The following is a 56,517-nucleotide window of genomic DNA, read 5'->3' as shown; positions in this document are numbered from 1 at the left end:
GTGGCCTGGCTCGTCGAGGTCGACGAGGTGCGCCCGAATCCCAGCTGCGACCAGCGCAGGATGACGCGGCCGAAGCCGATGCGCGTGAGGTTGCGGATGGCATGGACCGCGACCTGGGGGTCGTCGGCGCAGGCCTGGATGCAGAGGTCGCCGCCCGAGAGCGCGCTGTCGAGCGCGTCTCCGGAGAAGCGTGGGAGCTGCGCGAGCTTCGCCGGCTGCTTGCTGGCCAGGCCGAAGCGGTCGACCCCGTCGCCGTCGACGAAGAGCGTCGGGCCGAATCCGAACGTGATGGTGAGCGCCGAGGGCGGCAGTCCGAGGGCCTCGCCGGTGTCATCGGGTGGGGCGAGCGGCGATCCTCCGACGGCTCCGGAGGCGGAGACGTCGAGGCCCTGCACGAGTCGTGACGACGCGTAGCTCCAGTCCTGCAGCAGCTCCGCGAGGTCCTCCCTCGTCGTCCCTTCGCGGACGTCGAAGGTCGCGAAGTGGATGCGGTCCTGCGCCGGGGTGACGATGCCGGCCTGATGCTCGCCGTTGAAGGGGTACTGGGTCGCGCTGCCGGCGTGGGAGGTCGCGCCGGCACCGGTTGCCGCGGCGATCCCGAAGCCGCCGGCACCACCTGCGGCGATTCCGGCCGCTCCGGCGCCGAGGAGGCCGAGGAGACCGCGGCGGGACAGGCCGCGGGCCGGTTCTTCGACGTCGTGTTCGTTCGGGGTCTCGCCTGCGCTCACGGGCAGCCCTCCTGGGTTGATCTGATGAGAGTGGCCAGCTTGCGTGACCATCCGCGGGTGCTCACCGCGTTCGGGGTGATCTCAGGCCGATGGTCACGCAAGCTGGCCGGGTGCGCTGGGAGCGCGCTATGCCGGCAGCCCGAGCACGGTGGTCGTGAGCTGCGAGAGCGGCTCGGCGAGCGCGTCGACCTGGGTCGACAGCTCCTTCACCTGTTCGGGGGTGAGGTCGCGGTAGTTGGTGAAGCCGTCCTCGTAGCTGCCGTAGCTCGCGAGCAGGTCGTTGAGCGCGGTGAACTCGGTGCTGATCGAGTCGGCGATCGCGATGCCGTCCTCGCCCTTCGACCGGGCGACGTCCTCGACGATGCCGAACGCGACCTCCGCGCCCTCGACGTTCGCCTTGAAGTCGCTGAGGTCGGTGCCGGACCACCAGTCTTCCTCACCCGAGATCTTGCCGGTCGCGACCTCGTCGAGCAGGCCGATGGCGCCGTTCGTGATGTCCTCGATGGAGATCGAGAACTCGTCGCTGTTCACGAGGTCCGCGAGCTGCTGGATGTCGGCGACGAGCTGGTCCGCGTACTGCGCGCGCTCGGCCGTGGTCGACGGCGCCCAGTCGAGGAACGCATCGGTGTCGTCGGAGTTCTTGTCACCGGGCTTCGGCTGCCAGAGGTCCTTCTCGATCCGGTGGAAGCCGGTCCAGTCGAGGCCCTCGGCGACGGCGTCGACCTCGCGGTAGTCGATCTTGGGGTCGAGGTCACCGAAGGCCTCAGCGGTCGGCTCGATGCGCTCGTATGGCACTCGCGCGGCTGCGAAGAGCTCGCGCGCGGCCTCGTCGTCGCCCGACTTGTAGGCGGTCGTGAACTGATCCACGAGGGGGACGAGCTCGGCGACCTGGTTGCGCAGGTAGGCGGTGTAGCTCGTGACGGCTTCGTCGTAGGCCGCTTGGTCGTCGGCAGCGACCGCGACTGCCTCGCCCGAGACAGAGAAGGCGGTCTGGCCGATGCCGGCCCCGAGCATGCCCGGCTTGCACACGGTGAAGTAGCTGCCCGGCTGCGCGACGACCGAGAGCTGGCGGCTCGTTCCTGGCGCGATGTTCTCGACCTCGCCGACGATGCGGAGTCCGTCGTCGGCGAGCAGGTAGAACTCGGTGACGCGTTCGCCGTCGTTGGTGACCTCGAAGGTGATGGGGCCGCTGGCGGCGGAGGCGCCGGAGACCGTGCAGTCGGTGTCGGTGCTCGAGACGGCGAGCGAGGAGGAGGCGTCAGCCGGCGCGTTCGGCACGCAACCGGTGAGGGAGACGAGCGTGACGGCGGAGAGCAGTCCGACCGTGAGTGGCTTGAGGTGCATGGTTGTCCTTCTGAGAGGGGATGCTGAGGGCGGTGCTCAGCGTGCGGCGGTCGCCGCAGGCTGAGGTGATGTGTTGTGGGTCGATTGGCGGCGGCCGGAGCGCGTGCGGACGGCGAAGAGCGCGGCTGTCGGGACCAGGTAGGCGAAGTAGGCGAAGATCTCGAGCTTCGTCATCTCGGGCGTGAAGCCGATGGTGCCCTTGAGGAGCGCCCCGAGGAGCCCGTCCGGCGGGATGACCTCCGGGATGCGGAACGCCCACGCGTTCTCGCCGAACCAGGCCTGCACGGCGGCGGATGCGCCCTCCGGCGCCGCGATGAAGGGGCCGGGCAGGACGGCGGCTTCCTGCAGGTCGTGGATGGCGTAGGCGACGATGCCTGCGGCGAAGACGATGAGGATGGCGCCGGTCCACGTGAAGAACGTGGAGAGGTTGATGCGCACGACGCCGCGGAAGAGCCCCCAGGCGAGGCCGACCGCGAGGAGCAGTCCGACGATGGCGCCGAGGAAGCCGAGCACCCAGCCGTCGCCCGAGCGGGTCGTCGACCAGACGAAGAGCGCTGTCTCGAGCCCTTCGCGTGCGACGGAGACGAAGGCGACGGCGACGATGCCCCATCCGCTGCCGCCGAGGTGCCGGTCGACCTGCCCTTCCAGCTCGTGCTTGAGGGTCTTGGAGACTCGGAGCATCCAGAAGACCATCCACGTGACCATGGCCACGGCGACGAGCGAGAGACTGCCGCCGATGATCTCCTGTGCCTGGAAGGAGAGTCCGTAGGCGCCGAAGGTGAGGACGGCGCCGAGGATGAGCGACGCGACGACCGCGAATGCGACGCCGAGCCAGATGCGGCGCACGATGTCGGGACGCTGGATGCGCCTGGCGTAGGCGATGAGGATGCCGACGACAAGCGCCGCTTCGAGGCCTTCGCGGAGTCCGATGAGCAGAGAGCCGAGCATGTTGGGTTCCTGGGCGTGAGGGGGTACGGGCTGGCGGGCGTGAGGGCCAGCCATAGCCCAGGCGTCCATGCGCGGTAGGCCAGGTAAGGCTTACCTTTCGCGAAGATACACCCGTCTTCGGCGAATTGCCAAGTCCCCGATGCCGAGGATCGCGCACCCACCACGATCAGGCTGGAACGGGGCGAAAGGTCCCACCGAGACGACTCAAGTAGCGTGGGCCGCGGCCCGCGACACCGTCGGGTACCGGCAAGTCCAGGAGGAGCATTCGTGCAGACCATCGACATCACCCAGCTCGCGGCGCTCGGCGAGCAGGCCACCATCATCGACGTCCGCGAGCCGGACGAATTCTCGGCCGTGCGCATCCCCTGGGCCAGCAACGTGCCGCTCAGCGAACTCGTGGAGCGCGCAGGCGAGGTGCCGGATGACGGCCCGGTCTACCTGATCTGCGCCGCTGGCGTGCGCAGCGAGCGAGCGGCGGCCTACCTCGAGCAGCAGGACAAGCCGGTCGTCAACGTGCTCGGCGGCATGTCGGAGTGGGCGGGCGCCGGACACACGGTCGAGCGCGGCTGATACAAGCGGCTGAGGAGCGCTCGCCGCCGAGCACCGAACGGCGACGGGCAGTTCTCCCCGTCCGCTCGGGTGTGCCGCGCGACGATTCTCGCTAGCGTGGGGCCACCTCGACTGGGCTGCCGCGGCGCCCCAGATCCACCGGCGATGGGAGTGGAGCGTGAACAGTCCACGGCGTCCTGCGCGCACCCGCGACGCCCCGAACCGGCTGGCCTCGCAGCCGAACACCGAGGCGCATCGGCAGGCCGAGCAGCAGCACCGGGCGGCGCAGTCCGATCCCTTCGGCCACACGCTGCCGCGTCGGAAGCCGGCCGTCCAACCGCCCCCGCTCTTCATCCCGGGCTTCCGGTACTACCCGCCGGTGTCCCGCATCCGCGCGGCGGGGTAGCACCGGGTCGTCGCTCGTTGCGGGGCACGTGGGGCGACCGTGCCTGTGGATGACCGAGCGGATGTCCGAGGTCGCGCCTAGGGTTGCTTGCATGGTCGCAACGCACGAGACAGATGCCCCCGCTCCATCAGGGACCCTGCTCCAGCGCGCGCAGACGGTGCTCAGGGAGGTCTTCGGCTACGACGACTTCCGCGGCGATCAGGCGCAGATCATCGAGCGGTTGTGCGCCGGCGACGATGCCGTTGTGCTCATGCCGACCGGTGGCGGGAAGAGCCTCTGCTACCAGGTGCCCGCGCTGGTCCGCGAGGGCACCGGCGTCGTCATCTCGCCGCTCATCGCGCTCATGCACGACCAGGTCGGGGCACTCGAGCAGCTCGGCGTGCGGGCCGCGTTCCTCAACTCCACGCAGTCCATCGACGAGCGCCGCGACGTCGAGCGTCAGCTGCTGGCGGGCGAGCTCGACCTCATCTATCTGGCACCGGAACGTCTGCCCGTCGCAGCCGACCTCCTCAGCCGAACGAACATCTCGCTGTTCGCCATCGACGAGGCGCACTGCGTCGCGCAGTGGGGGCACGACTTCCGACCCGACTACCTGAACCTGTCGATGATCGCCGAGCGGTGGCCAGGGGTTCCGCGCATCGCGCTGACGGCGACCGCGACGAGCGAGACGCGGCAGGAGATCGTCGAGCGGCTTGCGCTCGACGACGCGAAGGTGTTCGTCGCGAGCTTCGACCGCCCCAACATCCAGTACCGAGTCTCCCCCAAGCAGACCCCGAAGGCGCAGCTGCTGCGCCTCATCCAGGAGGAGCACTCGGGCGATGCGGGCGTCGTCTACTGCCTGAGCCGCAAGTCGGTCGAGAACATCTCGGAGTGGCTGCGTGGGCAGGGCGTGAATGCCCTCGGCTACCACGCCGGCATGCCCGCCGAGACGCGGGCGAGGCACCAGTCGAAGTTCCTGCGCGAAGACGGGGTCGTCATGGTCGCGACGATCGCGTTCGGCATGGGCATCGACAAACCCGATGTGCGCTTCGTCGCCCACCTCGACCTGCCGAAGAGCATCGAGGGCTACTACCAGGAGACGGGTCGCGCCGGACGCGACGGACTCCCCTCGACCGCCTGGCTCGCCTACGGGCTCCAGGACGTGGTGCAGCAGCGGCGCATGATCGCCGAGGGCGAAGGCGACGCGCAGCGCAAGCGTGCGCAGAGCCAGCACCTCGACGCGATGCTCGCGCTCTGCGAGACGGTCACGTGTCGCCGCGTGCAGCTCCTCGCCTACTTCGGGCAGCTGAGCGAGCCGTGCGGCAACTGCGACACGTGCATCTCACCTCCCGACTCATGGGACGGCACGGTTCCCGCGCAGAAGCTGCTCTCGACGGTGCTGCGGCTCGACAGGGAGCGCAACGGCCAGGCGTTCGGCGCCGGCCAGCTCATCGACATCCTCACGGGGAAGACCACCGACAAGGTCACGCACTGGAAGCACGACGAGCTGTCCACGTTCGGCATCGGCAAGGACCTGGGCGACACGGAATGGCGTGGGGTCGTGCGGCAGCTGCTCGCCGCGGGCGTGCTCGCGGTGCGCGGCGAGTACGGTGTGCTCGCGCTCACGAGCGAGGCCGCCCCGGTGCTGCGCGGCGAGCGTCAGCTCATGTTCCGCAAGGAGCCCCCGAAGGCGCCCGGCTCGAACGGGCGACGCTCGCGCGGCGAGTACTCGGGCCGCTCCGGCGGCGGCAGCGCGGCAGCAGCGGCCCTCACCGAGTCGCAGCGCGAAGTGTTCGAGCGACTGCGTGCCTGGCGGGCGGAGACGGCGAAGGAGCAGGGCGTGCCGGCGTACATCGTGTTCACGGATGCGACGCTCGCGGCTATCGCCGAGGTGAAGCCGCGTCAGCATGCGCAGCTCGCGGCGATCTCAGGCGTCGGCGCGGCGAAGCTGGAGCGCTACGCCGACGACGTGCTCGACGCCATCGCGGAGCAGTAGCGCCGCCGGAGTGCCCAGACGTAGACTGGTACCACATCTTGTACAAGAGGGGGACCCGTGGCCATCACGACCAGCGAGGCTCGCCGAGACCTCTTCGGCCTCGTCGAGCGCGTGAATCTCGACCATTCGGAAGTGGAGATCACGTCCAAGCGAGGATCCGCCGTGCTGATCTCGAAGGATGAGTACGACGCACTCATCGAGACGAGCTACCTGCTGCGCTCCCCGAAGAACGCCGAACGCCTGCTTGCAGCGATGCACCAGGCGCGATCAGGGCAGACCGAAGAGCACACACGCCACGAGGCATGACCGCTCGCCTGCTGACCTGGACCTCCGAGGGGCGGGAAGACTACCTCTACTGGCAGAAGCAGGACAGGCGGACCCTCAAGCGCATCAACACGCTCATCGATGACGTCCTGCGCGCTGATCCGTTCGCGGGGATAGGGAAGCCCGAGGCTCTGAAGCATGCCATGGCCGGAGCCTGGTCTCGGCGCATCGATGGCGAGCACCGACTGGTCTACACGGCAACCGAGGAGTCGGTTGTCATCCTGCAGGCTCGCTACCACTACTGAGCACGATCACCGTTTGCCTCTCGTGCCGCTCTCGAACCGCGCTCGTCTCGGACCGTGATGGGTTTTGGCGACCGTGATGGGATGAAACCCATCACCAGTCACCGAAACCCAGCACGAGCACCCTGAGAACCCATCGGCGTCGCCGAAAGCCAGGCTCCTCACACGTTGAGCGGGGGCACGGGCTGCAGGTCAGTCAGCACCCTGGTGACTCGTGGCTAGGAGAGTACTCGGTGCACGCGCAGCGCTTCGACGACCAGCGCGTGGTCCTCGTGCATCTCGAGGCCACTCACGCCGACGGCACCAGCAAGCGTTCCCCCGATGCGGATGGGGAAGGCGCCGCCGGCAGCGGCGTACTCTCGCGGGTCGAGCAGCGAGTCGGCGGCGAAGTCCTCGCCGTTCGCCTCGTAGGTGTACCGGACCGTGAGGGTCGAGTGGCCGAAGTGCTCGACAACCCGGAATTTGCGGGCGAGCCACGCGTCGTTGAGCGCTGCGGAGCCGGGGGTCGCCGCGTGGAACGCCCGCTGCCCACCCAGGACGATCGAGACGGCGACGCTGTGCCCGCGCACGAGCGACTCGTGGCGCAGCCACGTGCCGACCTGCCAGGCATCCTCGAGCGTGAAGCTCGGGAAGTCGAGTTCCCGCTCTTCGGCGCGCAGGAGCTGGAGGACGTCATCGGCGGGCAGGCCGACGTATGGCGGAGTGGGGGCGGAGCTCATGGTTCACCTCGGTGTGCGGAATGAGTGGGGTGCTGGGGCACGCCAACGTGCCTGCAAGCGAGCATAACCCTCGGAGGCTCATTTGTCATGACATATGAACATGAGCGATTTCACCCTCCAGTATGACGCGATACATCGCGAGTTGCTGCAGGCTGTTCGCATGCGCACTCTCCTCAACATCATCTGGCTCCTCCTCTCGGGGTTCTGGCTCTTCTGCGGCTACGTCCTCGCGGGCGTGCTGCTGTGCATCCCGATCGTCACAATCCCGTGGGCGATCGCCTCGTTCCGCATCGGGCTCTACGCGCTCTGGCCCTTCGGCCGCGACGTCGTCTCGCGACCCGACGCCGGAGCGTTCTCGTTCATCGGCAACGTAATCTGGTTCATCCTCGCGGGCTGGTGGCTCGCGATCGGCCACATCGTCTCTGGCATCGCGCTGTGCATCACCATCATCGGCATCCCGATGGGTATCGCCGACTTCAAGATGATCCCGATCTCCCTCTCGCCCCTCGGCAAGGAGGTCGTCGACCGCGACAACGGCCCGTTCGGCAGCCCGCGCCGCTGACGAGCCTCCCGAGCGCGCGAAACGGCCGGCACCCCGCTGAGGGTGCCGGCCGTTCCTCGCGCTGCTCGCAGCGCCCGACGGTGGATGCTCGCGCCTACTTTGCGGGCACGTCCGGGATGTCGTCCTCGACTTCGCGGATGACGGCGATGTCCTGCGTGTATCCGCCGAGCTGTTCGAGCTCGTGGGCGAGTTCTTCGAGTTCGGCGCCGCCGGCCATCTGCGCGGTGAGCTCGTCGAGGGTGATGTCGGCTTTGTCGTAGTAGCCGATCGACTTGCCGCGCTTGAGGAGCAGGAAACTGTCGCCGACGGGGAACGCGTGGTGCGGGTTGTGGGTGATGAAGATCACGCCGAGTCCACGGTCGCGGGCCGCGAGGATGTAGCGCAGCACCACACCCGACTGCTTCACGCCGAGGGCGGCGGTCGGCTCGTCGAGGATGAGCGCCTTCGCGCCGAAGTACACGGCGCGGGCGATCGCGACGCACTGCCGCTCGCCGCCGGAGAGCTGGCCGATGGGCTGGTCGACGTCGCGAAGGTCGATGCCCATGTCGAGCAGCTCCTTCTTCGTGATCTCCTTCATCTGGTCGACGTCGAGGCTCTTGAAGGGGCCGAAGCCCTTCGTGAGCTCGGAGCCGAGGAAGAAGTTGCGCCAGATGGGCATGAGCGGCACGACCGCGAGGTCCTGGTAGACGGCCGCGATGCCCCGCTCGAGGGCCTCGCGTGGCGACTTGAGGTGCACCGACTCGCCCTCGATGAGGAACTCGCCGTCGGTGTGCTCGTGGCGTCCCGCGATGATCTTGATGAGCGTCGATTTGCCGGCACCGTTGTCGCCGAGCACGCAGGTGACGCGTCCAGGGTCGACGTCCATGTCGACGTTCTGCAGCGCGAGGATGTTGCCGTACCGCTTGCCCGCATCCCGAAGCGAGATGAGGTGCGTGCCCTGCTCGACGCGATCGGGTTGCTGCACCTCCGCCGCTGCTGTCTGGTTCGTTGTCATCACTTCTGCTCCGCCCTCTTCTTGACGACGAGGTTCACGATCGTGGCCATCAGCAGCATGAGGCCGAGGAAGAACTTGAACCAGTCCGGGTTCCACTGGGCGTAGACGATGCCCTTGTTTGCCATGCCGAAGATCAAGGCGCCGATGGCGCCGCCGATCGCCGAGCCGTAGCCGCCGGTGAGGAGGCAGCCGCCGATGACGGCCGCGATGATGTAGAGGAACTCGTTGCCGATACCCTCGCCCGACTGGACCACGTTGAAAGCGAACAGGTTGTGCATGCCCAGGATCCAGGCGCAGAACCCGACGCCCATGAAGAGCCCGATCTTGGTCGCCGTGACGGGCACACCGACCGCGCGGGCCGCGTTCTCGTCGCCGCCGACGGCGAAGATCCAGTTGCCGATCTTGGTGCGCATCAGGATGAACGTGGCGACGAGCACCAGCGCGATCCAGATGAAGACGGTGACGTTCACGTTGACGCCGAAGACGGGGATCTCGCTGGCGAAGATCGCCTTGGCCGATGCGAAGCCGTCCATGTCTGCGATGGCGGGGCTGGAGACGCCGCCGCCCACGAGTCGAGTGATGCCGAGATTGAGTCCCGTCAGCATGAGGAACGACGCGAGCGTCACGATGAACGACGGCAGCTTCGTCTTGATGAGCAGCCAGCCGTTGATGAAGCCGACGACGAGGGCGAAGACGAGGCCCATGAGCACGCCAACCCACACGTTGGTCGCGAAGTACCAGCTGAACAGGGATGCGGTGAGCGCCGAGGAGATGACGGCGACACCGGCGGAGAGGTCGAACTCGCCGCCGATCATGAGGAGGGAGACGCCGACCGCCATGATGCCGATCGTGGAGGCGCCGTAGAGGACGGTCGCGAGGGAGGTGACCTGGGTGAAGACGGGCGCCGCGATCGCGAAGAAGACGAACACGACGATGGCGCCGACGACGGCGCCCATCTCGGGCCGGCCGAGGATGACCGACAGCGGCGAGCGTCTGCCGACACGCTCGTCGGCGCTCGAGGATGCGGGGCCGGCGGCGGGAGTTCGGGGCGATGCTGAAGTTGGTGTTGCGGTGTGAACCATGACTGCACTTCCTTGTGAGAGGTCGGGATGACCGCGGCTCGCGGCCATCCCGACCGTGGCTCGCTGGTTAGCGAATACCCTTCTTGGCCTCTTCGAGGACAACGGCCGCGTTGCTCTCGTCGATGATCGTCGGGCCGGTGAGCACGGGCTTGCCGCCACCGAGGGCGAACTCGCCGTTGTTCTGCAGCCAGAGCGAGTCGACTGCCATGTATCCCTGCAGGTAGGGCTGCTGATCGACGGTGAACACGACGTCCCCGTCGACGATCGCCTGCGCGAGGTCTGCGTTGAGGTCGAAGGACGCGACCTTGGCGCTGGAGCCGGTCTCGGCGACCGAGTCGATCGCCGTGAGCGTGAACGGGGCGCCGAGTCCGATGACGACGTCGGTGTCCGGGGTCGACTGGAGCTTGGCGGAGATGGTCGACTTGACCTGCGTCATGTCCGTCCCGGTCACGTACAGGATCTCGGTGGCTGGCACCTTCTCCTTGATGCCGGCGCAGCGGGCTTCGAGGCCGACGTGGCCCTGCTCCTGGATGATGCAGAGGGGCTTCGTGTAGCCGAGCTCGGTGATCTTGTCGCCAGCTGCCTGGCCTGCAACCACTTCGTCCTGGCCGATGTAGGTGAAGGCACCGAACTCGAAGGCCTCTTTGCTTCCGCCGTTGAAGGCGACCACGGGGATACCGGCGTCGACGGCGGCCTTGATGGAGTCTTCGAGTGCGTCGCCCTTGGCGATCGTGACGGCGATGCCGTCGACGCCCTGGTCGATCGCCTGCTGGATGAGCTGGGCCTGGTTCGGGGCCTGCGGGTCGGAGGAATAGAGCAGTTCGACGTTGTCCTTCGCCGCCGCGGTCTCGGCACCCTTCCGAACGATGTCCCAGAAGGTGTCTCCCGGGGCGGCGTGCGTGATCATCGCGATCTTGATGGAGGGCGTGTCTGCGACGCCCGCGACCGCGGGGTCTTCGGCCGTTCCGGTGTCGCGTCCGCCTGCGGAGGAGCAGGCGGTGAGCGCGAAGACCGGCACCATTGCGAGTGCTGCCAGGCCGAACATGAGACGTTTCTTCTTCACGAAAACTCCTTTGAATGCCGTGATGACGCCAGTTGGACGCTCGACAGGACAGCCGCTGGGGGACGGCGTCTTGAGGAACCCACGTGTGCTCGCTCGGTCATCCTTGTCCGAGAGCAACGAGCACGTCACTGACTTGTCATGACAATAGCTCAACAGGTGTATTAAGCAAACACTTTTTTGTGACGCGTCCATCTCAGCTTCGCCACGGCGCGAAGAGGCGGGCGATCGCGGAGCGACCGCCCACCCGAAGAGCAGAGGTGACTCCTACCCCACCGGCTCTTCACGCCCACTCGCGAGCGACCGCGTCGCGGCCTCCGCGATCGCCTGGGCCCGCAGCGCATCCCGCAGCGACGGCGACGGCGCGCGACCGTCCTCGAGTGCCGCGACGAACTCCGCGAGCGCGGCCGCATACGTGGGCTGCACGCGCTCGAACCAGCCGGCGTGCATCCCCGACCCGACGACGACGCCCTTGCCGTACCTCGCGACCTGACCTGCGGGGTGCCGCTTGGCCTCGACGAGCCCCTCCGAGCCGAAAACCTCGATGCGCTCGTCGTAGCCGTACCCCGAGCGACGGATGCTGTCGATCTGCACGAGCGCGCCGTTCGCGAGCCGCACGGTCGCGATCGAGGTGTCGACGTCGCCGTAGTCGGCGACCCTCGGCTCGGCGAGCGCACCGCCCGTCGCGTACACCGCGACAGCGTCGAGTCCCGTGATCCACGTCGCGAGGTCGAAGAAGTGCACCGTCTGGTCGCGCATCTGCCCACCCGAGACCGCGATGTACTCGAGCGGCGGCATGGAGGGGCCACGACTCGAGAGCTGCAGCAGCTCGACGGTGCCGATCTCCCCAGCATCCACGGTGCGCTTCAGCTCGGCGTAGTCGCGGTCGAAGCGTCGGTTGAAGTCGACCATGGCGGTGATGCCGGATTCCTCGACGTACTCGACCGTCTCGCGGGCGCGCTCCAGATCGAGATCGATGGGCTTCTCGCAGAGCGCCGCGATACCGGCATCGGCCGCGAGCCGCAGGTGATCGGCGTGCTTGTTCGTGGACGACGCGATGAGCACCGCGTCGACCTCTGCCGCATCGAAGAGCTGCTCGAGCGAGGACGCCGCAGCGGCGCCGTGCGAGGCGGCCAGCTTCTCGGCCCTGGCCTGGTCGACGTCGTAGATGAATCGGAAGTCGACGTCCGGGTTGGCCGCGAGACTCTGGGCGTGGACGGCGCCGATGAACCCGGCGCCGATGAGGGCGAAGCGCTGCATGTCACTTCCCTCCGGCTTCCCGCAGCTCGGCATCTGCCGCAGCCACCTCGGCGTCGCGGTCGGCGACGCTCGCGGGCACGGTCCACGCTCCATCCGCCGCGTGCGAGGCCGCGACGGCCTCGACGAACTGCACCCCGATGAGACCATCGATGCCCGTCGGGAACGACAGCTCGCGGACCGTCGAGCCTCGCACATCCCGGCGCGCCTCGAGCTCGTCGGCGAGGTCGCGGTAGAAGTTGCCGAACGCCTCGAGGAACCCCTCGGGGTGCCCAAGCCCGACCCTCGTGAGTCTGGCGGAATCCTCGGAGAGCGAGGCGAGGCCGTGCGTGAAGATCGTCGTCGTCCCCTCCAGATCCTGGAAGGTGAGGTGGTGCGGGTCCTCGTGCTGCCACTCGAGACTGCCCTCGTCACCGAACACCCGAATGCGCAGCCCGTGGTTGTGACCAGTCGCGGCCATGCTCGCCCAGAGGCGCCCGGGGGTCTCATCGGCGAGCCTGAGCGCCACCGTCGCGTTGTCGAAGACCCTGCGTCCCGGCACGAGCGTGTGCAGCTGGGCGGAGACCTGCTCGACCTCGAGGCCCGTGATGTAGCGGGCGAGGTGGTAGGCGTGTGTGCCGAGGTCCCCGACCACGCTCGGAAAGCCGGCGATGTCGGGGTCCGTGCGCCAGCTCGCCTGCTTGTGGCCGGTCAGCTCCAGCGGCGTCGCGGCCCATCCAGAGGCGTGCTCGACGTCGACGAAGGTGAGACGCCCCAGGCGCCCGTCACTGACCATCCGGGCGGCCTCGCGCACCATCGGGTAGGCCGAGTAGCAATGGGGGACGGCGAGGATCGCTCCGCTCGCGGCCGCCAGCTCGACGAGCTCGCGCGCGGTCGCGGAGTCCTGCGTGAGCGGCTTCTCGCACACGACGTGGATGCCGCGTTCGAGGAACGCCTTCGCCACCTCGAAGTGGCTGTCGTTCGGCGTCGCGACGATGACGACGTCGACACCGTCCTCCCTCGTCGCCTCGACCTCCGCCATCTCCTGGTAGCTCGCGTAGCTGCGTTCCGGAGCGACTCCGAGCGATGCGGCCACCTCGGCCGACTGCTCGCGGTCGCGGCCGAAGACCCCGGCGTCGAGGGAGTATCGGTCGTCCATCCGCATCCCGAATCGATGCGTCTTGCCGATGTCGGCACCGATGCCGCCACCGACCATTCCTGCGCTCAGTCGGCGCGCGTTCTGTCTGCTCATGTCACCCTCGGTGCTCGTCTGCTGTGCCTTGTCGATCTTGGACAAATATGGATCGATGCAAATAGTTCCACACGATGCCAAGAAAGGCCATACGCTGGTGGCGACCAGATGCAGAGCACGGAGGCGACCTCGTGAGCGAGACCCCGAAGTCCCCCGCGGCACCAGTCACGATCCGCGACGTCGCCGAGCAGGCCGGCGTCTCCAAATCCCTCGTCTCGCTGGTCCTTCGCGATGCACCGCACGTGAGCGACGCGAGACGCCAGGCAGTGCTCGCTGCGATCGCCGAGCTCGGCTACCGGCCGAACGCGCACGCGCGAGGCCTCGCCCGCATCAAGACCAAGACCGTCGGACTCATCGTCAACGACCTCCGCAACCCCTGGTTCGTCGAACTCCTCGAAGGGGTTTCCGCCACCCTCCATGCCTCCGGCTACGCGACCCTCCTCGCCGACAGCCGCACCGACCAGCGCGTCGGGCGCAGCTCGCTGCAGACCCTCACGCAGCAGGGCGTCGACGGCATCGTCGTCATCGGCACCACCTCCGAGGCCGATGCCATCGCACGCATCGCCGACGACATCCCCACCGTGCTCGCCGGCACCCTCGACCCCGAGCTGCCCTCCGTCGACGTCGTCACCAACGACGACGAGGCGGGCGCCCACCAGGTGACCCGCCACCTCCTCGACCTCGGCCACACCCGCATCGCGTACCTGCAGGGCCCGGGTCGCATCAGCCGACTGCGCGAGCAGGGGTTCCTGCGCGCCATGTCGGAAGCAGGCGTCGCCTCGAGCGCCGTCGTCGACGCAGGCGGCATGAGCGAGGAGAGCGCACATGCCGCAGCAGCCCGCCTCCTCAGCCGCTCGGCCGCCGAACGCGTCACCGCGATCTTCGCCTTCAACGACGCCTCAGCCATCGGCGTCCTCTCGGTCGCCGACACCCTCGGCCTGCGCGTCCCCGCCGATCTCTCCGTCGCGGGCTACGACAACTCCCCGCTCGCGAAATTCCAGGTCGTCTCCCTCACGTCCGTCGACACCGGCAACTTCGCGATCGGCGTGCAGGCGGGCACGTTCCTGCTCGAGCGGATGCAGCATCCCGTGCAGCTCAAGCGGGTGCAGCGGGTGGTCACGAGTCTCGCGGTGCGCGGGTCGACGGGCAGCGCTCCGGCCTGAGCCGCGAAGGCGAGGAGGCGCCAGCCCGGGCTCGCCGAGGCGCGGGGGTGCGGCCCTGCGGGATACTGGCCGGGTGACCCCGATCATCCGCGATGCCACCGTCGACGACATCCCCGCGATCACCGCGATCTACAACGAGGACGTGCTAACGACGACCGTCAACTGGAACGCCGAGACGGTCGACGACGACGACCGTCGCTCCTGGTTCGCGGGGCGCACCTCCGCCGGCCTGCCCGTGCTCGTCGCCGTCGATGAATCGGATGCAGTGCTCGGCTACGCGAGCTACGGCGATTTCCGCACCTTCTCCGGCTACCGGCACACGGTCGAGCACTCCGTCTACGTGCGCGGCGAGGCCCGCGGGCGCGGACTCGGGAAGGCCCTCACGCTCGCGCTCATCGTCCGCGCCCGCGACGCGGGCAAGCACGTCATGGTCGCCGCCATCGACGCGGCGAACGTGACCTCGATCGGCCTGCACGAGCGCCTCGGCTTCGCGCACGCGGGCCGCCTCGACCAGGTCGGCACGAAGTTCGGCCGCTGGCTCGATGTGGTCTTCTTGCAGCTCATCCTCGACGACGGCACACCGGCCGACGCAGGACGCACCTGACTCCGGGTCAAGACGAAGCCGCGCCTGACCAACATCAGTGCAAAAACGGCTCCACCAGGCTCCCCGGAAGCGCTGAGCAGCGATCCTGCACTCAAGCTGGTCACGAGAGCGCCGAACCGCTCGCGCCGGAGCGCCAGCGCGGTGCTGCCCCGCTACTCGACGACGACGCGGAACGCGGAGACGGCCGAGTCCACGGCACCGCGGACGTGGCTCCCCGCCGCCGCCGAGGCGCGGAGGAACTCGACGACCTCGACCGTGATCTCCTCACCCGGGAGGACGTTCGGGATCCCGGGCGGGTAGGCGGCGAGCGAGTCGGCGGAGATGCGCCCGACCGCATCCGACCACGACACCGTCTCGGCGTCGGCGAGGTACGCGGCGCGGGGGCGGATGCGCATGACCCCTGGCCCAGGCATGGGCGGGATCGAGGGGGCCGAGTCGCCCGCCGCATCCGTAGCAAGCGAGTCGGCGGCCGCACCCGCCGCGATCTCGACGAGCGCGTCGAGCAGGACTCGCGTGTCCGGCGTCTTGCCGATGCCGATGACCGCGACGATGCAGCTGACGGTCGCCATCTCGACCATCACGCCGTATTCGCGGGCGAGCCGCAGCCGCACGGTGTGCCCGTCGAGGCCAGTCGCGCGGATGTCGAGCGGGATGCGGAAGGGGTCGATCGCGACGGTCGACGGGAAGCCGCCGAACCCGTCGGAGGCCACCGGGAAGCGGCCGTCGGCTCGGAACATCGCCCTGGCGGCGAGCACGGCAGCGTGCGATTCCTCGAGCAGGTCGCGGCGCTCGACGAGGTCACGACGGTCGAGGTCGAGCGACGCGAGCAGCAGCGAGCTCTCGCTCGTGGATGCGGTCATGCGGTGAGCGCGCTCGACGTGCGGCTCGAGGGCTCGCGCGATGGGCCCGTGCCCGAGGTGGACGAGCGCGCTCTGCGAGAGCGAGGACGTGAGCTTGTGCGTGCTCGTCACGACGAGGTCGGCGCCGAGCCGAACCGGGGAGTCCGGAAGCTCGGGAAGGAAGCCGAAGTGAGCACCCCAGGCGGCGTCGACGATGAGCGCGGCGCCGGCCTCGTGCGCGACCTCGGCGATGCCGGCAACGTCGGCCACCGCGCCGAAGTAGCTGGGAGACACGATGTAGACGGCCGCGACGGCACCGCCACCGGATGCCTGCCGCTCGGCGAGCGCTTCGGCGACCGAGTGGGGGGTGACGCCGTGGGCGATGCCGTGCTCGAGGTCGACCTCCGGCAGCACGAAGCTCGGCGAGGAACCGCCGAGGATGATGCCGTCGACGAAGCTCGAGTGGGCGCTGCGCTGCATGAGCACCCCCTCGCCAAGCCCCCTGGCCGCGAGCGCGGCCATGCGGTTGCCCATCGAGGAGCCGCCGGTCAGGAACCAGGTCCTGGATGCGCCCCACGCGTCGGCGGCGAGCCGCTCGGCCTGCTCGCGGGGCGAGCCGTCACCGAGGTCGATGCCGTCGAGCAGGGGCGTCACGTCGAGTTCGAGGACGCGCTCGCCGAAGTACTCGGCCTGGCCGAGGCCGAGGCCGCTGGCGTCGGCGCCGTGCCCCGGGACCAGGAAGGCCGTCGAGTCGCGGGCAGCGTGCATCGCGAGCGCCGCCGCGTAGGGGGCGCCGGCCGTCTCGCGGCTCGCGCCGCTCGCCTCCAGCGAGCTCTGCCCCTGCACGTCAACGCTCGCATTCGCCGCGGCTCCGCCGAAGGCGTCTGCAGCGTCGTCGAGGGCAAACGTGGGGAACTCAGGTGCGTGCGTCATCCCCCTATCGTGGCACCCGGGCATCCAAGAGAGAATTGCAGGTTGCCGGGGGCGCTTCAGTCCTAGACTGAAGCTATGTATGATCGCCGATCCGCGGACCTGCCAGACTTCCGCGGACTCGCGGCGTTCGACGCAGTGCTCGCGGCGGGCTCCGTCTCAGCCGCGGCGACGGCACTCGGCTGGAGCCACCCGACCGTCGACCACCACCTGAAGCGCCTCGAGCAGCAGGCGGGCACGAAGCTCCTCGAACGAGGCCCTCGGGGAAGCGTGCCGACCGCGGCCGGCACCGTGTTCGCACCTCGGGCCAGGCAGCTACTCGAGGGCGGACGCCGAGCATTTGCCGAGCTCGACGCCTGGCTCGACGACGAGCGACGCCTCGTCCGCTTCGGCATCTTCCCCACGCTCGGCGCCCTGGTCGTGCCCGGCATCCTGAGCCGCGCCGAACGGGAGCAGCTCAGCCTCGAGCTGACCCTCGACGAGTGCGAGCGCCTCGGCCGACAGCTCGAGCAGGGGCGACTCGATGCGGCGGTCCTGTTCCAGGCGTCCGACCTGCCGACGCCGCTGTCCCCCGAGATCACCACCACGCTCCTCTTCGCCGAACCGCTCTTCCTCGCCGTGCCTCGCGAGCATCCGCTCGCGACCGCCGAGCGACGGCAGCCGGTCCGGGAATTCGGCGAGCTGCGCGACGACCGCTGGGCCTTCGGCGCCTCCGGTGGAGACACGCTCGACGAGGCGACCCGGGAACACTGCAGGAGGGCCGGGTTCGAAGCCAGCACGGGGATGCGCTCGGACGACTACCCCGCGATCCTCGGGATGATCGCCGCGGGACAGCTGGTCGCCGTGGTCCCCGCCTCGGTGGCGAGCTGGCACGACGACGCGGTGGCATTCGTGCCCATCGATCCCGCGACGCTCACGCGTGAGGTGGTGCTCGCGACGCGCGAGGAGCCACCGGCAGGCCTGCGCGCGGCCATCACGGAGGCACTCGAGGACCTCCACTCCCCCACGCCAGCTATCTGATGGCATCGACGCGGCGCCGCGCGTCACGGTCGGAAACCTCCCGAGCGCACACCCTAGGCTCGATTTGTTCTGACAAATGACGGAAGGCGAACAGTGACCAGCAACGTTCCTGCACTCGGGCTCAACGACGGCACCACGATCCCCGCGATCGGCTTCGGCACCTACCCCCACGCGGGCGAGGACTCGGCAGACCCCACGCGCGAGGCGCTTGCGCTCGGCTACCGCCTGCTCGACACCGCCATCAGCTACGACAACGAGGAAGCCGTCGGCCGCGGGATCCGAGCCTCCGAGGTGCCACGCTCCGAGATCGTCGTGACGAGCAAGATCCCCGGCCGCTTCCACGGCTACGACGAGACGCTCACGGGCTTCGACGAGTCGATCGCGCGCCTCGGCCTCGAGCAGCTCGACCTGCTCCTCATCCACTGGCCGCTGCCGCGCCTCGAGAAGTACGTCGACACCTGGCGGGCCCTGGTGCAGCTGCAGAAGGACGGGCGCGTGCGCTCCATCGGCGTCTCGAACTTCACGCCGGAGCACCTCACGAGGATCGCCGACGCGACGGGTGTCACACCTGCCGTCAACCAGGTCGAGCTGCACCCGTTCTTCCCACAGGCGGCGCTTCGCGCGTTCCACGCCGAGCACGGCATCGTGACGGAGGCGTGGAGCCCGCTCGGTCGCGGCGAGCTGCTCGAGCACCCGGTCGTCGCCGAGATCGCCGCCGCGCACGAGGTGTCGCCGGCGCAGGCGATTCTGCGCTGGCACGTCGAGCTCGGCTCGGTGCCGATCCCGAAGTCACGGTCCACCGAGCGCCAGGCGAAGAACCTCGACATCTTCGGCTTCCAACTCGACGATGCTGAGGTGGATGCGCTCTCCGCCCTCGAGCGCGGACGCATCTGGGGCCAGGACCCGGACACGCACGAGGAGTTCTAGGCGGGAGCTCTCGCCGGCACCTCGCGGTGGCGCATCCGGCCGCCGCTGGCCAACTTCCGGGACGAGCCGCGGCCTCGGGCCGCGCCCGTCACTAGCTGCGCGCGCTCATCACGCAAGTTGGCCACTCCGAGGAGCGCGCCGAACCGCCGGGAACAGGTGTGGCCCGGTGCGGCTCATCTCACGATGGGCGGCACCGGGCCACGATGCTGTGCGCCGGCGCGACGCGCGACGGACGCTAGAGCTGGCTGCCGCTGACCGCGAAGGTGTCGCAGGCGCCGGTGCCCTGCTCGTAGCCCGTGACGAACCAGTTCACGCGCTGCTCGCTCGTGCCGTGCGTGAACGACTCCGGGTTCACCTGGCCCTGCTGGCCCTGGATGTGGTCGTCGCCGACGGCTGATGCTGCCGACAGGGCGACGTCCACCTGCTCGCGTGTCGGCGGCTCGAGGAGCGTGACGTCGTCGGCGGTCTCGGTGGTCGCCGCGGCGCCCAGCCAGGAGCCGGCGAAGCAGTCGGCCTGCAGCTCGATGCGCACCCCGTCAGAGGTCGGCCCCGTGTCCGTGCGATTCGTGTTGTCGAAGACACCCATCTGGTGCTGGATGTGGTGACCCCACTCGTGCGCGACGACGTACATCTCCGCGAGCGGCCCCTCCTTGGCACCCAGCTGCGAGGTAAGCAGCTGGAAGAACGACGTGTCGACGTACATGGACGAGTCGCCTGGGCAGTAGAACGGGCCGACCGCGTTGGACGCGGTACCGCAGGCCGAGCTCGTCTGGCCCTCGTAGAGGATGAACCCGGGCTGCTCGTACGTGACGCCGACGGCCGCGCTCTCGGTCTCCCAGAAGTCGGCGAGCGAGTTCTGCACGCCGACCATGCGGCACTCGATCTGCGCGTTCGCGTCAGCGCCGGTCTGGCAGGCTTCGAGGCCGGTGCCCTCGACCTGCTCCTGCGACTGCTGGCCCGTGTCGACGCCGCTGACGAGCCCCGTCAGGTCGACTCCGAGGAACTGCGAGGCGAGGAACGCCACGATGAGCAGGCCGATCGAGCCGCCGCCGATCGCGGCGGTCTTGGCCCCCCGGCCGCGCTTCTGCACGCCGCTCGTGTCGAGCTTCGCGTTCTCGTTGAAAGTCATGCGCGCAATCTACTCCGCTGGGCGGCCGGTCGGGGCGCTGTTCGGCGAGCGTTCCCAAACCGAGGCCGAGTGGCGAGCGGATGCACACGCCGACTGCATCCGCTCGCCCTCGGTCACGGCGCCCCGCGATGCGGTCACTCCAGGATGCCGACGACCTTGGTCTGCGTCATGTCCTCGTAGGCGAACCGGACGCCTTCGCGCCCCATGCTCCCGTACTTCGCGCCACCGAACGGCATCGCGTCGAAGCGGTAGTCGGAGGAGTCGTTGACCATGACGGCTCCGGCGTCCAGCTCGCGAGTCGCCCGCATCGCCGTCGCGAGACTGCCCGTGAAGACCGCAGCGTGCAGCGCGTACTCGGGCTCGTTGGCGAGGTCGACTGCCTCCTCGAAGGTGGAGAAGGACTCGATGACGACGATCGGTGCGAAGGCTTCCTCCGCCCACACGCATTGCTCGCGAGGAACGTCGGTGAGGACGGTCGGCGGGAAGATGTGCCCTTCGGCGCGACCGCCGAGGAGCAGCTCGGCCCCCGCGCGAACCGCGGCCTCGACAGCTTCTTCCGCCGATCGGGCGGCGGCGATGCTGATCATCGGGCCCACGTCGGTCGTCTCCTGCCTGGGGTCACCGAAGGTGAGCTCGGAGGCGGCGGCGACGAACGCCGCGCGGAAGCGCTCGACGATCGATTCGTGCACGATGATGCGCTGCGTGCCGATGCAGTTCTGCCCCGCTGCCCAGAAGGACCCCGAAACGCAGCGTCCGACGGCAGCTTCCAGGTCGGCATCAGCGAAGACGAGCACGGGCGCGTTGCCTCCCAGCTCCATGGCGATCTTCTTGATGCCGGCGGAGGCGGCGATCGCCTCGCCCGTCCGGAACCCTCCCGTGAAGGACACCATGCGGACCTCCCTGGCCGAGACGAGCGCCTGCGACAGGCGACGGTCGCCGTGCACGGTGGTGATCACCTCCGCCGGAAGGCCAGCTTCGACGAGCAGGTCGACGAGGAGCCTGGCGGTCAGCGGCGTGAGCTGCGACGGCTTGAGGATGATGGCGTTTCCCCCGGCGATGGCGGGGCCGATCTTGTGAGCGACGAGGTTGAGCGCGTCGTTGTACGGCGTGATGGCGACGATGATGCCGAGCGGCTCCCGCGTGAACCATCCCGTGCGAGTCTCCTCGCCTTCGTAGGCGTCGAACGGAATCACCTCGCCCGCGTTGCTGCGGGCTTGGGCAGCCGACAGCTTGAGGGTGTTCTGGCAACGCGAGACCTCTTTGCGTGCCTGGCGAATGGTCTTCCCGGCCTCCGCGACGATGAGGTCGGCGACGGCTTCCGACCGGTCACGGAGGAGGTCCGCGGCGCGCTCGAGGACGCTCGCTCGCTCGTGCCGCGATAGGCACTTCGCCACGAGGCTGCCGGCCCGCGCTCGGGCCAGTATCTCGGGGAGGTCTTCCGCGAGGTGCTGCTGGACCCCGCCGACGACGGCTCCATCGGCAGGGCTCGTGACGACGAGCTCCTCCCCCCGGGCCGCGAGCGTGCGGTGCTCTCTCGAGAGCGATGACAGGGCGGTCACAGCGTCGCCCCGAACAGCCCGACGAGCTCATCTTCGGGGGCGACGCGCTGCGACGCCGCCCTGTCGATGGCGACGAGGTCGGAGATGAGCGCGTAGGCCGTCTCCACTCGCCCTGCTCCTGGACCGGCCACGGTGACCTGGCCGAGCAGGTCCGTCGTGAACGTCACGGCGTTGGTCGGGCCGGTGATGCCGGCGAGTGGATGCTCCGCGCTGAGCGCGACGGGCCGCACGCGCGCTTCCACCCCGCCCTCTGCGGTGCGCGTCGCCGAGCCGACGAGCTTCCACCTGAGGCCCTGAGCCGCGGCTTCCACGATGTCCGCATCGGTGATGCCGGAGATCCCCTCCGTGACGATCTCGGTTGTCGGCACGTCGACGCCGAGGACCTGCTGCGCGAGGATGGCCACCTTGAGCCGCACATCCGACCCTTCGATGTCCGCAGTCGGGTCGGCTTCTGCGTACCCGAGCTGCTGCGCTTCAGCGATCGCGGCTTCGAGCGAGACGCCAGCCTCGCGACGGCCGAGGACGTAGTTGCTCGTGCCGTTGAGGATGCCCTCGACGGAGGTCACGGTGAGCGCCGGGAGCATCTGCTGCGCGAACCGGAGGATCGGGGTTCCGCTGAGCACGGAGCCCTCGAACTCGAACGCCAGCCCTCGTGTCGCTGCGAGCGCACTGAGCGACGCGGCGTGGAGGGCCACCGGCCCCTTGTTCGTCGTGGTGACGTGCTTGCCGGATTCCAGTGCCCACCTGACGTGGGAGGCCGCCGGCTCTCCGTCACTCGGGTTCGTGAAGGTGGCCTCGACGACGATGTCCGCCGTGCAGCCCTGGATGACCTCTCGATTGTTCGGTTCTGCCGATCCGCCTGGGAGGCCCCCGAAATCGGAGCCGCGGGGCAGCGCGAGGACATGTTCGAGGTCGATTCCGCCCGGCTGCACCAGCGATCCGAAGGCGAGGTCGGTGATGGCGACGACTCTGAGGGTGAAGCCGAGCTGGGCGGTCAGGCGTGCAGCGTCGTTGCTGATGATCTCTGCGAGGGCTCGGCTGACGCCGCCGAACCCGATGAGGGCCAGATCGTAATTTCTCACGGTGTCTCCTTGTGTGTTCTAGGTGCCCTCAGCCTGGGTTGCAGTGGCGGCAGCGCGATGCTGTCTTTTCGCTGCTCGTGACTGCCGTTCTGCTCGCCGCGCTGCCCATGTGCCTGACGCATGCTCGGCCTCTTGTGTCGGCTCAGTTCGGCGAGATACTTGGGAATTACCTCCAGAGGATGCAATATAGGCATCAACGCGTGGCTATGTTGCACACTGCTCCTCGACCGCGACACAGAACTCAAAGGTGAGCCCATGTCCCCCTCAACGCACAAAGAGCTGCCCAACTCGCTCCCGCATACGACGTCGACCCAAGTGCCCCTGCGCAAGCTGCAGCGATCCATGGGCGCGCGTCACCTCGTCATGATCGCGCTCGGCGGAGTCATCGGCTCTGGCCTGTTCCTGAGCTCCGGCTACACGATCTCGCAGGCTGGCCCCCTCGGCGCCGTCCTCGCCTACGGCATCGGCGCCGTCGTCGTCTACCTCGTGATGACCTGCCTGGGCGAGTTGGCCGTCGCCTACCCGGTCTCGGGCGCCTTCCACATCTACGCGGCCCGGAGCATCAACCCGGCAACCGGGTTCACGACCGCCTGGCTCTACTGGCTCTGCTGGGCCGTCGCCCTCGGCTCCGAGTTCACCGCCGCTGGGATCCTCATGCAGCGGTGGTTCCCGGGCGTCGACGTCTGGATCTGGTGCCTGGTGTTCGCCGCCGCACTCTTCGGCATGAACGCCATCTCGGCGCGCGTATTCGGAGAGTCGGAGTTCTGGTTCTCCATCGTCAAGGTCGCAGCCATCGTCGTGCTCATCATCCTCGGCGGCGCCGCCATCTTCGGCTTCGCCCCATTCGGCGGCCCGGCAGCCGAGCACGGGCCCCTGTTCTTCACGAACTTCGAGACCCCGGATGGCCTCTTCCCGACCGGCATCTCCGGGGTGCTGGTGACCGCCCTCGCCGTCTTCTACGCCTTCAGCGGCTCCGAGCTGATCGGCGTCGCGGCCGGCGAGACGAAGGACCCAGCGAAGAACATCCCCCGCGCCCTCAAGTCGACGGTGCTGCGCCTCGTCATCTTCTTCATCGGCGCCATCACGGTCATCGCGGCCATCGTGCCGTACGAGGAGACCGGCGTGACCGACAGCCCGTTCGTGACCGTCTTCGAGTACATCGGCATCCCGTTCGCCGCCGACATCATGAACTTCGTCATCATCACGGCGCTGCTCTCCGCAGGCAACAGCGGACTCTTCTCCTGCGCGCGGATGCTCTTCTCCCTCGCCGAGGAGGGGCACGCGCCACGGGCCTTCACGAAGCTCACCCGGCGAGGCATCCCCCTCACGGCCCTCAGCGTCAGCATGCTCGGCGGGCTCGCCTCGCTCATCTCCAGCGTCATGGCACCCGAGACGGTCTACCTCGTCCTCGTCTCCGTCGCGGGCTTCGCCGTCGTCGCCGTCTGGATGTCGATCGTCGCGTCCCAGTTCTTCCACAGGAGAAAGTTCGTCCGGGCCGGCGGCGACGTCAGCACCCTGGCCTACCGGACCCCGCTCTACCCGTTCGTCCCGATCCTCGCATTCGCACTCCTCAGCATCTCGATCGTGGCGATCGCCTTCGACCCGAATCAGATCGCCGCGCTGTACTTCGGCGTGCCCTTCGTCATCGCCTGCTACGTCGTCTTCTGGTGGCGATACACGCGCCGAGGCGCGAAACCTGCGCTCCTCGTCGACGAGGAAGCCGCGTACCCCGCTGAAGAGCTGGACACACCGAGGAGCCACACGTCATGACCACCGCGATGACGGCGGAGCCGGTCTGGGTTGAGATCAACCTCGACGCCATCCACCACAACCTTCGGGAGATCAAGCGAGAGCTCGCCGGCGACAGCACGCTCTGCGTCGTGCTGAAGTCCGACGCCTACGGGCACGGCATCGATCTCGTCGGCCCCGTCGTCATCGCCCACGACATCGAGATGCTCGGCATCTCGAGGAACCGTGAAGCCGCCCAACTCCGCGCCCTTGGCTTCACGGGGCGTCTCCTGCGGCTGCGTTCAGCGCAGCCGCAGGAGATGCAGGCGGGCACCGCCTGGAGGATCGAGGAATGGATCGGTGGCTTCCCCCACGCGACCGCCGCGTCGGCCGTCGCCGTCGCCGCTGGGCGGAGCATCCCGGTGCACCTCTCCATCAACTCATCCGGGATCTCACGTGACGGCATCGACGTCTCCAGAGGCGCAGGACTGGCGGAGCTGCGCGCGCTCGCCTCGCTCCCAGGCCTCGACGTTCGCGGCATCGCGACGCACTTCCCCCAAGAGGATGTAGACGACGTCCGAGCGGGCACCGCACGGTTCGTCGCCGAATCCGAGGTCATCCGCGCAAGTCTGGCCCAGCGAGGCGCGCGTTCGCCGATCGATCGGCACTGCGCCACCTCCTTCGCCGCGTTCACGGTCCCGGAGTCGAGACTCGACCTCGTGCGGATCGGCGCGGCACTCTACGGCGACACGGCCGCCGACCCGAAGCGTTTCCGGACGGCGATGGCGCTCAAGTCGCGCGTCGCGGCCGTCAACGGCTACTCGCGCGGCGAGAGCGTGGGCTACAACCGCGCACATACGCTCGCAAGGGACTCCGTCCTCGCGACGGTTCCGGTGGGATACGGCGACGCCTACCCCCGTGACCTGAGCGGTCGAGCCGAAGTCCTCATCCGCGGCAAGCGCGCTCCCGTCATCGACCTGCTCGCCATGAACTGCCTCACGATCGACGTCACCGAGGTGCACGGCGTGTTCCCCGGCGACGAGGTGGTCCTCTACGGCCGACAGGGCGGCGAGGAGGTGACCGGCGCCGACCTGGAGCTCGCACACGGGCACCTCGCCGCCGACCTCTACACGGCGTGGGGAAGAATGCTCCCGCGGAAGGCCACGGGTGTGCACGCCCTGGAGCATGCCACGACGCTAGGCTGAAACGTCACGACCACTGAGTTACCCAGTAGCCCCAAGAGACGGGAGCCTCGCATGCACCAGCAGTCGTCGCTCTCCCAGGGCCTGCAGCTGCTCGCTGCGGCGACGCAGCGCGAGGCGACGGGACGCAGCGCGTTCACCGTCTCGAGACTGGCCGATCACACGGGGCTCGAACGCAGCCGAGTGTCGCGACTCACTCAGGAGCTCGTCCAGTTGGGCATGCTCGAGAAGAACAGGGACCTCGCCTTCCGGCCGGGCCGCCGCCACTTCGAAGTGGCCGCAGCCCGCCAGATGCCGTGGCTCCGGGAAGCTCGTCGAGAGCTCCGTGGGCTCGTCTCCGCGTTCCAGGTGGATGCCCGGATCTCGGCGTCGCTCGGAGACAGGGCTCTGCTCCTGAGGTTCGAGTCGCCCGCGTCCGGCGCCAGCACCTCCGTCCGCCCGGGGATGGTGACGCCGATCTGGTGCACGGGAGCCGGCAGGGCGTTGCTCTGGGATGCGTCCACGGATGAGCTCCAGACGCTGCTTGGGAACGCGCAGTTCGTCGGAGTCGGCGGTCCGAGAGCCCCCTACTCGGTGGCAGACCTCTCCGAACGACTGACTCGCGATCGCGCGACTGGACATATCGACGCGTTCGAGGAGTTCGAGCACGGGACCTCCGACCTGGCCGCTCCGATTCGCGGCGAGGATGGGGCCATCGTCGCTGCCCTGAGCTGTGTGTCGCGGGCACTCCCGGAGGCGACCCAGCCGCGTCTCGTCGCGGCCATGTCGGCGGCGGCCGATCGCCTCAGCGCGCTCGCCGCTTCTTGAGCACCGCGAGCGGATGCGCGCGGGAGCACGCGATCCTCAGCGCGCTGGAGCGGCGAGAATCGTGGACAGCGTCAGGGCGCAGTCCCGAACGGCCGCACCGAGCTCTGCCGTCTTCGGTCGCAGCCGTTCGCGCGTGCCGACGATCTGCACGGCGGCGACCACCTCACCGCGGAAGTCGTACACCGGCGCCCCCACGGAGTACAGGCCAGGTTCGGCCTCCTCATCCACGATCGAGTAGCCGCGCTCGCGCGCAGCGGTGAGCCTCGCCAGGAACTCCCCCAGGCTGGCCGCGGCGTTCGGGCCCGCGGCCCGGAACTCGGTCGCGGCGAGCACCGCGGCGATCTCGTCGTCGCTGGCATCCCACAGCACCCCCTGCCCCGCGTCCGAGCAGAACGCAGGGTAGGGACGCCCGAGCCATGACCCGATCATGCGCGCAGCCGTCGGGAGCGCCTCCACGATCGTCACCGTGCTGTCACCGCTCAGCACGCCGATGAAGCAGGCCTCGCGCGTCGCCTCGGCAAGCTCTTCGAGCAGCGTGAGTCCGTCAGTCTGGAGGCGACGATCGGTGAGCTCCTGAGCGGTGGCGTAGCCCCGCCAGCCGAGCTGATAGCTCCGATCCTCGAGCCTCGTGACCGTCCCCTCCTCCGTGAGGAACTTGAGCGTCCGAGACACCTGCGAGCGGTCACGGTCGAGCATCGCCGCGACCTGCGCGACGGTCGCTCGGTGCGGGGCCACGCTCGTGAGGTCGGCGAGGGTCGTGAGCACGTCGAGCGCCCGCCCCATGCTCGAGTTGGAGTCCACGCGGCCAGCCTAGCGACGCTCAGTGGATGGCGAAGACGCGCGCCGGGAATCCGCTGCCGCCCAGGGGCTTGGGCCAGGTCGCGACCACGGCCGCCCCCGCCGCTGGAACGCGGTCGAGGTGCGCCATGAGCTCGATCTGCCAGCGGTCCTGCTCCAGCAGATACCGCTCGAGACTGAAGTCGCCCACCGAGGTCGCGGAGCCGGGATCGGTGTCGGTCTGCTCGTGACCGACCGCCGCGACATCACGCTGGGTGACCAGGAACGTCAGCACCTCGCGACTCCACCCAGGCACGTGGCTGACCCCGTCAGCGCCCGCGTTCGCCATGGCCGACATGTCAGGCCACCGCTTGCTCCAGTCGGTGCGAAGCGCAACGAAGGACCGGGCGGGGATCCTCCCGTGCTCGCTCTCCCAGAGCTCGACATCCTGCAGCGTCGGGGTCGCATCGGGATCGACCGCCGCGCGGGCGCTGATATCGAGCACGACCAGGGGGAGGATCATCTCGTCGACGGCCAGCTCGTCGAGGCTCCGTCCGCCCCGTGCGAAGTGCGAGGGCGGGTCGACGTGCGTGCCCCACTGGCCGATGATCGAGTACCGGTGGGCCGTGAAGCCGTCGCCGCTCTCGAGGGAGAAGATCTCCGTCCGCTCTTCGTCGGGGAACGCAGGAAAGCGCGGCTGCCCGGCATGGAAGGCGTGGGTGAGGTCGGTGAAGGTGCGGCCGAGCAGCACCGAACGCAGCTGGGGCCACAGATCGCTGCGGGCGGCAGGAGGCTCGTCTCTGGCGCGCGAGACGAGCGTCACGCCCTCGGTGACCTCGATGACCGGGACCTCCCACGGATGGACCTCGACGATTCGCTCGAGGATCTCCGTGAGTCGGTGGGAGCCCAGCTCGCTCTCGACGTGCGTCGTCACGGCGAGCGTCGGGGAGATGGTGCGCTCTCCCGCGGATCCGAGCGTCGGCTGCGCCCCTGGGCCGACGGTGAAGCCCTCGAAGCCGATCGACACCTCCGTCACCGTCTTGTAGTCGCCGAAGTCCCCGACCTCCGGGAACGACGAGAGGGCGTCCCTGAGGGGCCGCACGTCAGAACTGTCTGCGAAGACCGTGGCGTTGCCAGCGACGACCTCGGCGAACGTCTCGGGCCGCACGGGCCAGTAGATCCGGATCCTGCTTCGAACCGTCGTGCTGAGAACCATGGTGTTCCTCTCCTGTGACGCGCCATCGCGTCATTCTCGTCCCGCGCCCATGCCATATAACCACGCGAGAGTGCTAATGTCACACTCAAAGAGGGAGCAGACAATGACGATGCGACCACGCGACGACATCGACGCGCAGTTGCTGCGCGAACTCACGAAGAACGCGCGAACGCCGCTGGTGACCCTCGGCAACAAGGTGCGGCTCTCCAGGAACGCCGTCAAGCAGCGCATCGAGCGACTCGAGCGCGACGGCGTCATCGAGGGCTACACCCTGGTTCGGGGACACGACGCCGGCAGCCAGGAGACCCCGATCTCGGCGGTCCTGTTCGTGTACCGCTCCGACCGCATGCGCGGCTCCGACGTGCTCGCCGCCCTGGCACAGGTCCCCGAGGTCACCCGGTGCGACATCCTGACGGGCGACTACGACCTCTTCGTCCTGCTCGAAGCGCGATCCGTCGAGCGCATCAAAGAGGTCTGGGAGAGCATCGCCGCGATCCCCGGAGTCTCGGACACCGTCACGTCGCTCTCGCTCTCCACCGCCATCCGCCGCTCTCCCCCAGCGCCTGCCGGACACACACCGCCGCCCATCGCAGATGCGTGATGGGCGGCGGAAGGTCGGTCAGGCGCGCGCTACGCGTCGATGCCGGCCGCTTCGAGCGCCGCGAGCAGCGTCGGCAGCCAGGCGAGCGCCGCGTCGCTCGCCGTCTGGCGCGAGCTGGCGTCGTGGCGACCGTACTCGCCGACGCGCTGCGCGCCGAGCTCCGTCATGAGCCGGTCGATGTGCTCGCTCCCCTGGCTGTAGGTGTCCGAGTAGGTGGTGTCGCCCATCCCGAACATGCCGTAGCGGTACCCGTCGAGCGCGGGACGGATCGCGTCGAGCTCCTCCCAGAAGGGCAGGGCACCGCTCGGGAGCTCTCCGTCGCCGTGCGTCGAGCAGACGAAGAGGTAGAAGGTGCCTTCCTCGAGCTCTTCCGGCTCGAAGACGGACATGTCCTCGACCATGACGTCGCGGTCCGGCATGGCGTCGGCGAGGTCACCGGCGACGAGTTCGGCGTTGCCCGACTCGGTGCCGTAGAGGATGACAATGCTCATGTACTGCTCCTAGGTGTTGCTTGCGGGGTGGGGGTCTTGGACACTCGCACGACCGGCCTCGGCGTGCGCGTCGGAGGAGTCGGCCTCGGCTCGGCCGCGTGCGATGCGCAGCAGCGTTTCGGTGTTCTGCTCTTTGGCTCGCACGCGCCCCGGGCCAGCCTGGCGCTGCTCGTGCTCGTCGATCGTGCTCCACTCGGCGAAGCTCACGGCGCTCTCGTCGAGCCGCTCGAGCAGCGCCGCCCGCTCATCGTGCGGTTCGTGCGCCGCGGATGCGAGCCACGCGTCGACCTCTCGCGCGACCGTCTGGCCCTCGGCACGACTCTCGGCGATGGTGCCCTTGGGGCCCCGTCTCGCCCAGCCCGCCGCGAAGACATCGTCTTCGTGACCGAGGAGCGCGTGCAGGAGGTGCGCGTCGCCGCGGTGGAAGCCGACGGCCGTGATGACGGAGTCGACGTCGATGGATGCGGGCTCGGCGCTCGTCGAGGCGGCGAGCGCCTCAGACGCGCCCGGTCCGGCGAGCGACAGGCGGAGGATCTCGCCGTCCCGCGTGAGCGCCACCGGCGCGACACCGAGCCGAAGGCGCACCGTGACCCGCGGGTTCTCCGGCTGCGGTCGGTCAAGGAGGCCAGCGAGGGCGACAGCCTGTGCGGACCGATTCGACGTGTCCGCCAGAGAGCTGTCGTCGACGCCGAAGGCCTCGACGCGGACGTCGTCGATGCGCCCGAGCTCGGCGAGCAGGGAGGGCGTGAACTTGGCGTCGTCGATGCCTGCCCGCCCGAGCACCTCGATGATCTGCAGACCGCCAGCTGCAGCGTCGAGCAGCGGCGAGTGCACGTCAGAGCCCTCGAAGTCGGTCTCATGCTTGGCGAGCAGGCGCACGACGTCGATCGCGACATTGCCGTTCCCGACGACCGCGACCCGACTCCCCAGCTGCGGCAGCGAGATCTCGTCGCCTGGATGCTGGTTGAGGATGCGCATGAACCGACCCGCGCCGATGACCCGCTCGTCGTCGAAGCCAGGAAGCGGCAGCTCCGCATCCGCGTGCAGTCCCGTGGCGACGACCGTCGCGTCGAACGCGCTGCGGACGGCATCGAACTCGACGTCCCGCCCCACCTCGACGTTGCCGAGGAAGCGCACACCCGAGCGGGTGAACAGGCGATCGAACTGCCGGGTCACGGCCTTCGTGCCGACGTGGTCCGGGGCGACGCCGTAGCGGATGAGCCCGTACGGCACGGGCAGTCGCTCGAACATGACGATCTCGACGTCGCGGCGCAGCTTGAGCAGCGCCTGCGCCGTGTAGCAGGCCGACGGGCCGCTGCCGATGATCGCGACGGCACGTCGGGGTTCAACGGTCATGCGGTGATGCTCTCCTCGACTCACGGGGCGCGGGAAACGCTCCGCCGAGTATCGCACCTCGACCCAGGCCGCCGCTTCAGGTTGGCGGGCGGCCGCGACTCGGCGTGCGACCGTCAGGCGTTGGCACCCGCCTTCTGCTGCTTGAGCTTCTCCTCAGCACGCATTGCCTTCTCTTCCACCGGGGCGGTGCCCGATTCTCGCTGCGCGCGCATGTAGGCGCGTGCTTCGTCCTGCCGCTCGCGCTCAGCGCCGGAGGCGATGGAGGCGCGGATGTGCTCTGGCCCGTAGCCGAAGGAATCGACGAGGTCAGCGGCATGCGGCCGCAGACGCGCGATGAGGCGCTCCCTGTAGGCGGAGACGGCCTGCGCGCGGGGCACGGAGAGCCGACCCGACATGAGGTACCAGGCGAGGTTCTCCTCGATGAGGCCCAGGCCGAAGAGATCTCGCAGCCACGTGAGCACCTGGCGGGTCTTGCCTTCCGGCATGGTGGTGATCGCGTCGGTGAACGCCTCCCACTGCAGGAGCTGGCCGTGTGCGCGGGCCGCTTCGATGAGCGTCGGCTGGTTGCGGTTGAAGAGCGCGGCCGCCTCGGCCTTGGACAGCTTCTTGGCGTTGCGCAGCTTGGCGGCGATCTCGGAGACGAGGGTCTCGACGCGCGCCGTCAGCAGCTCGTGCTGCGTGGCGGGCTGGCGCAGCCAGCCGACGGACCGCGCGCGGCTGCCGCGGTCGAGGACGATCTGGCCGATGCCCCGGAGCCCGGAGCCCGAGTAGACGCGTTCGGCGGTCTGCTCGGCGATGATGCGCGTCACCTGCCCCCGGTCCGCACCCTTGAACTGCTCGGCGTAGTCGCTGAGCAGGCGCTTGCCGACAAGCTGCAGCAGCACGTGGTTGTCGCCCTCGAAGGTCGTGTAGATGTCGAGGTCGTGGCGCAGCTGCGCGACGCGGTTCTCGGCGAGGAAGCCGGCACCGCCGCAGGCCTCGCGGGCCTCCTGGAGGGTATCGATGCCGTGCCAGGTCGAGAGGGGCTTGAGCGCCGCTGCGAGGGTCTCGAGGTCCTCCCGGTTCTCGGGGGTGTCGAGCTCGCCGGAGAAGACGCCGTGGAACTGCTTGAGGAGATTCTCGTGCGCGAAGCTGAGCGCATACGTGGTCGCGAGACGCGGGATGAGCCGCTTCTGATGCATGCCGTAGTCGAGCAGAACTGTCTCCTCGCCATCGCCACCCGCGAACTGCCTGCGCTCGTTCGCGTAGGTGACCGCGATCTTGAGCGCGACCTTCGAGGCGGCCACCGAGGCGCCGTCGAGCGAGACGCGACCCTGCACGAGCGTGCCGAGCATCGTGAAGAAGCGACGCCCAGGGCTCTCGATCGGCGAGCTGTACGTGCCGTCCTCGGCCACGTCGCCGTAGCGGTTGAGGAGATTGCGCCGAGGCACCCGCACTTCGGTGAAATGAAGTCGGCCGTTGTCGATGCCGTTGAGGCCGCCCTTGACGCCGTCGTCCTCACCGCCGACGCCGGGCAGGAAGCCGCCATCGTCGTCGCGAATGGGTACGTAGAAGGCGTGGACGCCGTGCTTGACGTTCTTCGTGATGAGCTGCGCGAAGACGACCGCGGCCTTGCCGTGCAGCGCCGCGTTGCCGAGGTAGTCCTTCCAGGCCCCGCGGAACGGGGTGTTGATGACCCACTCCTGCGTGCCCTCGTCGTAGCTCGCGGTCGTGCCGATCGAGGCGACATCCGAGCCGTGGCCCGTCTCGGTCATGGCGTAGACGCCCGGCACCTCGAGGCTCATGATGCCGGGAAGGAACGTGTCGTGGTGGTACTCGGTGCCCAGGTGCATGACGGCTGAGCCGAACAGGCCCCACTGGACGCCCGCCTTGATCTGCAGGCTCGGGTCTGCCACCACGAGCTCCTCGAACGCAGCGATATTGCCGCCGTGGTTCTCGCCGCCGCCGAGCCGCTTCGGGAAGGCCAGGTTGACGGCCCCCTCCTCGACCAGGATGCGCAGCTGGCCCATGACGCGGTCACGATGCTCGGGCATGGGCAGAGCCGGATCGCGCCAGAGCTCGGGCCGGGCCGAGTTCGCTCGCGCGCGCAGCCGCTCTTCCGGCCAGGTGCCGAGCAGCTGCTGCGACAGCCAGCCGACATCGATGCGGCTCTGCTCGAGAGCGACAGGCTCGTCGAGTTCCGGATCGTTGATGCTGATGTCAGACACGGATGCTCCTTTGCAACGTTCGGGGGTGCATCCACGCTAAGACGGGCCACCGACACTCGCCATTTCCCAGTGGGAGGGCACGACAATCACGCGCCACTCGAGCCCCCGAATTGCACACTTCATACAACTCAGCGGGCCAAGCGTTAGCTTGACCCGCCAGAGATGTCGGTGAAACCGGTGCGATTCAGACCTCGGCTACCCCTTGAGGGCGTCGCTGAGCTTCACGCGCCCGCCGATGCGCAGGATCGAGTTCTCGTAGATCCGGGCACCGATCATGATCGACACGGCACTCGTCGCGATGAGGATCACAAGCGCCAGGATCGGCTCCCACCACTCCGCCTGACCGAGCACTACCCGGAGCGGCATCGCGATCGTCGCCGAGAAGGGGATGTAGCTGAGGATCGTCATGAGCAGCGCGTTGCTGTTGAACAGGATCACGAGCATGTACGGGATGAGCATGAGCATCATGAGCGGTGTCGTGACGCTGCCCACCTCCTCCTGCCTCGAGACCATCGCGGAGGCGCCGGCGTAGAGGGTCGCGATGAGCACGAACCCGAACACGAACAGCACGAGGAACCAGATGAAGCCGGGCCCGATGAGCGAGAACAGCGCGCCCTGCCCCGTCGCGGCGAGCGCTATCGCCGCAGCCGCCAGGATCGCGGCGACCTGGATGAGCGCGAGCACGCTGTTGCCGATGACCTTGCCCGCCATGATGACGCGGGGCGTGACCGTCGAGAGCAGGATCTCCACGATGCGCGACTGCTTCTCCTCGACGACGCTCTGCGCGATCGTGTAGGCGTAGCCCATAGCGGCCATGAAGTAGAGCACACCGAACGCGACGGCCATGATGTAGCCGAGCGCGGGGTTCACTTCGGGCGCCTGCAGCGAGAACGACGCCGGCACCTGGGCGAGCGCCATGGAGTCCTCGGTCGGAACGCCGTCGAGACCGACGAGGACGAAGGCCCCGTCGCCGAGGTCGCCTGCCGGCTGCCCGTCGCCCGTGAAGAGCTCGAGGCTGCGCGCGTCCGTCGGCGTCAGCACCGCGTACTCGACGTCGCCGTCCGTCACGAGACGGGCCGCCTCCTCAGCGGATGCGACCTCCGTCGTCTCGAGTCCGGCCGCTGCGGCCACGGACTGCGTTCCCGAGACGGTCGCCACCTTCGTCGCGCCGCCCCCGATGGCGTCGCCAAAGAGCGCGACGGCGACGATGCCGCCCGCGACGAGCAGCAGCGTGACGAGGAACGAGATCTGCTGGGCGCGCGAGCGGGCCTGCACGAGGATCTCGCGCTTCGCGATGAGCTGGATGCCCTTCGCCGAGCTCAGGCCGAACTGTCGCGGCGGCGTCGAGACGCCCCGCTGCTGAGCCTTGGTGTCCTGTGTTCTTGTCATGCGACGACCTCCCGGTAGATGTCGGAGAGCTTCACGATGTGGCGGCCGAAGCCGAAGACGGGGCCCCGGTCGAGTGCGGTGCGGAGAATGCGCTGCGCAGTCTCGCCGGAGTCAGCGACGAAGATCGCATCTCCTCGGTCGAACTCGAGCACCGTGATGCCCGGCTCGTCGCGCAGCCAGCCTGCGTCGCCCGCGAGCGAGATACGGTGCATGCCCTCGGAGTGCCGCTCCTGCAGCTCGTTCCGGTCGCCGCTCGCCCTGATGGCGCCGCCCGAGATGATGACGAGGTTGTCGCTGAGTCGCTCCACCACGTCGAGCTGGTGGCTCGAGAAGAGCACGGGCACTCCGCGAGCAGCGAACCCCTGCAGCGTCTCGAGGACAACCTCGACGGCGAGCGGGTCGAGTCCTGAGAACGGCTCGTCGAGGATGAGGATCTCGGGCTCATGCGCGAGGGACGCCGCGATCTGCGCGCGCTGCTGATTACCCAGCGAGAGGTCTTCGACGTTGTCGCCCGCCCGCTCCGTCAGACCCAGATCCTCAAGGAAGCGGTCTGCGTTGCTCGCAGCCTCCCTGGCGCTCAGGCCGTGCAGCTCCGCGAAGTACGTGACCTGCTCCTTGACCTTCATCTTCGGGTAGAGGCCGCGCTCTTCTGGCATGTATCCGAAGCGGGCACGGTCGGTGACGGCGACGGGCCTGCCGCTGATGGTCACGACGCCCGAGTCCGGCTTGACGACGCCGAGGATCGTGCGCATCGTCGTGGTCTTCCCCGCCCCGTTGCCGCCGACGAAGCCCGTGAGCTTGCCCGGCTCGACCGTGAAGCTCACGTCGTCGAGCACCTTGCGGTCTCCGTAGGTCTTGGAGATGTTCTGGATCTCGAGCATCACCCCTCCTGTCTCGCGCGACATCCGCCGCACCGTCTCTGCGCCCGTCCACCTCTGGGCCTGATGGAAACGCTACGGAGATCGGCCGCAGGAGGGATCGGCCGTGCGACGGAACTGCCCTCGCTCGGCGTTCATCCGCTCGGGTGAGGAGGTGGCGACCACGACGGAACCGGCGAGCCCGGCTGCGCGATGCCGCGCACCCGGCCGCGCACACCCGCCGCTATTCGACGGGGGCGACGACTCCCACGTTGTAGGCGAAGATCACGGCGTGGATGCGGTCGCGCACGCCGATCTTCGCGAGCAGGTTCGAGACGTGCGTCTTCACGGTCGCCTCGGAGACGAAGAGCCGCTGCGCGATGTCCGCGTTGCTGAGGCCCTCCGCGATGAGGGCGAGCACCTCCCCCTCCCGGTCGGTGAGGCTCGCGAGAGCGGGATGCTCGGCGGCGGACTGCGAAGCTGGCACGGCCTGGAGCGCATTCGCCGGCTGGAACGGCGCGCCCTCTGCAGGGTCCTGCAGCATGCCGGCGATCACGCCGCGGGTCACCTGGGGGTCGAGCAGCGCGTCACCGGAGTGGACGACCCGCACTGCCTCAACCAAGGTCTCCGGCGGGGAGTTCTTGAGCACGAAGCCGCTGGCCCCCGCGCGAAGCGAGTCGCGGACGGCGGCCTCGTCGCGGAAGGTCGTCAGCATGAGCACTCGCGGCACGGCCCCTCCGAGCTGCATGATCTCGCGGGTCGCGGCGATCCCGTCGAGGACCGGCATCTGCACGTCCATGCAGACGAGGTCGGGGCGGAGCTCGGCGACGACGGAGACAGCTTCGCGGCCGTCGGTCGCCTCGCCGACGACGACGATGTCGGGCTCCGACTCGAGAATGAGCTTGAACCCCATGCGGACGAGCTGGTGATCGTCGACCAGCACGACGCGGATCTTCTCAGACACTTGGCCTCCTTTGGCACCCGCCGGAGCGGTGTCGTTCTCGTGACCGTATCGGGGCGAGGTTACCGGGAGCTTGCCGATCGGTGCTGGGACACGGTCGCATGATGTCAGCCCTGCCGCTCGTAGGGGACGCGGAGGAGCACTCGGAAGCCGCCACCGCCCCGCTTGCTCGTCGTGAGGTCGCCGCCAGCAGCCCTGGCGCGCTCGCGCATGCCGACGAGACCCAGACCGCCAGAGCCGTTCGCGCCCCTCGACGCCGCGGCATGCGCGAGGGAAGCCGGCCCGTCATCGGTCACGTCGAGCTCGACTCCGCGCTCGAGGTAGCGGAGTCGCACATCGGCGGGCGCATCGGGACCCGCGTGCTTCCGCGTGTTCGTGAGGGACTCCTGCAGCACCCGGTAGACGGCGATGCCGGTCAGGGGCGACACCGGCCGGGGCTCGCCGAAGGTGCTGAACTCCACTCGCATGCCGGCCCCGCGCAGCTCCTCGATGAGCGCTGGCACCTGCTCGATCGTGTGCGTCGAGGGGGCGGATGCGCCGGATTTCGCTCCGGAGGCACCGTCGTTCTCGCGCTGGCCGCCGTCGGCCGACTCCGCGTCAGCGTCAGCGTCAGCGTCAGCGCTGCGCAGCGTCGTCAGCAGCGAGTGCAGCTCGTCGATCGCGACTCGTGCGCTCTGCTCGACGCCGAGGAGCGCCTGCTGGGACTTCTCCGGCGAGGTCTCCGCCGTCCGGCGCGCTGCTGCTGCTTGCAGGCCCATGAGCGAGACATGATGCGCGACCACGTCGTGGAGCTCCCGCGCGATGCGGACGCGGTCGAGGCGGATGGCCTGCTCCTCGACGAGGCGACGCTCGTCGGCAAGCGCCGCCATGTACTCCTCGAGCTCGCGCGTGCGCTCCTCGAGCGCCGCCCGCTGGCCAGCCCTCCTGAAGTCGGAGTTCCCGAACCAGAACGCGCCGATGAAGTACAGCACGTTGATGAGCAGGGTGTAGGCGCCGAAGACGCTCGTGATCCAGTTCTCGCTGTCGCTGCCATCCGAGAACGAGAACACGAGCGTGGCGCGAGTGAGGGAGTCGACGAGCGCCCACACGATCATGCCGATCGTGATCCCGATGCGGAGCAGCGTCACCAGGGCACGCTGGTTGCTCCATGCTCCCGCGGTGAAGAGCACCAGGAAGTAGCCGATCTGGGTGACGATCGTGTCGAGGTACGTGAAGGCGAATGCCGAGACGAACGCAACTGTGCAGAGCACGAGCATCCACAACGGGAAGCGGCGCCGAAGCGCGATGGCGACCCCGTACATGGCGGGGACGAGGAACATGCCGACCAGCGCCGAGGCGGGGTCGGAGTCGTGGAGGATCGCGCCGACCTCTGCCGGATCTGCGCCCTTGCGCAGCTCGAGCACGGCCCAGTTCGAGAAGGCCATGAGCGCGACGGCGACCAGCGCCACGACGATGTCGGTGCGCAGCGCGCGAGGCGACGGCCCCGGACGCTTCCAGTCGGCGGGATGCTCGGCATCGATGCCCTGCAGCCGCTGCCACAGCTCGCTGCCACGTGCTGACGAGATCATGCGGCCAAGCGTAGGTGCGGGCTCCGACATTCGGCGCGCGAGCGCATCAGTCGAGGAGCCCCGTCGGCTCGGCCGGGAGGCGGCGCCAGGCGGCGTGCAGCCAGATCGCGCCGACGACGCCCGTGCCGAGGCCCACGACCAGCTGCACCGTGCCCGTCGGGCTCGCACCGGTGATGGCGAGCACTCCGGTGAGGAGCAGGCCCGTGACCGCAAGCACCGACAGGATGCTGCCCGCCGTGCGGGCCCCCTCCGCGCGCTTCCGCCTCGGCGAGCCGAGCAGCTTCCAGATCGCACCGTAGCCGACCACGACGACGACGAGCGTGACCGCGAAGCTCAGCACGCTCGCTGAGCGGAACTCGGCCTCCTGCTGCCAGTTGGCGAGCGCGCCGGCTGCGATCATCACGGCGAGCAGAATCGTGAGCTTGCGCAGCCTCGAGACCCGGGACGGCGTGAGCGCGCGCTCTGGCTCAGCGTCGCGCGCGACGTCGTAGCCCGGGCGTGGTTCTTCGAACGGGGTGGAGTCAGGCATGACCCAAGCCTCCCACGTCGAGCACCCGCGGCCGTGTCCGTCCCGTCACAGAACGGATTCGAACACCTGGATGCGCGTCCAGCTTCGCCAGCGATCGACGTGAGCTGAGAGCCCTCCCTGCCTCGCTGAGCTCAGGCGTCGAGGCTCGGCGCTGCTCCGGTGGTCCGCGTGCGGAGCCTCCGCGCGCGCTGCACGAGCACGTCGTCCTCGGCGCCGGCACCCGCGAGCGCCTGGAGCGCACCGGCGAGTGCATCCGCACCGGCTTCGTTCGCGGCCGCGTCGTCGGCGATGAGCTCGATGAGCAGCGACGTCGCACGCGACAGATTCTTCGCGCCGGCGTACCGCGGCAGGCAGGCCTCGTTGACCTCCGCGAGGCGCTGCGCGAGGGCGTGGAAGCGCATCAGGTGGCAGCGCTCGTGCGCCACGACGGCCTCGAGCTGCTCGCGCGTCAGCAGTTCCACGAGGCCGCTCGACACGATGACGACCGGCGCACGCCCCGCGGCCGCGAGAGCGTGGGGCACTGGCGAGTCGACGAAGCGCACGAGCGCTCCGCCGATTCGCTCGTCCCGGTAGGACAGCACGCGCGCGGCGTCTCGGAGCTCGTCGTTCGCGCGACGGCCGTCGGCGAAGGCACGACCGGACCGGCGCGTCACGATGAAGCCCCAGCCGAACATCGCGATCAGGCCGGCGCTCGCGAAGACGGAGGCGAGTGCGATCTCGAATCCGCTCAGCCAGCTTCCCTCATCGTGCTCCCAGGTGAGCACCGCGACGACCGAGAGGGCGACGGCCGCGAGCAGGGCGAGCGAACCGCCGACGACTGCCCCGTGCCAGAGGCCGAGGGCGAGCTGCGGGTGTCGCACCTGCCAGGTGCCGCGCGTCAGCAGCGAGGGTGCGGCGAGCATCGTGAACACCGCGAACACGAGGCACACGAGGGCAGGGATGATCCACATCGGAGATCACTCGCGCTCGGGCAGCACGCCCGAACGCCCTCTCGGAGCCATGGTGAAGGCCAGTCCGGCTCCGGCTAGCTGGCCGTGGCGGCCTCGGAGGCCGCGGCAGGCGCGTGCTGGAGGGCGGCACGCAGCAGGTCGGCGTCGCGGGCGTCGAGGTTGCCGGCGAACTTCAGCAGTGCGGCCTCGCGGCCGTCGATGGTCTTGAGGGCGTTGAGCATGGCTCGAGACGCGTGCTCCGCCTCGCTCTGCGTGGCAGCGAAGCGGATGCCCCGCTGCTCGTGGCCGACACGGGCGACATCACCCTTGGCCCTGAGCCGGTCGAGGGCTGTGAGAATGGTCGTGGAGGCGGGAACCCGGCCCGGGAAGCGGTCCTGGATCTCGCGCGCGGTGAGGGGTTCCGCCGCTGCCCAGAGGAGCCGGAGCACGACGAGTTCGAGCTCACCCCGCGCTCGAGTGCGAGTTCCTGGCATTGTGCTGCTCCAATTCTTGTCGCGGTGGTGCCATGGGGAGCGTCACCCAGGCATCCGCGAATCTCCAGGCTATCAAGCCCGGCGGCCTGTCGCGCGACTCGCTCTACATTTTGTAGACTTGGGTCAGCCCGTGAGCCCAGCGGGACCGTATCCCGCTGAGGGAAGGCGTGGAGCCCAATGAGAACCGTCAGCACTCGTCTGCTCATGAGCTGTGCCGCGATCGGCGTCGCCGGCGGCGTGGTGTTCACCGTCAACGCCTACATCGGCGGCGCGGTCTCGAACCTGCTCCCGCTGGTCTACGGGCTCACGATCGGCCTCTACTTCATTCCGGGGGCCTTGGCCCAGGCGCTCTACCGTCGGCCTTGGGTCGGCCTCATCACCTCTGCCCTCGCCGGGCTCGTCGCAAGCCCGTTCCAGCCGATCGCCTTCGGGGCGTTCCTCATCGGCCTCGGCATCGGCGTCCTGCAGGAGCTGCCGTTCCTCATCACCCGGTATCGGCGCTGGCAGGCCTGGCTGTTCCTCGCGGGTGCGGCCTTCGCCGGCCTCATCATGACCGCGGCCGCGTTCCGCATCCTCGGGGGCGGCGACTACGACGTGCTCGGCACGGTGCTGCTCATCGGCAGCTTCTTCATCTCGCCTCCGCTCTGCACCATGATCGCCGTATGGCTCGCGAAGCAGCTCGACCGAGCGGGCATCGGCCGCGACCTGCGCCTCGCCGAAGACCGCAGAGCAGCCAGGTGACGACCCCGCTCCTGCGAGTCGAGCACCTCTCCGTCACCCACTTCGACGCTCCGGCCGCGCGCCCCCACGACGTCTCCTTCTCGATCTCGCGCGGCGAGGCCGTCCTGCTGCTCGGCCCGTCCGGCTGCGGGAAGTCGACTCTCGCGAGAGCACTCAACGGGCTCATCCCCCAGTCCCTCGGAGCCGAGGTGGCTGGCCGCGTCCTGCTCGCCGAAGCGGAGCCAGATCCGGAGCCCGCTTCTCCTCAGCAGTCGGACCCGAGCGCCGACTCCGAACCTGGCTCCGGGTGGCAGGATGTCGCCGAGCTCGGCGTCGCAGCCGCCAGCCAGCAGGTCGCTATGGTGTTCCAGGATGCGGATGCCCAGATCGTCACCGGGCAGGTCTTCGACGAGGTCGCCTTCGGCCCGGAGAACCTGCGGCTGCCCGTGCCGGAGATCGAGGAGCGCGTCGAACGGGCGCTCTTCCAGCTCGGCCTCTGGGACCGCCGCGAGGACTCCCCCGACATCCTGTCCGGCGGGGGACGGCAACGGCTGGCTATCGCGAGTGCCCTCGCCATGGGCTCGCCGCTGCTTGTCCTCGACGAGCCGACCGCGAACCTCGACCAGGCCGCGAAGCAGTCCATCTACCTCGCCCTCGGCGAGCTCGTGCGCGCGGGCACGCACGGCCTGCTGCTCATCGAGCACGACCTCGACGAGGCCCTGACCATCGCCACGCGCGTCATCGTCCTCGACGCCGAGGGGCGACTCGCGTTCGACGGCACACCACGCGAGGTCTTCGGGCAGAACGCTGCACGGCTGCGCGAGCTCGGCGTGTGGTTCCCGGTCGCACACGAAGCTGCGGCGTGCTTCACGGCTGCAGGCTGGGACCTCGGCCCCGGCCCCCTGCCCCTGCTCGGCAGCGAGCTCGCGCGGCGTCTCGAGCGGGTGGATCGCACATCGCTGCCCGACTCCAGCGGCAGCGGCCCGCGTCGGCGCGCGTTGACGGCTCCTGCGGAGCCTGAAGCGGGTGCCGGCGCCAGAGAGCTGCCACAGCAGTCGGACGCCCTGCCGAGCACGCGCCTGGCCGGGGAGCGCACTCCCGGGGAGCCAGCTCCCCGGCTCGAGACCCGCGCGCTCACGGTCACGCGGGGCCGCACACGCGTGCTCGGCCCCGTCTCGCTGAGCATCCAGCCCGGCTCGATCACGGCCGTCGTCGGCCACAACGGCGCAGGCAAGTCGACTCTGCTCCAGGCGCTCGCCGGAGTCCGCCGGGCGCCGCGCGGCGCGGTCCTCCTCGACGGACAGGACACGGCTCGCATGCGAGCGGGCGCGCTGCGCACGCGCGTCGGCTACGTCTTCCAGAACCCGGAGCACCAGTTCCTCACCCACACCGTGCGCGACGAGCTCGCCTTCGAGATCGAGCGCGGGGCGGCGGATGCGCAGACCCGCGTCGACGACATGCTCAAGCGCTTCGGCCTCGCGGAGCACGCAGACCGGCATCCGTTCCTCCTCTCGGGCGGACAGAAGCGAAGGCTCACGGTGGCCGCCGCTCTCCTCGACGGTGCCGACGTGCTGGTGCTGGATGAGCCGACGTTCGGGCAAGACCGCGCGCGGGCGGAAGAGCTCGTCGCCCTCCTGCGGGAGCTCCACCGGGACGGGGCGACGCTCGTGCTCGCCACCCACGACCTGCAGCTCGTCACGGAGCTCGCCACGCACCTGCTTGTCCTCGACGGCGGCGTGGTGGCAGCGCACGGCGAGGTGGACCGCGTCGTGGCCTCCGGGGCGCTCGAGGCCGCGGGGCTCGGCCTGCCGCCGCTGCCACGAGCGCTCGCCGGTGTGCACCGGCACTCCTACCTGCGCGGGATCACGTCGATCTCGCAGCTGGAAGCCGCGCTCGCTCGCCACCCGGACATCCACGACCGCGGTGCCTCATGAGTGGCACCGGAAACGCCCTCGTCTCGCGCCCGAGCGTCGATCGCTCCCGTCGGGACCACCTTCCGTGGCTGCACCGGCGCACGCCGCTCGTAAAGATCGCGGCGACGCTGCCAGCCATCGTCGCGATGTTCCTCGTGCGGGACACGTTCAGCCCGGCGCTCCTGATCCTGCTCTGCGGGCTGGTCATCCTCAGCGGCACTCGCCTGTCGGGACGCGGCACGCTGCTGCTGATCGTCGGCGTTCCCGTCGTGCTGGCCGTGCTCTCGGTGACGCTCGGCGTCTGGGTGGACCCGACCGTTGCGGCGGAGACGTCGAGTGCCGCTCCCCTGCTCGCGGCGGTTGGGCTCGATGGGACATCCACCATCTTCGAGATCGTCGGGCGCCCGTTCACGGTCGCCGCCTGGGCGACGGGTCTCGGCACGGCGCTGCGGCTCGTCGCCATCGTGCTGCTGTCGTTGGTGGGCGGCATCGCCACCGCCGGAGACGACTTCGTGCGCTCCCTGGTGCAGCACCTCCGTGTGCCCTACCGCTTCGGCTACGCGGCGATGGCGGCGTTCCGGTTCGTGCCGAGGTTCCAGTCGGAGCTCGACGTGATCCGAGCAGCTCGCCGCGTGCGCGGCATCGACCGCGGACGCGGGCCCATCGCGTGGCTGCGCTCGCAGCTGGACGTCGCCATTCCGCTGCTCGCGGGCGCTCTGCGGCACGCCGACCGGGTCGCCCTGTCGATGGATGCACGCGCCTTCGGGTTCGCGAGCACACGCACCGAGCGTCACGTCCTGCACACGGACACGGGCGATTGGGTGCTTCTGCCCATCGCCTGGGCGGCCACGGCCTTCGCGCTGCTCGCGCCGAGCCTGCTGAGCTGACGCCCCGCGCCGAGGCGCAGCAGCGCCCGCGCTACTCGGCGGTGTTCTGCCCGAAGTTGCTCTCGGCCACACCCGACTCGTCCGGGCCGGTTGCGAAGCGCGTGTCGTGCGCCTCCGCCTCCTCGACCTCCGCCTCGAGCTCCTCCGGGGTGTCGACCGGCTCCGGCTCGAAGAGCGAGCCCGCGTCGGGGAAGAGGTTGCCGTCGCCGTGCGCGCGCTCATTCTCGAGCTGCTCCGTGCTGATGCGAGCCGAGCTCGCCTGCGCCGCATGCTCACCGGCAGAGCCTTCGCCGTTCGCCGCGACGTCTTCGCCGGCACTCGCCTGGTCTGCCCGCGCCTGCGGGTCGTTCGCCTGCTGTTCGCTCATGGGCGCAACGCTACGCGGGCTTCATCAACGTTCAACGTGCGCCGCGACGACAGATGCCCCTCGGACTGGAGCAGCGTCCATCCTGAGGGGCATCGGTCGTCGGCGTCCGGAAGGTCAGTCGGCGTAGGCCATGAAGGCGTCGAGCTCAGCGCCACCCGGGCGTGCCGGGATCATGGGCGCTTCGATCTCGGCGCGCTCGAGCAGTTCCGACATCCGGCGACGACGCTGCTTCGGGATGACCGTGACGACGGTGCCGCGCTGACCCGCGCGGCCCGTGCGGCCCGAACGGTGCAGGTACGACTTGTACTCCTCGGGCATGTCCGACTGGATGACCAGGCGGATGTCGTCGACGTGGATGCCTCGCGCGGCGACGTCGGTCGCGACGAGCACGTTGACCTTGCCGCTCGTGAGGAGTCGCAGGTTGTGCGTGCGTCGCCCCTGCGTGAGGTCGCCGTGGAGGGCGGCCGCGGGAACGCCGGCCATCGAGAGCTCGGTCGCGAGGCCTTCTGCTGCCACGCGGGTCTTCGTGAAGATGAGGACTCGTCCGCCCGATCCGGCGAGCTGCTCGATCACGGCACGCTTGTCGTCGCGTTCGACAACGAGCACACTGTGGTCGATGTCGGTGTGCTGCTCTTCCTCACCGGCCACCTCGTGCACCGATGGCTTCTTGAGGAACTCCGTGACGAGCCGCTGCACGGCGGCGTCGAGCGTCGCCGAGAACAGCAGTCGCTGACCGCCCGGCATGGTCATGCGGAGGATGCGCTGCACCGGCTCCAGGAAGCCGAGGTCGCACATCTGGTCGGCCTCGTCCAGCACCGTGATCTCGACCTGGTCGAGACGCAGGAAGCCCTGGCGCTCGAGGTCCTCGATGCGGCCGGGCGTGCCGATGACGATATCAACACCGCGTCCCAGGGCCGTGACCTGCCGCTGCTGCGGCACGCCACCGTAGACCTGGGTCGTGAAGAGGCCGACGCTGCGGGCGATGGGCTGGATCGTCCGGTCGATCTGGAGGGCGAGCTCGCGAGTCGGCGCGACGATGAGGGCGCGGGGCGCGCGCCCGATCTTGCGCTTGCTCGCGTCAGCGTCGCGTCCGCGGGCCACGCTGAGGCGCTGCACGAGTGCGGCGCCGAACGCGATCGTCTTGCCGCTGCCAGTGCGGCCACGGCCGAGGACGTCTCGGCCCTGGATCGCATCCGGGATCGTGGAAGCCTGGATGGGGAACGGGCTCGGCGCACCGAGCTCGGCCAGCGCGTCGACGATGTTCGCGCCGAGGCCGAGGTCGCCGAAGCTCAGGCCGTCGGCGTTCTTCGCTCCGACCGCGGTCGGGGCGAGGCGCTCGAGCACGCGGTCCTCGTCATGGGAGGGGGCGCGGCCAGCAGCCGACTGGCTGTGGCTGCGGTAGTCCTGGATGGCCCCGCGCTGCGGCTGGTTCGCGCCTGGCGCCGTCGGGTCGAAGTGCTTCGCGCTGCGGTCGCCGCGGGAACCCGCGGCCGGCTGGCGGCCGTGCGATTGGCGCAGCGCGTCGTGGTGGTGCCGGTCGATGCGCTCGTTGCGGTCCGAGAACTGCCCATCGCGGCCGCGGGCGCCGCCACGGGCGGGAGCTCCACCGCGAGTGGGCGCACCTCCGCGAGCGGATGCTGCCCCCTTGCGGGTGCTGTACCGGTCTTCGCCGCGGGGGCGGCTCTGATCGGAGCTGCGCGAGCTGTCGCGTGAGCGGTCGAAGGACTCGGCCCGTCCTGCACCGTCGTAGCCGCCGCGACGGTCGTCGCCGCCGGCACGGTAGCCGCCCCGACGCTCATCAGTGCCCGAGCCGCGACCCGCGCCGCGTCGGTCGTCACCGGCGGCTGGCCGCGAGGCGCGTCCGTAGCCGCCCTGTCGCTCGTCGCTGCGTCCCCCGTAGCCGCCGCGGCGGTCGTCGCCACCTGCACGCGCGCCGGGGCGCCGGTCGTCGCCGCCTGCCGAGCCGCCTCGGCGGTCGTCGCCACGGTACGAGCCGCGCTCGCCGCCGCCCGAGGAGCCGGAGCCGCGTCGGTCGTCGCGGCCGCCTCGGCGGTCGTCTCCGCCGGCACCGTCGCGGCGGCTCTCGCTCGCCCAGCGCGGGTTTCCATTGGCGCCAGCGCCACCACCGGCACGTGCCGGTCGCTCGCCACGACCCGAGGAGTCCTTGGGGATGTAGTTGCTCGCGGGCTTGAACCCGCCCTTTGCTTTGCGCTTGGGCATGTGTGCCTTCTCCAGTCCGGCACGCTGCTCACACAGAATTCGGCGCATGCCCAACTTGCCAGGATACTCGACAACTCACGACCTGGCCAGGGCGGCACTCGCGCAAGCTCCGCCGGGGGCCCGCCGCTCCCTCGAGGTCGTCACGAGCAGCGCCCATGAGCCGGTTCGCCGCTAGGGCAGCGGGGTGCTCAGCTCTTCGTTCTGCTCGGTGGAAGCGAGCTCCTGCTCGATGCGCTCCTCACGGCGGGCACGGCGACGTTCGAGCGGTCCTTCGACGACGGAGTAGAGGGCAGGGAGGACAAGCAGCGTCAGCACCGTGGAGGAGAGCAGCCCGCCGATCACGACGAGCGCGAGCGGCTGCGAGATGAAGCCGCCGTGCCCGGTGATGCCGAGCGCCATCGGGGTGAGTGCCAGCATCGTCGCGAGCGCGGTCATGACGATGGGGCGGACACGTCTGGCGCCTCCGGCGAGCATCGCCTCGTGCACGGCGAGGCCCCGCTCCCTGAACTGGTTGACGAGGTCGATGAGCACGATGGCGTTGGTCACGACGACGCCGATGAGCATGAGCACGCCGATGAGGGAGGCGACGCCGAGGGGCACGCCGCTCGCGAGCTGCAGCAGGATCGCGCCCGTCGCCGCGAATGGCACGGATACGAGCAGGAGCAGCGGCTGCAGGAGGCTCTTGAAGGTGGCCACCATGACGATGTAGACGATGAGGATTGCCGCCAGCAGAGCAAGCCCGAGCTGCTGGAAGGCGGCTGCCTGGTCGGAACTGACACCGCCGAGGGCGGCGGTGGCGCCTTCTGGCAGGGTGATCGTGTCGAGCTGCTCGGTGATGAGCGCATTCGCGGAGCTGAGGTTGTCGTCAGCGGGCACGACGGTGATGGAGGCGAGGGGCACCCCTCGCTCGGACGAGATGGAGACGGGTCCGTCGACGATCTCGACGCTCGCGAGCGTGGTGAGCGGGACGGGACCGAGTGCCGTGGGGATGCTCGTGGCGCGGAGCGCGTCGATGTTCGCCGGTGGTTCGGACCCGAGGAGCACTACCTGGACGCTGGATCCGTCGACGGTGAGCGATCCGACGGGGGTCGGCTGGAGCTGCTGGGCGACGATCGCCCCGATGGCGGTCTGGCTGAGCCCGTACTGGGCGGCCGTGGCCTGATCGATGTCCATCTCGACGAACGGTCTGGTCTCGTCGAGGTCGCTCGTGACCTCGCCGAGCTGCTCGACTCCCGCGAGCACGGCGACGACCTGGTCACTCGCCTGGCGGAGGGTCTCAGCGTCCGGTGCGGTCAGGTCGACGCTGATCGCACTCGAGAATCCGGCGCTTCCGCCGCCTCCCACGGAGATCTCGCCTGCCCCGTCGAGGCCGTCGAGCTCCTCGCGGAGGTCGGCCTGGATGGCGTCGGAGTCGGCGTCGGTGGAGGTGGTCACGGAGAAGCTCGCGCGGGAGGCTCCGCCGCCGGTGAAGAGCGATGCGGCTCCCCCTCCGCCGATCGTGAGCTGCACCGTCTCGACGCCTTCCTTGGCCCTGATGAGGTCCTCCACCTGGGACGCGGCCTCGCCGGAGGCGGCGAGCGTGAGGTTGGGTTCGAGGGTCTGCGTCACCGTGAAGCTGTTGCTGCCGGTGTTGCCGAGGAAGTTGGTCTTCATGAGCGGCGCGAGCGCGCCCGTGAGGATGAGGATGAGCAGCGCCGCGCCGAGCGTGATGAAGGGACGGCGCAGGGTCCAGCCGAGGACCGGCTCGTAGCCGCGCTGCAGCCAGCTGCTCTCTTCACTCGACGAGGCGAGCTCGGAGTCTGGGCCGTTCTCGGCGCGGCCGGCGACGGCGGCCTCCTGCTCCGCCTGGCGGCGGAGTGCACGTCGAGGGTGCAGATCCTCGTCGTCGCTGCGCAGGCCGAGCGGAGCGAACCGACCGGCGTCGCGCTTGGCACGCTCTCTACGAGGGCGCACGCGGACGGGCTCGACGGGCGTCTCGTCGCCGCCCGCGGCGGTGAGCGGCTCTTGCACGGTGACGCTGCCCGAGTTGGGCGCCGCCTCGCTCGCGAGGACCGCGTCCCGGTCTCGGGGGGTCTCGCCTGCGGGGGTGCTGCCTCCGACCCAGGTCTCAGCCGTGCCGACGCGGGCGCGGCGCTTGCGATGCCGCCCTCCGAGCATCCAGTAGGCGAGCACGGGGACGATCGTGAGCGAGACGAGGAGCGACGCGAGGAGCGCGATGACGCTCGTGAGGGCGAACGGGCGGAACAGCTCCCCGGAGATGTCGCCGACGAATGCGATGGGCAGGTAGACGGCGACGGTTGCGATCGTGGCGCTCGTGACGGCGGTCGCGACTTCGCGGACCGCCTCCGTGATGACGCGCACGCGCTCGGTTCCGCGCAGGCTCGCATCCGGGTGCATCGACATGTGCCGCTTGATGTTCTCGATGACGACGATCGAGTCGTCGACGACTCGCCCGATCGCGATGGTGAGGGCGCCGAGCGTGAGGATGTTGAGCGAGTACTCGGCGGCCTGCAGACCGATGAACGTCACGAGCAGCGAGGTCGGTATGGAGATCGCCGTGACGAGCGTGGCGCGGAAGGAGAGCAGGAAGACGAAGATGACGATGACCGCGAAGACGAGACCGAGGAGGCCTTCCACGACGAGGGTGTCGATGGACTGCTGGATGAACGGGGCCTGGTCGAAGACGATCTGCAGGGTCGCTCCCCCGCCGATGGACGCCTGGAGCGCGGGGAGCGCGTCCCGGACCGCCTGCGATACCTCGACGGTGTTGGCGTTCGCGAGCTTCGTGACGGATACCGTGAGGGCGTCCTCGCCGTTGACGCGTGAGATGGAGGTCGCGGGCTCCGGCCCGAGCTCGAGGGTCGCGACATCGCCGAGGGTCGTCGTGGCGGGGGTAGCCCCGCTGAGGGGCAGAGCGGCGATGGCGTCGACGTTGTCGAGCAGCGTTCCGGCCTGCACGGTGAGGGCGTCGTCGCCCTCGGTGATCTGTCCGATGGGGATGAGCGTGCCTGCTGCGTCGAGCGTGTCGCGGATGCTCTGGACGCTGGCTCCGGCCCCCGCGAGCGCCGCCTGGTCTGGCGTGATCTCGATGCGGGAGACCGGTGCACCGCTGACGGCCGCCTCTCGGACGCCGTCGAGCTCGGTCAGCCCTGGCACGGTCGAGCTCTCGAGGCTCGCCGCGAGCTCCTCCGTGCTCGTACCGCCCGTCGCAGCGATCTGGATGACCGGGAAGTCGTCGATCGAGCCGCTCAGCACGGTCGTCTCCGTGCCTTCCGGCAGCTGGCTCTCGATGCGGTTGAGGGCCTGCTGGATGCGCTGCTCGGCGTAGACGGTGTCGGTGCCGTACTCGAACTCGACCGTCACCGACGACAGGTTCGCGCTGGAGGTGACCTGCGTCGAGGAGAGCCCCTGAAGCCCTTGAAGGGAGGTCTCGACGAGCCTGGACACGTCCTCGTCGACGATCTCCGGCGACGCGCCCGGGTAGCTCGTCACGACCGACACGATCGGCAGGGAGACCGAGGGGATGAGCTCCTGCTTGAGCGAGGTCATGGACAGTCCGCCGAAGAGGAGCACGGAGAGCGTCACGAGGGCGATCAGCGCGCGGTTCTTCAAGCTCATCTCAGCGAGTTTGTGCACTCCGTCAGTGTCGCACGCACCGCCGACACAGCCAGGGACCCCAGCCGAGTGCGTCCCGAATCCGTGGTCCGAGTCACGCTCGCCGTTCAGACGCGCCGCCCGCAGGCGAGATCAGCCGTTGCCGAGGGCGACCCAGAGGCTGAGTGCAGGGATGGGGAACGCGAAGAGCACCCCGGCGACGAGATTGAGCAGCCAGTAGCGCCGGAGGATCGCCGCGAACTCCCGAAGAATCGCGCTCGGCCAGTAGTAGCGGGCAACGGGTGCCTGCACTGCCTGCGCGTCGATGCCGAGCTCCCTCGCGAGCATCGCGGCGCGCATGGCGTGGTAGTTGCTCGTCGCGATGATGCCGGGGCCGGTGACGCCCTCACCCTCGAGGATCCGCTTCGTGAAGCGGAGGTTCTCCTCGGTGTTGACCGATTCCTCCTCGCTCAGGATGCGCGGCTCGGCCGCGCTCCCCGCAGTCGGCAGAGCGTTCCGGCGCTTGTCGGCGTCGGCATCGGCGTTGGCAGGGTCGAGCGCCCACTCGCGCATGGCGCGACCCTCAGCGAGCGCCTCGTCGCCGCCCTGCCCGCCGGACATGACGACGACGGAGGCCCCGACCCGGTGCGCCGCATCCAGGCCCGCCCGGATGCGCGCGGCCAGGAGCGGCGGCACGCGCCGCCCGCCGCTGAGGCCGGAGCCGAGCACGACGACCCAGGTGCCGACGGCGCCGCGAACGAGCCGCGAGTAGAGCCATGAGTACGCGAGGAACAGGGCGAACGCCGCACCGAGGTAGGCGGCTCCGGCGGCCAGGAGGAGCGCGATGGAGATGAAGACGTCGTCGCCGACCAGGACGGCCGCGAACGGCAGTGCGGCCAGGGCCGTCAGGATGATGGCGAGGGCGAGGGACAGCAGGTTCCCCAGCGAGCGCCCCTCGCGTCGGATCATGCGGGCCCCGTTGATGTACAGGAGGACGATGAGCGCCAGCAGCAGAGCGGGCGAGAGCACGAGGGGCAGCCACGTGAGGGTGCTGACGAGCATCGACACCTGGCCGTCGAAGCTGGAGACGGCGCTGATGAGGACGACGGCCGCAGCGACGATCCACACGCCGTTGCTCAGGCGTCGAGGCTCGTTCCTCGTGCGCTGCACGGCGATGAAGGCCAGTCCCGCACCGACGACGAGGGTGAGCAGCACCGACAGCCATGACAGTTCCTGCGTGATGATGTCCTGCTCCCTCGCGACGCACTCGCCGGGGCCGCCGACGGTGCGCCCAGTATGCCGCACGCCGAAGGCGAGCTGAGAGAGTCGCGAGAGCGCGCGAATCCCCAGACTCGCGATATAACGTGAGTTGCAGTCGTCGGACGCGAAGCCCGACGCTCATCAAGAACCCTTCCCCGAGGAGCAGCAGTGGCTATTGAACAGTGGATCGTGGATGGACCCCGCGTCATCGACGTGCAGACCGTCCGCAGCGTTCGCGCGAGACTGGCAGGCGGTGCCATCAGCGTGCTCGCGCACAACGAGCCGAGCACCCGCATCGAGGTGTCCGGCATCACGGGGCGCGATCTCAAGATCGCCATCGACGGAGACCAGCTCCTCATCGACCACCCCCAGCTGTCCTGGACGGATGTTCAGACCTCGGCGAAGACCATCTGGAACCAGCCGAACGTCGTCGTGAGCGTGCTAGTCCCCGCCGGAGTCGACGTCGATGTGCTCGGCGTCAGCGCGGAAGTGCTCGTCGCCGGAATCAGCGGACGCATCGACATCAACACGGTCGGCGGAGAGCAGTTCCTCGACGCGACTCGCGGCGAGCTGCACCTCAACTCCATCGGTGGCGAGATCAGCGTCCGGGGCCATGCTGGGACCGCCGTCGTGAAGACCGCGTCAGGAGACGTCACCGCCACCGGAGCTCTCGTGAGCTTCGACGGCAGCACCGTCTCTGGCGCCACGATCGTCGACGTCACCTCTGGCGCCCCCAGCCTCATCGCGAACAGGTCCGTCAGCGGCGCCACCACGGTGCGCCTCCCCGGCGGCACCCACCCCAGCTACCAGGTCTCCACGGTCGGATCCTCCGTGCAGCTCGACGGCCTCCACCTGGAACCGCTCCGCGGAACCACCTACCGCTCCGAGCCCACCGAGGGGGCCGTCACCGACGTGCGCATCAGCACCGTCACCGGTCGAGTCTCCGTGCTCCTCTCCGCCCGCACTCCGCGGGCAGGAGATGCGCCAGCGGACTTCGACGAGCGCATCGACGCCCGCATCGCGACCTGCCCCGTTCCCGACGGCGACCGCGCCGGGGATGGCGGCCGCGAGGCCGCAGCCCCTGCATCCGAGAACGCGGGCGACGAGCCCGAGAACGACACCACACAGCCGGGAGGCACCGCGTGACCCCGCCAGTCTTCGCCCACGGACACCTTCGCCTCTACCTGCTGAGCCTGCTCGAAGACCAGCCGCGCCACGGCTACGAGCTCATCCAGGCACTCTCCGAGCGCTTCGATGGCACCTACTCGCCAAGCGCCGGCACCATCTACCCGCGCCTCGCGAAGCTCGAGGAGGAAGGGCTCGTCACCAAGCACAACGACGGCCGCAAGAGCGTCTACCGCATCACGGAAGCCGGCCGGCGTGAGCTCGACTCGCGCCGAGAAGAACTCGCCTCCATCGAGCAGGACGTCGACTCGTCGGTCCGCCGCCTCGCCGCCGACGTGCGCCACGGGCTCGCGAGTGCCCGCGAAGAGCTGCGCGCCGAGTTCGCGCGGCTCGCCCAGGAGCTCGGGCCGGATGCACGCGCCGGGTTCGAGAAGGCCGCGAGCGCAGGAGCCGCGGGAGCCGCATCCGCTCGTGGCTTCTTCTCCGGTGCAGGCAAGGGATGGGATGCGCCCCGCGAGAACCCGATCACGACGCCAGGCGACACTCCGCCCGGATTCGTGCCGCCGGGATTCACGGGAGGCCCGAGCGCCGCGGGCGAACCGCGCCCGCAGGACCCGCCCCGGCCCCCGTCAGGACCAGACGCACCTGGAGCCCCCGAGGCGCCGCAGGGCCCGACAGCAGCGGGCGACGGCCACCGAACGCATGGGCGCTACGACACCTGGTCCTCCGCGAGCAGCTCGCACGTCTGGAGCAGCGGCACGGCAGACGATGGGGCCGCAAGATCCGAGCCAGGAGGCGACAGCCGACCGCCGCGCGACGCCCTGCGCGCGCAGCTCGAGGCCCTGTCTCAGGCGGATCTGGTGCTCAACCGGTTCCGCCACGAGCTGCGCCAGGAGCTCCGCGCCGCACAGAGCGAGCAGCGACTCTCCCCCGGAATCGTGACGTTCCTCGACCAGGAGCTCGAGCGAGTGCGCGAGCGCATCTCGCACGCCCTCGGCTCGCGTGACGACAGGAGCGGCAGCGGCGGGGGCACTTCCGACGCCTGAGTCGGTCGCGTACGCGCACGCCCGACACTGTGCGAGGGGCGTTCTCCACCACGGGGAGCGCCCCTCGGTATGAGCGCGGCGCAGGTTCGCCGTCGCCTCGGGCTGCTGGCGCGGGGCTCGGCCCGGGAGTACGGTTGCCGCGTGCGTTCGCCTGCCCGCCTCCTCCTCGCCGTGTTCCTCGGCGGCGCCCTCGGGACGCTCGCGCGCGTCTGGCTGACGTCAGTGACGACGATGTCGACGCTCGATGGCGACCAGACGCTGCTCGTCCCACTCTCCGCGAACCTGCACGTCCTCGACTCCGACATCATCGCGGCGCTCATCGCCAACGTGGCCGGGTCCCTCGCGCTCGGCATCGTCGCGGGAGCGCACTGGCCGGAGCGGATGGCGACGCTGAGGGCGGCCCTCGGCCCCGGCTTCTGCGGCGGCTTCACCACGTTCTCCCTCATCGCCCTGGCGCTCGCCCTCGTCTTCTCGAACTCCGGATGGGCGGTCGTCGCGTTCGCGGCCGGCACCGTCGGCGGCATACTCGCCATCGTCGCGGGGCGAGCCATCGGGCGACGCATCTCCCCTCCACCAGGTGCTGGCCGAGGCCCAGCCACGCCGAGCCACGACACGTTCGGCCCCGACGGCGAAGCGCCAGCTGGTGGGGTGCGCTGATGGACATCCTCATGCTCCTGGCGGTCGGGCTCGCCGGAGGGCTCGGCGCCTGCATCCGCTACGTCGCCGTCGAAGGGTGGCCGCGGATGCGCCAGCCGGCATCGGCGATCGCCACCGCCCACCCATCGCTCCCGCACGGCACAGCCTCACCACGCCGAGTGGCACCGGAGTGGCGGCTCATGATCGTGAACGTCGTCGCGTCGCTCATCGCCGGCCTCGCGGCCGGCCTGCTCCCGCTTCCCACCGTCGCGTCCATGCTCGTCATCTCCGGCTTCTGCGGGGGCATGAGCTCGTGGAGCTCCGTCATGCTCGACGCGACGAACGCGTTGGGAGCCCGCAAGATCGGCAAGGCCGCGATCATCGTGATCGTCCAGATGCTCTGGGGAGTGCTCGCGGCGCTGATCGGCGTGACCGTCGGCCAGGTGCTCGGCGAGAGCCTCGGGCTCGGGATGCTCGGCTGGTAGACCCCGGCCGCGGCGCCAGCGGTCATCCTCCCGGATGACGCCGACCCGCGAATACCCTCCCAGAGTCGGGGGAGGATGAGCCCGCAGGGGGTCGAGGCGCGCACCCCCAAGCGGGCACCGTGGAGGCATGACTTCCCACCCAGGCTTCCAGACACCGGCCGCGGCGCACCCGCACGCGGCAGCAGCACCCGCAGCACGCTTCGCTCCGCACCCGCACGATGCGGCGGGCCGCGCATCCGCAGCCCTGCCAGCCGCCAGCGGGGTGCTCACGGCACATTCGCTCAGCAAGGCCTACGGCCCCACGACCGCCCTCGCAGGCGTCAGCATCGCGGTGCACGCAGGCGAGGCGCTCGCCATCATGGGAGCCTCCGGGTCAGGCAAGACCACGCTCCTGCACTGCCTGGCAGGCATCGTCACGCCGGACGCGGGCCGCATCGACCTGCACGGCCCTGCCGGCAACCGCGAGATCACCGGAATGTCCGACGCGGAGCGCACCGAGCTGCGCCGCACCGAGTTCGGCTTCGTGTTCCAGGAGGGCATGCTCCTGCCGGAGCTCACCGCCCTCGAGAACGTCGCCATCGCGGCGATGCTCTGCGTTGTCGACCGCACGCGCGCCGAGCAGGCCGCGACACAGTGGCTCGCGGCGATGGGGCTCGCCGGCATGGAGACTCGCCGCATCGGAGAGCTCTCCGGCGGGCAGGCGCAGCGCGTCGCCATCGCCCGCGCCCAGGTCACCGGCGCCCGCGTCGTGTTCGCGGACGAGCCGACGGGCGCCCTCGACTCAGCGACGAGCGCCGACGTCATGACGGCGCTGCTGGCCGCGACCGCACGGGCCGGCCGCAGCCTCGTCGTCGTCACCCACGACCCCGAGGTCGCGGCCCGCTGCGACCGCACGGTGCGGATGCGCGACGGGTACCTCCTCGAGGACACGGCGGCCCGCGCATGAACGGCAGCCACGACGCCGGGCCCCTCGACCTCGCATCAGACACCCGACCGACCGCCAGAGCCAGGGCCGCCGAACCGTTGTCCGCGGTCGTCCCCGTGGGCATCCCGAGCCCCGCGCCCGGCGGGTCCGGTCGCATCCCGCTCCTCACGATCCTGCGGATGCTCACTCGGCCCGACACCGTCGGCCGCGCCGCCGTCGCCCTGCCGGCCGTGGCCTTCGCCGTCGTGACTGCCCTCACGCTCGTCGTGGTCGGCGGCACCATGATGCTCTTCAACCCGCCGCCGGGCATGCCATCCCACGGCTTCTTCGCCGTCTTCGCGCTGACCCTGCTCGCGGTCCCGCTCCTGACCCTCGGCGTCGCGGCGGCACGCCTCTCCGCCCGCCGCCGCGACGACCGTCTCGCGACCCTCAGGCTGCTTGGCGCATCCACCAGGGTCGTGACGCTCCTCGCCGTCGCCGAGGCGACGCTCATCGCCATCGCAGGCATCCTCGCCGGCATGGTGCTCTACGCCGCCCTCCTCCCCCTCGTGGGGCTCCTGCACTTCTACGGCGCCCCCATCGGGGCGGCGTCCGTCTGGGTGGGGTTCCCCGTGCTCCTCGCGACCGCGGCCGGCATCACCCTGCTGGCGGCCCTCAGCTCGTTCGCCGGGCTCGCAGCCGTGCGGGTCACGCCCCTCGGCGTTCGCAAGCGCGGCACACAGCCGCGGGTCAAATGGTTCGCGCTCGCCGCGGGCATCGTCATCCTGCTCGTCAGCCTGGGCCTCGTCGGCATGATGCAGGGGTTCACGTCAGCCTTCGGCATGATCGGACTCGTCATCGCAGTGCTCGTCCCCCTCGCGGCCGGGATGCTCGCACTCAACCTCATCGGAAGCCCCCTGGTCGGCCTCATCGGCCGCCAGATGGCGAAGCGGGCGAAGTCACCGGCCCGCCTCATCGGCGGGCGCAGGCTCGCCGAGACGCCCGGCGTCGCCTGGCGCAGCGTCTCGGGCATCGCGATGATCGCGTTCGTCGCCGTCATCGGCGGCAGCGGCCTCGCCCTCCTCGACATGGTCGGCACGTCCGGGATGCGGGCAGAGGACCTCATCCTCATGACGGACCTGCGCACCGGCGTCTTCCTGACGCTCTTCATCGCGTTCCTCATGCTGGCGTGCACGGTCGGCGTCTCGCAGGCGGCCGCGATCCTCGACGAGCGCAAGCTGCTCATCTCCCTCGACAGGGCCGGCATGCCGCGCAAGGTCTTCGAGCAGGCGCAGCGCGTGCAGGTCTGGGCGCCGCTGCTGCTCGCCGCGCTCGGAGGGGCCGGGGCCGCGGCAGCCCTCATCCTGCCGATCGTCGGTGCCTCGCTGATCATCGCGCCCCTCGCGATGCTCACGATGGTCGTCTGCTTCGCGCTCGGATTCGGTGCCGTCTGGCTCGCGCTCCTCGGCACGCGCCCCGTCGTCACCTCGGTGCTCGCCTCCGCGCACCGCGGCTAGCGCGCCTGCTCCTGTCCCGACTCCTGCCCCTCTGCCCCTGCCCCCTCTGCCCTTGCC

Annotated in this window: 53 protein-coding genes (1 of these 53 only partly in view); 24 read left to right on the top strand and 29 right to left on the bottom strand. The window is 69.6% G+C overall.

From position 1 onward, the window contains the following. The 3 genes from efeB to efeU all read right to left on the bottom strand — a co-directional run. Positions 1 to 728, bottom strand: the 5' portion of a protein-coding gene (gene efeB, locus GV007_RS18345; RefSeq protein ID WP_236558634.1) for an iron uptake transporter deferrochelatase/peroxidase subunit. 589 nt of this gene lie to the left of the window's left edge; the window shows 728 of its 1,317 coding nt (coding positions 1–728); it begins with the start codon at positions 726 to 728; the stop codon falls past the left edge of the window. Between the two features lie 126 nt (positions 729 to 854). Next, on the bottom strand, positions 855 to 2,072 hold the full coding sequence (gene efeO, locus GV007_RS18340; protein ID WP_160075191.1) for an iron uptake system protein EfeO: 1,218 nt from the start codon (positions 2,070 to 2,072) through the stop codon (positions 855 to 857). A 36-nt stretch (positions 2,073 to 2,108) separates the two neighbouring features. After that, the gene (efeU, locus tag GV007_RS18335) at positions 2,109 to 3,020 is read right to left on the bottom strand and encodes an iron uptake transporter permease EfeU (protein ID WP_160075189.1); all 912 of its coding nucleotides are present in this window, start codon (positions 3,018 to 3,020) and stop codon (positions 2,109 to 2,111) included. 267 nt (positions 3,021 to 3,287) lie between these two features. Between efeU and GV007_RS18330 the strand changes: the two genes are divergently transcribed. The 5 genes from GV007_RS18330 to GV007_RS18310 all read left to right on the top strand — a co-directional run bounded on the left by GV007_RS18330 (position 3,288) and on the right by GV007_RS18310 (position 6,519). After that, positions 3,288 to 3,590, top strand: a complete 303-nt coding sequence (locus GV007_RS18330; RefSeq protein WP_160075187.1) for a rhodanese-like domain-containing protein — start codon at positions 3,288 to 3,290, stop codon at positions 3,588 to 3,590. A 157-nt stretch (positions 3,591 to 3,747) separates the two neighbouring features. Then, positions 3,748 to 3,975 carry a hypothetical protein gene (locus GV007_RS18325; RefSeq protein WP_160075185.1) on the top strand — a complete coding sequence of 76 codons (228 nt, stop codon included), beginning with the start codon at positions 3,748 to 3,750 and terminating at the stop codon, positions 3,973 to 3,975. Between the two features lie 91 nt (positions 3,976 to 4,066). Continuing rightward, positions 4,067 to 5,950: a DNA helicase RecQ gene (gene recQ / locus GV007_RS18320; RefSeq protein ID WP_236558633.1), complete on the top strand. Its 1,884-nt coding sequence runs from the start codon at positions 4,067 to 4,069 to the stop codon at positions 5,948 to 5,950. A gap of 57 nt (positions 5,951 to 6,007) precedes the next feature. After that, the gene (locus GV007_RS18315; protein WP_160075183.1) at positions 6,008 to 6,256 is read left to right on the top strand and encodes a type II toxin-antitoxin system Phd/YefM family antitoxin; all 249 of its coding nucleotides are present in this window, start codon (positions 6,008 to 6,010) and stop codon (positions 6,254 to 6,256) included. Further along, entirely contained in the window at positions 6,253 to 6,519 is a 267-nt protein-coding gene (locus tag GV007_RS18310; RefSeq protein WP_160075181.1) for a Txe/YoeB family addiction module toxin, read from the top strand. The genes GV007_RS18315 and GV007_RS18310 overlap by 4 nt, the downstream gene beginning before the upstream one ends. Before the next feature lie 215 nt (positions 6,520 to 6,734). Here the strand turns inward: GV007_RS18310 and GV007_RS18305 are convergent, their stop codons facing one another. Continuing rightward, a complete protein-coding gene (locus GV007_RS18305; RefSeq protein WP_160075179.1) occupies positions 6,735 to 7,235 on the bottom strand; it encodes a heme-degrading domain-containing protein in 501 nt (166 codons plus the stop codon). A 160-nt stretch (positions 7,236 to 7,395) separates the two neighbouring features. Between GV007_RS18305 and GV007_RS18300 the strand changes: the two genes are divergently transcribed. Further along, positions 7,396 to 7,797, top strand: coding sequence for a YccF domain-containing protein (locus GV007_RS18300; RefSeq protein WP_160075177.1), 402 nt, complete (start codon positions 7,396 to 7,398; stop codon positions 7,795 to 7,797). Positions 7,798 to 7,891: 94 nt separating this feature from the next. On the opposite strand, the gene GV007_RS18295 is transcribed toward GV007_RS18300, so the two are convergent. The 5 genes from GV007_RS18295 to GV007_RS18275 all read right to left on the bottom strand — a co-directional run bounded on the left by GV007_RS18295 (position 7,892) and on the right by GV007_RS18275 (position 13,421). Then, entirely contained in the window at positions 7,892 to 8,791 is a 900-nt protein-coding gene (locus GV007_RS18295) for an ATP-binding cassette domain-containing protein (RefSeq protein ID WP_160075175.1), read from the bottom strand. After that, on the bottom strand, positions 8,791 to 9,873 hold the full coding sequence (locus GV007_RS18290; protein ID WP_160075173.1) for an ABC transporter permease: 1,083 nt from the start codon (positions 9,871 to 9,873) through the stop codon (positions 8,791 to 8,793). The genes GV007_RS18295 and GV007_RS18290 overlap by 1 nt, the downstream gene beginning before the upstream one ends. Before the next feature lie 67 nt (positions 9,874 to 9,940). After that, positions 9,941 to 10,918, bottom strand: a complete 978-nt coding sequence (locus GV007_RS18285) for a substrate-binding domain-containing protein (protein ID WP_104240252.1) — start codon at positions 10,916 to 10,918, stop codon at positions 9,941 to 9,943. A gap of 282 nt (positions 10,919 to 11,200) precedes the next feature. After that, complete coding sequence (locus GV007_RS18280; protein WP_160075171.1) at positions 11,201 to 12,193, bottom strand: Gfo/Idh/MocA family oxidoreductase; 993 nt, start codon at positions 12,191 to 12,193, stop codon at positions 11,201 to 11,203. Position 12,194: 1 nt separating this feature from the next. Further along, on the bottom strand, positions 12,195 to 13,421 hold the full coding sequence (locus tag GV007_RS18275) for a Gfo/Idh/MocA family protein (RefSeq protein WP_160075169.1): 1,227 nt from the start codon (positions 13,419 to 13,421) through the stop codon (positions 12,195 to 12,197). 131 nt (positions 13,422 to 13,552) lie between these two features. Here GV007_RS18275 and GV007_RS18270 point away from each other — a divergent pair, with 131 nt between their 5' ends. Both GV007_RS18270 and GV007_RS18265 read left to right on the top strand, forming a co-directional pair. Then, positions 13,553 to 14,584: a LacI family DNA-binding transcriptional regulator gene (locus GV007_RS18270; protein ID WP_236558632.1), complete on the top strand. Its 1,032-nt coding sequence runs from the start codon at positions 13,553 to 13,555 to the stop codon at positions 14,582 to 14,584. Positions 14,585 to 14,657: 73 nt separating this feature from the next. After that, positions 14,658 to 15,188: a GNAT family N-acetyltransferase gene (locus GV007_RS18265; RefSeq protein WP_160075165.1), complete on the top strand. Its 531-nt coding sequence runs from the start codon at positions 14,658 to 14,660 to the stop codon at positions 15,186 to 15,188. A 152-nt stretch (positions 15,189 to 15,340) separates the two neighbouring features. Here GV007_RS18265 and GV007_RS18260 read toward each other — a convergent pair whose 3' ends face one another. Beyond that, positions 15,341 to 16,960: an aminotransferase class I/II-fold pyridoxal phosphate-dependent enzyme gene (locus tag GV007_RS18260; protein WP_160075163.1), complete on the bottom strand. Its 1,620-nt coding sequence runs from the start codon at positions 16,958 to 16,960 to the stop codon at positions 15,341 to 15,343. A gap of 75 nt (positions 16,961 to 17,035) precedes the next feature. On the opposite strand from GV007_RS18260, the gene GV007_RS18255 reads away from it, so the two are divergent. Together GV007_RS18255 and GV007_RS18250 are read left to right on the top strand one after the other, a co-directional pair. After that, complete coding sequence (locus tag GV007_RS18255) at positions 17,036 to 17,977, top strand: LysR family transcriptional regulator (protein ID WP_160075161.1); 942 nt, start codon at positions 17,036 to 17,038, stop codon at positions 17,975 to 17,977. Positions 17,978 to 18,070: 93 nt separating this feature from the next. Next, positions 18,071 to 18,904, top strand: a complete 834-nt coding sequence (locus GV007_RS18250; protein WP_160075159.1) for an aldo/keto reductase — start codon at positions 18,071 to 18,073, stop codon at positions 18,902 to 18,904. A gap of 235 nt (positions 18,905 to 19,139) precedes the next feature. Here GV007_RS18250 and ypfJ read toward each other — a convergent pair whose 3' ends face one another. The 3 genes from ypfJ to GV007_RS18235 form a co-directional block, all read right to left on the bottom strand. Continuing rightward, the gene (ypfJ, locus tag GV007_RS18245; protein WP_160075157.1) at positions 19,140 to 20,033 is read right to left on the bottom strand and encodes a KPN_02809 family neutral zinc metallopeptidase; all 894 of its coding nucleotides are present in this window, start codon (positions 20,031 to 20,033) and stop codon (positions 19,140 to 19,142) included. Between the two features lie 134 nt (positions 20,034 to 20,167). Continuing rightward, on the bottom strand, positions 20,168 to 21,592 hold the full coding sequence (locus GV007_RS18240) for an aldehyde dehydrogenase family protein (RefSeq protein ID WP_328809509.1): 1,425 nt from the start codon (positions 21,590 to 21,592) through the stop codon (positions 20,168 to 20,170). Then, positions 21,589 to 22,674, bottom strand: coding sequence for a homoserine dehydrogenase (locus tag GV007_RS18235; RefSeq protein ID WP_160075155.1), 1,086 nt, complete (start codon positions 22,672 to 22,674; stop codon positions 21,589 to 21,591). The genes GV007_RS18240 and GV007_RS18235 overlap by 4 nt, the downstream gene beginning before the upstream one ends. A gap of 255 nt (positions 22,675 to 22,929) precedes the next feature. Here GV007_RS18235 and GV007_RS18230 point away from each other — a divergent pair, with 255 nt between their 5' ends. Genes GV007_RS18230 through GV007_RS18220 form a run of 3 tightly spaced genes read left to right on the top strand, consistent with a single transcriptional unit; the run spans position 22,930 to position 26,411 of the window. Further along, positions 22,930 to 24,444 carry an amino acid permease gene (locus GV007_RS18230; RefSeq protein ID WP_160075153.1) on the top strand — a complete coding sequence of 505 codons (1,515 nt, stop codon included), beginning with the start codon at positions 22,930 to 22,932 and terminating at the stop codon, positions 24,442 to 24,444. Then, on the top strand, positions 24,441 to 25,607 hold the full coding sequence (gene alr / locus GV007_RS18225) for an alanine racemase (RefSeq protein ID WP_160075151.1): 1,167 nt from the start codon (positions 24,441 to 24,443) through the stop codon (positions 25,605 to 25,607). Before GV007_RS18230 ends, alr begins: the two co-directional genes overlap by 4 nt. A gap of 51 nt (positions 25,608 to 25,658) precedes the next feature. Further along, positions 25,659 to 26,411, top strand: a complete 753-nt coding sequence (locus GV007_RS18220) for an IclR family transcriptional regulator (RefSeq protein WP_160075149.1) — start codon at positions 25,659 to 25,661, stop codon at positions 26,409 to 26,411. Positions 26,412 to 26,447: 36 nt separating this feature from the next. Here GV007_RS18220 and GV007_RS18215 read toward each other — a convergent pair whose 3' ends face one another. Together GV007_RS18215 and GV007_RS19335 are read right to left on the bottom strand one after the other, a co-directional pair. Next, complete coding sequence (locus GV007_RS18215) at positions 26,448 to 27,212, bottom strand: IclR family transcriptional regulator (RefSeq protein ID WP_236558630.1); 765 nt, start codon at positions 27,210 to 27,212, stop codon at positions 26,448 to 26,450. A gap of 19 nt (positions 27,213 to 27,231) precedes the next feature. Further along, entirely contained in the window at positions 27,232 to 27,960 is a 729-nt protein-coding gene (locus GV007_RS19335) for a cyclase family protein (protein WP_228502188.1), read from the bottom strand. 547 nt (positions 27,961 to 28,507) lie between these two features. On the opposite strand from GV007_RS19335, the gene GV007_RS18205 reads away from it, so the two are divergent. Further along, positions 28,508 to 29,005, top strand: coding sequence for an Lrp/AsnC family transcriptional regulator (locus tag GV007_RS18205; RefSeq protein WP_160075145.1), 498 nt, complete (start codon positions 28,508 to 28,510; stop codon positions 29,003 to 29,005). Positions 29,006 to 29,034: 29 nt separating this feature from the next. Here GV007_RS18205 and GV007_RS18200 read toward each other — a convergent pair whose 3' ends face one another. From GV007_RS18200 to GV007_RS18155, 10 genes are all read right to left on the bottom strand, one after another. Beyond that, complete coding sequence (locus GV007_RS18200; RefSeq protein WP_104240202.1) at positions 29,035 to 29,496, bottom strand: flavodoxin domain-containing protein; 462 nt, start codon at positions 29,494 to 29,496, stop codon at positions 29,035 to 29,037. A 9-nt stretch (positions 29,497 to 29,505) separates the two neighbouring features. Further along, positions 29,506 to 30,852 carry an FAD-dependent oxidoreductase gene (locus tag GV007_RS18195; protein ID WP_160075143.1) on the bottom strand — a complete coding sequence of 449 codons (1,347 nt, stop codon included), beginning with the start codon at positions 30,850 to 30,852 and terminating at the stop codon, positions 29,506 to 29,508. Between the two features lie 113 nt (positions 30,853 to 30,965). After that, positions 30,966 to 33,059, bottom strand: a complete 2,094-nt coding sequence (locus GV007_RS18190) for an acyl-CoA dehydrogenase family protein (protein ID WP_160075141.1) — start codon at positions 33,057 to 33,059, stop codon at positions 30,966 to 30,968. Positions 33,060 to 33,254: 195 nt separating this feature from the next. Then, entirely contained in the window at positions 33,255 to 34,448 is a 1,194-nt protein-coding gene (locus GV007_RS18185) for an ABC transporter permease (RefSeq protein ID WP_160075139.1), read from the bottom strand. Then, positions 34,445 to 35,329, bottom strand: coding sequence for an ABC transporter ATP-binding protein (locus GV007_RS18180; protein WP_104240198.1), 885 nt, complete (start codon positions 35,327 to 35,329; stop codon positions 34,445 to 34,447). Before GV007_RS18180 ends, GV007_RS18185 begins: the two co-directional genes overlap by 4 nt. A gap of 220 nt (positions 35,330 to 35,549) precedes the next feature. After that, positions 35,550 to 36,269 (bottom strand): response regulator, encoded by a 720-nt coding sequence (locus GV007_RS18175; protein WP_160075137.1) that lies wholly within the window; start codon positions 36,267 to 36,269, stop codon positions 35,550 to 35,552. Positions 36,270 to 36,373: 104 nt separating this feature from the next. Beyond that, the gene (locus GV007_RS18170; RefSeq protein ID WP_160075135.1) at positions 36,374 to 37,834 is read right to left on the bottom strand and encodes a sensor histidine kinase; all 1,461 of its coding nucleotides are present in this window, start codon (positions 37,832 to 37,834) and stop codon (positions 36,374 to 36,376) included. Between the two features lie 46 nt (positions 37,835 to 37,880). Then, positions 37,881 to 38,363 carry a hypothetical protein gene (locus GV007_RS18165; protein ID WP_160075133.1) on the bottom strand — a complete coding sequence of 161 codons (483 nt, stop codon included), beginning with the start codon at positions 38,361 to 38,363 and terminating at the stop codon, positions 37,881 to 37,883. Positions 38,364 to 38,494: 131 nt separating this feature from the next. Continuing rightward, complete coding sequence (locus GV007_RS18160) at positions 38,495 to 39,313, bottom strand: M48 family metalloprotease (protein WP_160075131.1); 819 nt, start codon at positions 39,311 to 39,313, stop codon at positions 38,495 to 38,497. Between the two features lie 74 nt (positions 39,314 to 39,387). Then, on the bottom strand, positions 39,388 to 39,786 hold the full coding sequence (locus tag GV007_RS18155) for a BlaI/MecI/CopY family transcriptional regulator (protein ID WP_104240193.1): 399 nt from the start codon (positions 39,784 to 39,786) through the stop codon (positions 39,388 to 39,390). A 177-nt stretch (positions 39,787 to 39,963) separates the two neighbouring features. Between GV007_RS18155 and GV007_RS18150 the strand changes: the two genes are divergently transcribed. From GV007_RS18150 to GV007_RS18140, 3 genes are read left to right on the top strand one after another with little or no spacing between them, the layout of a single operon-like run. Next, on the top strand, positions 39,964 to 40,527 hold the full coding sequence (locus GV007_RS18150; protein ID WP_160075129.1) for an ECF transporter S component: 564 nt from the start codon (positions 39,964 to 39,966) through the stop codon (positions 40,525 to 40,527). Further along, positions 40,524 to 42,440, top strand: a complete 1,917-nt coding sequence (locus GV007_RS18145; protein WP_236558628.1) for an ABC transporter ATP-binding protein — start codon at positions 40,524 to 40,526, stop codon at positions 42,438 to 42,440. Before GV007_RS18150 ends, GV007_RS18145 begins: the two co-directional genes overlap by 4 nt. Continuing rightward, the gene (locus GV007_RS18140) at positions 42,437 to 43,306 is read left to right on the top strand and encodes an energy-coupling factor transporter transmembrane component T (protein WP_160075125.1); all 870 of its coding nucleotides are present in this window, start codon (positions 42,437 to 42,439) and stop codon (positions 43,304 to 43,306) included. Before GV007_RS18145 ends, GV007_RS18140 begins: the two co-directional genes overlap by 4 nt. 31 nt (positions 43,307 to 43,337) lie before the next feature. Here GV007_RS18140 and GV007_RS18135 read toward each other — a convergent pair whose 3' ends face one another. Together GV007_RS18135 and GV007_RS18130 are read right to left on the bottom strand one after the other, a co-directional pair. Then, a complete protein-coding gene (locus GV007_RS18135; protein WP_160075123.1) occupies positions 43,338 to 43,673 on the bottom strand; it encodes a hypothetical protein in 336 nt (111 codons plus the stop codon). Between the two features lie 114 nt (positions 43,674 to 43,787). Beyond that, complete coding sequence (locus GV007_RS18130) at positions 43,788 to 45,893, bottom strand: DEAD/DEAH box helicase (protein WP_160075121.1); 2,106 nt, start codon at positions 45,891 to 45,893, stop codon at positions 43,788 to 43,790. 46 nt (positions 45,894 to 45,939) lie between these two features. Here GV007_RS18130 and GV007_RS19370 point away from each other — a divergent pair, with 46 nt between their 5' ends. Then, positions 45,940 to 46,068 carry a hypothetical protein gene (locus GV007_RS19370; protein ID WP_268893501.1) on the top strand — a complete coding sequence of 43 codons (129 nt, stop codon included), beginning with the start codon at positions 45,940 to 45,942 and terminating at the stop codon, positions 46,066 to 46,068. Here GV007_RS19370 and GV007_RS18125 read toward each other — a convergent pair. Then, positions 46,065 to 49,511 carry an efflux RND transporter permease subunit gene (locus tag GV007_RS18125; RefSeq protein ID WP_236558626.1) on the bottom strand — a complete coding sequence of 1,149 codons (3,447 nt, stop codon included), beginning with the start codon at positions 49,509 to 49,511 and terminating at the stop codon, positions 46,065 to 46,067. The two genes, GV007_RS19370 and GV007_RS18125, sit on opposite strands and share 4 nt — an antisense overlap. 129 nt (positions 49,512 to 49,640) lie before the next feature. Further along, positions 49,641 to 50,792: a YdcF family protein gene (locus tag GV007_RS18120; protein ID WP_160075117.1), complete on the bottom strand. Its 1,152-nt coding sequence runs from the start codon at positions 50,790 to 50,792 to the stop codon at positions 49,641 to 49,643. A 123-nt stretch (positions 50,793 to 50,915) separates the two neighbouring features. Between GV007_RS18120 and GV007_RS18115 the strand changes: the two genes are divergently transcribed. From GV007_RS18115 to GV007_RS18090, 6 genes are all read left to right on the top strand, one after another. Further along, positions 50,916 to 51,893, top strand: a complete 978-nt coding sequence (locus GV007_RS18115; RefSeq protein WP_160075115.1) for a hypothetical protein — start codon at positions 50,916 to 50,918, stop codon at positions 51,891 to 51,893. Further along, positions 51,890 to 52,918 (top strand): PadR family transcriptional regulator, encoded by a 1,029-nt coding sequence (locus GV007_RS19480; protein WP_160075113.1) that lies wholly within the window; start codon positions 51,890 to 51,892, stop codon positions 52,916 to 52,918. Before GV007_RS18115 ends, GV007_RS19480 begins: the two co-directional genes overlap by 4 nt. Positions 52,919 to 53,059: 141 nt before the next feature. After that, positions 53,060 to 53,575 carry a fluoride efflux transporter FluC gene (locus GV007_RS18105; protein WP_160075111.1) on the top strand — a complete coding sequence of 172 codons (516 nt, stop codon included), beginning with the start codon at positions 53,060 to 53,062 and terminating at the stop codon, positions 53,573 to 53,575. Further along, entirely contained in the window at positions 53,575 to 54,039 is a 465-nt protein-coding gene (locus GV007_RS18100; protein ID WP_160075109.1) for a FluC/FEX family fluoride channel, read from the top strand. Before GV007_RS18105 ends, GV007_RS18100 begins: the two co-directional genes overlap by 1 nt. 127 nt (positions 54,040 to 54,166) lie before the next feature. Further along, positions 54,167 to 54,985 (top strand): ABC transporter ATP-binding protein, encoded by an 819-nt coding sequence (locus GV007_RS18095; RefSeq protein ID WP_160075107.1) that lies wholly within the window; start codon positions 54,167 to 54,169, stop codon positions 54,983 to 54,985. Further along, positions 54,982 to 56,460, top strand: coding sequence for a permease (locus GV007_RS18090; protein ID WP_160075105.1), 1,479 nt, complete (start codon positions 54,982 to 54,984; stop codon positions 56,458 to 56,460). The genes GV007_RS18095 and GV007_RS18090 overlap by 4 nt, the downstream gene beginning before the upstream one ends. Positions 56,461 to 56,517 lie beyond the last annotated feature (57 nt).

The sequence above is a fragment of the Pseudoclavibacter sp. 8L genome, assembly GCF_902506465.1.
Classification (GTDB): Bacteria; Actinomycetota; Actinomycetes; order Actinomycetales; family Microbacteriaceae; genus Pseudoclavibacter.
Note: the sequence above shows the minus strand (reverse complement) of the source record. Positions and strands in the feature narration are given on the sequence as shown.

Excerpts from the sequence above, each read along its gene's own strand:
- GV007_RS18205 (WP_160075145.1), top strand. The coding sequence starts at position 28,508 with ATGACGATGCGACCACGCGACGACATCGACGCGCAGTTGCTGCGCGAA.
- GV007_RS18275 (WP_160075169.1), bottom strand. The coding sequence starts at position 13,421 with ATGAGCAGACAGAACGCGCGCCGACTGAGCGCAGGAATGGTCGGTGGC.
- GV007_RS18220 (WP_160075149.1), top strand. The coding sequence starts at position 25,659 with ATGCACCAGCAGTCGTCGCTCTCCCAGGGCCTGCAGCTGCTCGCTGCG.
- GV007_RS18090 (WP_160075105.1), top strand. The coding sequence starts at position 54,982 with ATGAACGGCAGCCACGACGCCGGGCCCCTCGACCTCGCATCAGACACC.
- GV007_RS18165 (WP_160075133.1), bottom strand. The coding sequence starts at position 38,363 with ATGCCTGACTCCACCCCGTTCGAAGAACCACGCCCGGGCTACGACGTC.
- GV007_RS18185 (WP_160075139.1), bottom strand. The coding sequence starts at position 34,448 with ATGACAAGAACACAGGACACCAAGGCTCAGCAGCGGGGCGTCTCGACG.
- efeU (WP_160075189.1), bottom strand. The coding sequence starts at position 3,020 with ATGCTCGGCTCTCTGCTCATCGGACTCCGCGAAGGCCTCGAAGCGGCG.
- recQ (WP_236558633.1), top strand. The coding sequence starts at position 4,067 with ATGGTCGCAACGCACGAGACAGATGCCCCCGCTCCATCAGGGACCCTG.
- GV007_RS18150 (WP_160075129.1), top strand. The coding sequence starts at position 39,964 with ATGAGAACCGTCAGCACTCGTCTGCTCATGAGCTGTGCCGCGATCGGC.
- GV007_RS18310 (WP_160075181.1), top strand. The coding sequence starts at position 6,253 with ATGACCGCTCGCCTGCTGACCTGGACCTCCGAGGGGCGGGAAGACTAC.
- GV007_RS18305 (WP_160075179.1), bottom strand. The coding sequence starts at position 7,235 with ATGAGCTCCGCCCCCACTCCGCCATACGTCGGCCTGCCCGCCGATGAC.
- GV007_RS18300 (WP_160075177.1), top strand. The coding sequence starts at position 7,396 with ATGCGCACTCTCCTCAACATCATCTGGCTCCTCCTCTCGGGGTTCTGG.
- GV007_RS18255 (WP_160075161.1), top strand. The coding sequence starts at position 17,036 with ATGTATGATCGCCGATCCGCGGACCTGCCAGACTTCCGCGGACTCGCG.
- GV007_RS18285 (WP_104240252.1), bottom strand. The coding sequence starts at position 10,918 with ATGTTCGGCCTGGCAGCACTCGCAATGGTGCCGGTCTTCGCGCTCACC.
- GV007_RS18180 (WP_104240198.1), bottom strand. The coding sequence starts at position 35,329 with ATGCTCGAGATCCAGAACATCTCCAAGACCTACGGAGACCGCAAGGTG.
- efeO (WP_160075191.1), bottom strand. The coding sequence starts at position 2,072 with ATGCACCTCAAGCCACTCACGGTCGGACTGCTCTCCGCCGTCACGCTC.
- GV007_RS18290 (WP_160075173.1), bottom strand. The coding sequence starts at position 9,873 with ATGGTTCACACCGCAACACCAACTTCAGCATCGCCCCGAACTCCCGCC.
- GV007_RS18170 (WP_160075135.1), bottom strand. The coding sequence starts at position 37,834 with ATGATCTCGTCAGCACGTGGCAGCGAGCTGTGGCAGCGGCTGCAGGGC.
- ypfJ (WP_160075157.1), bottom strand. The coding sequence starts at position 20,033 with ATGACTTTCAACGAGAACGCGAAGCTCGACACGAGCGGCGTGCAGAAG.
- GV007_RS18140 (WP_160075125.1), top strand. The coding sequence starts at position 42,437 with ATGAGTGGCACCGGAAACGCCCTCGTCTCGCGCCCGAGCGTCGATCGC.
- GV007_RS18295 (WP_160075175.1), bottom strand. The coding sequence starts at position 8,791 with ATGACAACGAACCAGACAGCAGCGGCGGAGGTGCAGCAACCCGATCGC.
- alr (WP_160075151.1), top strand. The coding sequence starts at position 24,441 with ATGACCACCGCGATGACGGCGGAGCCGGTCTGGGTTGAGATCAACCTC.
- GV007_RS18260 (WP_160075163.1), bottom strand. The coding sequence starts at position 16,960 with ATGACGCACGCACCTGAGTTCCCCACGTTTGCCCTCGACGACGCTGCA.
- GV007_RS18160 (WP_160075131.1), bottom strand. The coding sequence starts at position 39,313 with ATGTGGATCATCCCTGCCCTCGTGTGCCTCGTGTTCGCGGTGTTCACG.
- GV007_RS18155 (WP_104240193.1), bottom strand. The coding sequence starts at position 39,786 with ATGCCAGGAACTCGCACTCGAGCGCGGGGTGAGCTCGAACTCGTCGTG.
- GV007_RS18100 (WP_160075109.1), top strand. The coding sequence starts at position 53,575 with ATGGACATCCTCATGCTCCTGGCGGTCGGGCTCGCCGGAGGGCTCGGC.
- GV007_RS18130 (WP_160075121.1), bottom strand. The coding sequence starts at position 45,893 with ATGCCCAAGCGCAAAGCAAAGGGCGGGTTCAAGCCCGCGAGCAACTAC.
- GV007_RS18095 (WP_160075107.1), top strand. The coding sequence starts at position 54,167 with ATGACTTCCCACCCAGGCTTCCAGACACCGGCCGCGGCGCACCCGCAC.
- GV007_RS18125 (WP_236558626.1), bottom strand. The coding sequence starts at position 49,511 with ATGAGCTTGAAGAACCGCGCGCTGATCGCCCTCGTGACGCTCTCCGTG.
- GV007_RS18195 (WP_160075143.1), bottom strand. The coding sequence starts at position 30,852 with ATGACCGTTGAACCCCGACGTGCCGTCGCGATCATCGGCAGCGGCCCG.
- GV007_RS18135 (WP_160075123.1), bottom strand. The coding sequence starts at position 43,673 with ATGAGCGAACAGCAGGCGAACGACCCGCAGGCGCGGGCAGACCAGGCG.
- GV007_RS18280 (WP_160075171.1), bottom strand. The coding sequence starts at position 12,193 with ATGCAGCGCTTCGCCCTCATCGGCGCCGGGTTCATCGGCGCCGTCCAC.
- GV007_RS19370 (WP_268893501.1), top strand. The coding sequence starts at position 45,940 with ATGCCCAACTTGCCAGGATACTCGACAACTCACGACCTGGCCAGGGCG.
- GV007_RS18230 (WP_160075153.1), top strand. The coding sequence starts at position 22,930 with ATGTCCCCCTCAACGCACAAAGAGCTGCCCAACTCGCTCCCGCATACG.
- GV007_RS18200 (WP_104240202.1), bottom strand. The coding sequence starts at position 29,496 with ATGAGCATTGTCATCCTCTACGGCACCGAGTCGGGCAACGCCGAACTC.